The 54,140-nt window shown below is 62.0% G+C and carries 63 protein-coding genes and 1 pseudogene (1 of these 64 running past the window's edge); 53 read left to right on the forward strand and 11 right to left on the reverse strand.

Going from position 1 to position 54,140, the window contains the following annotated elements; genetic code table 11:
• The 39 genes and pseudogenes from ASD12_RS33235 to ASD12_RS17600 all read left to right on the forward strand — a co-directional run.
• Positions 1-105, forward strand: a pseudogene (locus ASD12_RS33235) (elongation factor Tu); the annotation flags it as partial.
• A gap of 69 nt (positions 106-174) precedes the next feature.
• Positions 175-483, forward strand: coding sequence for a 30S ribosomal protein S10 (gene rpsJ / locus ASD12_RS17415; RefSeq protein ID WP_010909272.1), 309 nt, complete (start codon positions 175-177; stop codon positions 481-483).
• A gap of 61 nt (positions 484-544) precedes the next feature.
• Positions 545-1,273, forward strand: a complete 729-nt coding sequence (gene rplC / locus ASD12_RS17420) for a 50S ribosomal protein L3 (RefSeq protein WP_056588601.1) — start codon at positions 545-547, stop codon at positions 1,271-1,273.
• On the forward strand, positions 1,273-1,893 hold the full coding sequence (rplD, locus tag ASD12_RS17425) for a 50S ribosomal protein L4 (RefSeq protein WP_056588603.1): 621 nt from the start codon (positions 1,273-1,275) through the stop codon (positions 1,891-1,893). Before rplC ends, rplD begins: the two co-directional genes overlap by 1 nt.
• The gene (locus tag ASD12_RS17430; protein WP_023757976.1) at positions 1,890-2,183 is read left to right on the forward strand and encodes a 50S ribosomal protein L23; all 294 of its coding nucleotides are present in this window, start codon (positions 1,890-1,892) and stop codon (positions 2,181-2,183) included. The genes rplD and ASD12_RS17430 overlap by 4 nt, the downstream gene beginning before the upstream one ends.
• 22 nt (positions 2,184-2,205) lie before the next feature.
• On the forward strand, positions 2,206-3,039 hold the full coding sequence (gene rplB / locus ASD12_RS17435; RefSeq protein ID WP_056588604.1) for a 50S ribosomal protein L2: 834 nt from the start codon (positions 2,206-2,208) through the stop codon (positions 3,037-3,039).
• Positions 3,040-3,055: 16 nt separating this feature from the next.
• Positions 3,056-3,334, forward strand: a complete 279-nt coding sequence (rpsS, locus tag ASD12_RS17440; protein WP_006205463.1) for a 30S ribosomal protein S19 — start codon at positions 3,056-3,058, stop codon at positions 3,332-3,334.
• 2 nt (positions 3,335-3,336) lie between these two features.
• On the forward strand, positions 3,337-3,726 hold the full coding sequence (gene rplV / locus ASD12_RS17445) for a 50S ribosomal protein L22 (RefSeq protein ID WP_006205462.1): 390 nt from the start codon (positions 3,337-3,339) through the stop codon (positions 3,724-3,726).
• Positions 3,726-4,451 carry a 30S ribosomal protein S3 gene (gene rpsC / locus ASD12_RS17450; RefSeq protein WP_013531426.1) on the forward strand — a complete coding sequence of 242 codons (726 nt, stop codon included), beginning with the start codon at positions 3,726-3,728 and terminating at the stop codon, positions 4,449-4,451. Before rplV ends, rpsC begins: the two co-directional genes overlap by 1 nt.
• A gap of 27 nt (positions 4,452-4,478) precedes the next feature.
• On the forward strand, positions 4,479-4,892 hold the full coding sequence (rplP, locus tag ASD12_RS17455; RefSeq protein WP_013531427.1) for a 50S ribosomal protein L16: 414 nt from the start codon (positions 4,479-4,481) through the stop codon (positions 4,890-4,892).
• 13 nt (positions 4,893-4,905) lie between these two features.
• The gene (gene rpmC, locus ASD12_RS17460) at positions 4,906-5,106 is read left to right on the forward strand and encodes a 50S ribosomal protein L29 (protein ID WP_006205459.1); all 201 of its coding nucleotides are present in this window, start codon (positions 4,906-4,908) and stop codon (positions 5,104-5,106) included.
• 11 nt (positions 5,107-5,117) lie between these two features.
• A complete protein-coding gene (gene rpsQ / locus ASD12_RS17465) occupies positions 5,118-5,357 on the forward strand; it encodes a 30S ribosomal protein S17 (RefSeq protein WP_010909280.1) in 240 nt (79 codons plus the stop codon).
• Positions 5,358-5,428: 71 nt separating this feature from the next.
• Positions 5,429-5,797, forward strand: a complete 369-nt coding sequence (gene rplN, locus ASD12_RS17470; RefSeq protein ID WP_006205457.1) for a 50S ribosomal protein L14 — start codon at positions 5,429-5,431, stop codon at positions 5,795-5,797.
• A 12-nt stretch (positions 5,798-5,809) separates the two neighbouring features.
• Complete coding sequence (rplX, locus tag ASD12_RS17475) at positions 5,810-6,124, forward strand: 50S ribosomal protein L24 (protein ID WP_013531428.1); 315 nt, start codon at positions 5,810-5,812, stop codon at positions 6,122-6,124.
• Positions 6,117-6,716, forward strand: a complete 600-nt coding sequence (gene rplE / locus ASD12_RS17480) for a 50S ribosomal protein L5 (protein ID WP_082525502.1) — start codon at positions 6,117-6,119, stop codon at positions 6,714-6,716. Before rplX ends, rplE begins: the two co-directional genes overlap by 8 nt.
• 27 nt (positions 6,717-6,743) lie before the next feature.
• Positions 6,744-7,049 (forward strand): 30S ribosomal protein S14, encoded by a 306-nt coding sequence (gene rpsN / locus ASD12_RS17485; protein WP_010909282.1) that lies wholly within the window; start codon positions 6,744-6,746, stop codon positions 7,047-7,049.
• A 12-nt stretch (positions 7,050-7,061) separates the two neighbouring features.
• Positions 7,062-7,460: a 30S ribosomal protein S8 gene (gene rpsH / locus ASD12_RS17490; protein ID WP_013531431.1), complete on the forward strand. Its 399-nt coding sequence runs from the start codon at positions 7,062-7,064 to the stop codon at positions 7,458-7,460.
• A gap of 91 nt (positions 7,461-7,551) precedes the next feature.
• Positions 7,552-8,085 (forward strand): 50S ribosomal protein L6, encoded by a 534-nt coding sequence (gene rplF, locus ASD12_RS17495; protein WP_056588606.1) that lies wholly within the window; start codon positions 7,552-7,554, stop codon positions 8,083-8,085.
• 140 nt (positions 8,086-8,225) lie between these two features.
• A complete protein-coding gene (gene rplR, locus ASD12_RS17500; RefSeq protein ID WP_027038735.1) occupies positions 8,226-8,585 on the forward strand; it encodes a 50S ribosomal protein L18 in 360 nt (119 codons plus the stop codon).
• A 154-nt stretch (positions 8,586-8,739) separates the two neighbouring features.
• Entirely contained in the window at positions 8,740-9,303 is a 564-nt protein-coding gene (gene rpsE / locus ASD12_RS17505) for a 30S ribosomal protein S5 (protein WP_006333394.1), read from the forward strand.
• A 24-nt stretch (positions 9,304-9,327) separates the two neighbouring features.
• Positions 9,328-9,525 carry a 50S ribosomal protein L30 gene (gene rpmD / locus ASD12_RS17510; protein ID WP_006205449.1) on the forward strand — a complete coding sequence of 66 codons (198 nt, stop codon included), beginning with the start codon at positions 9,328-9,330 and terminating at the stop codon, positions 9,523-9,525.
• A gap of 22 nt (positions 9,526-9,547) precedes the next feature.
• Positions 9,548-10,021 (forward strand): 50S ribosomal protein L15, encoded by a 474-nt coding sequence (gene rplO, locus ASD12_RS17515; protein WP_056588608.1) that lies wholly within the window; start codon positions 9,548-9,550, stop codon positions 10,019-10,021.
• Positions 10,022-10,213: 192 nt separating this feature from the next.
• On the forward strand, positions 10,214-11,554 hold the full coding sequence (gene secY / locus ASD12_RS17520) for a preprotein translocase subunit SecY (protein WP_056588610.1): 1,341 nt from the start codon (positions 10,214-10,216) through the stop codon (positions 11,552-11,554).
• The gene (locus tag ASD12_RS17525) at positions 11,551-12,147 is read left to right on the forward strand and encodes an adenylate kinase (RefSeq protein WP_056588612.1); all 597 of its coding nucleotides are present in this window, start codon (positions 11,551-11,553) and stop codon (positions 12,145-12,147) included. The genes secY and ASD12_RS17525 overlap by 4 nt, the downstream gene beginning before the upstream one ends.
• A 191-nt stretch (positions 12,148-12,338) precedes the next feature.
• Positions 12,339-12,707, forward strand: coding sequence for a 30S ribosomal protein S13 (rpsM, locus tag ASD12_RS17530; protein ID WP_006205445.1), 369 nt, complete (start codon positions 12,339-12,341; stop codon positions 12,705-12,707).
• Between the two features lie 126 nt (positions 12,708-12,833).
• Positions 12,834-13,223, forward strand: a complete 390-nt coding sequence (rpsK, locus tag ASD12_RS17535; RefSeq protein ID WP_006205444.1) for a 30S ribosomal protein S11 — start codon at positions 12,834-12,836, stop codon at positions 13,221-13,223.
• A gap of 106 nt (positions 13,224-13,329) precedes the next feature.
• Positions 13,330-14,340 carry a DNA-directed RNA polymerase subunit alpha gene (locus ASD12_RS17540; RefSeq protein WP_013531438.1) on the forward strand — a complete coding sequence of 337 codons (1,011 nt, stop codon included), beginning with the start codon at positions 13,330-13,332 and terminating at the stop codon, positions 14,338-14,340.
• 103 nt (positions 14,341-14,443) lie between these two features.
• The gene (rplQ, locus tag ASD12_RS17545) at positions 14,444-14,875 is read left to right on the forward strand and encodes a 50S ribosomal protein L17 (protein WP_056588614.1); all 432 of its coding nucleotides are present in this window, start codon (positions 14,444-14,446) and stop codon (positions 14,873-14,875) included.
• 201 nt (positions 14,876-15,076) lie between these two features.
• Positions 15,077-16,564 carry a DegQ family serine endoprotease gene (locus ASD12_RS17550; protein ID WP_056588616.1) on the forward strand — a complete coding sequence of 496 codons (1,488 nt, stop codon included), beginning with the start codon at positions 15,077-15,079 and terminating at the stop codon, positions 16,562-16,564.
• 47 nt (positions 16,565-16,611) lie between these two features.
• The gene (locus ASD12_RS17555; protein WP_056588617.1) at positions 16,612-17,919 is read left to right on the forward strand and encodes a replication-associated recombination protein A; all 1,308 of its coding nucleotides are present in this window, start codon (positions 16,612-16,614) and stop codon (positions 17,917-17,919) included.
• 5 nt (positions 17,920-17,924) lie between these two features.
• On the forward strand, positions 17,925-18,593 hold the full coding sequence (locus tag ASD12_RS35370) for a DUF930 domain-containing protein (RefSeq protein WP_244482880.1): 669 nt from the start codon (positions 17,925-17,927) through the stop codon (positions 18,591-18,593).
• 160 nt (positions 18,594-18,753) lie between these two features.
• The gene (locus ASD12_RS17565; protein ID WP_056588620.1) at positions 18,754-19,584 is read left to right on the forward strand and encodes an aspartyl/asparaginyl beta-hydroxylase domain-containing protein; all 831 of its coding nucleotides are present in this window, start codon (positions 18,754-18,756) and stop codon (positions 19,582-19,584) included.
• A 180-nt stretch (positions 19,585-19,764) separates the two neighbouring features.
• Positions 19,765-20,736, forward strand: a complete 972-nt coding sequence (locus tag ASD12_RS17570) for a helix-turn-helix domain-containing protein (protein ID WP_056588621.1) — start codon at positions 19,765-19,767, stop codon at positions 20,734-20,736.
• A gap of 142 nt (positions 20,737-20,878) precedes the next feature.
• Entirely contained in the window at positions 20,879-22,396 is a 1,518-nt protein-coding gene (gene adh, locus ASD12_RS17575) for an aldehyde dehydrogenase (RefSeq protein ID WP_056588624.1), read from the forward strand.
• Positions 22,397-22,471: 75 nt separating this feature from the next.
• A complete protein-coding gene (locus tag ASD12_RS17580) occupies positions 22,472-22,843 on the forward strand; it encodes a DUF779 domain-containing protein (RefSeq protein ID WP_056588626.1) in 372 nt (123 codons plus the stop codon).
• A gap of 31 nt (positions 22,844-22,874) precedes the next feature.
• Positions 22,875-23,249, forward strand: coding sequence for a fluoride efflux transporter CrcB (crcB, locus tag ASD12_RS17585; protein WP_056588628.1), 375 nt, complete (start codon positions 22,875-22,877; stop codon positions 23,247-23,249).
• A 60-nt stretch (positions 23,250-23,309) separates the two neighbouring features.
• Positions 23,310-24,290: an RluA family pseudouridine synthase gene (locus tag ASD12_RS17590; protein ID WP_056588630.1), complete on the forward strand. Its 981-nt coding sequence runs from the start codon at positions 23,310-23,312 to the stop codon at positions 24,288-24,290.
• 47 nt (positions 24,291-24,337) lie between these two features.
• Positions 24,338-25,210: a DMT family transporter gene (locus ASD12_RS17595; RefSeq protein ID WP_056588805.1), complete on the forward strand. Its 873-nt coding sequence runs from the start codon at positions 24,338-24,340 to the stop codon at positions 25,208-25,210.
• 11 nt (positions 25,211-25,221) lie between these two features.
• Positions 25,222-26,013 carry an ATP12 family chaperone protein gene (locus ASD12_RS17600; protein ID WP_056588632.1) on the forward strand — a complete coding sequence of 264 codons (792 nt, stop codon included), beginning with the start codon at positions 25,222-25,224 and terminating at the stop codon, positions 26,011-26,013.
• On the opposite strand, the gene ASD12_RS34640 is transcribed toward ASD12_RS17600, so the two are convergent.
• A complete protein-coding gene (locus tag ASD12_RS34640; RefSeq protein ID WP_162252258.1) occupies positions 26,003-26,269 on the reverse strand; it encodes a hypothetical protein in 267 nt (88 codons plus the stop codon). The genes ASD12_RS17600 and ASD12_RS34640 overlap by 11 nt on opposite strands.
• On the opposite strand from ASD12_RS34640, the gene ASD12_RS17605 reads away from it, so the two are divergent.
• Positions 26,208-28,094 carry an MFS transporter gene (locus tag ASD12_RS17605; protein WP_056588634.1) on the forward strand — a complete coding sequence of 629 codons (1,887 nt, stop codon included), beginning with the start codon at positions 26,208-26,210 and terminating at the stop codon, positions 28,092-28,094. The genes ASD12_RS34640 and ASD12_RS17605 overlap by 62 nt on opposite strands.
• Positions 28,095-28,182: 88 nt before the next feature.
• Here the strand turns inward: ASD12_RS17605 and ASD12_RS17610 are convergent, their stop codons facing one another.
• On the reverse strand, positions 28,183-28,380 hold the full coding sequence (locus ASD12_RS17610) for a DUF2735 domain-containing protein (RefSeq protein WP_056588636.1): 198 nt from the start codon (positions 28,378-28,380) through the stop codon (positions 28,183-28,185).
• Between the two features lie 317 nt (positions 28,381-28,697).
• Here ASD12_RS17610 and ASD12_RS17615 point away from each other — a divergent pair, with 317 nt between their 5' ends.
• Positions 28,698-29,738, forward strand: a complete 1,041-nt coding sequence (locus ASD12_RS17615) for a glutamine synthetase beta-grasp domain-containing protein (RefSeq protein ID WP_056588638.1) — start codon at positions 28,698-28,700, stop codon at positions 29,736-29,738.
• Between the two features lie 791 nt (positions 29,739-30,529).
• Here the strand turns inward: ASD12_RS17615 and glnA are convergent.
• Together glnA and ASD12_RS17625 are read right to left on the reverse strand one after the other, a co-directional pair.
• A complete protein-coding gene (glnA, locus tag ASD12_RS17620) occupies positions 30,530-31,939 on the reverse strand; it encodes a type I glutamate--ammonia ligase (RefSeq protein ID WP_056588641.1) in 1,410 nt (469 codons plus the stop codon).
• Positions 31,940-32,004: 65 nt separating this feature from the next.
• Positions 32,005-32,343, reverse strand: a complete 339-nt coding sequence (locus ASD12_RS17625) for a P-II family nitrogen regulator (RefSeq protein ID WP_006205430.1) — start codon at positions 32,341-32,343, stop codon at positions 32,005-32,007.
• 359 nt (positions 32,344-32,702) lie between these two features.
• Between ASD12_RS17625 and ASD12_RS17630 the strand changes: the two genes are divergently transcribed.
• Together ASD12_RS17630 and ASD12_RS17635 are read left to right on the forward strand one after the other, a co-directional pair.
• On the forward strand, positions 32,703-34,235 hold the full coding sequence (locus ASD12_RS17630) for a bifunctional ADP-dependent NAD(P)H-hydrate dehydratase/NAD(P)H-hydrate epimerase (protein WP_056588643.1): 1,533 nt from the start codon (positions 32,703-32,705) through the stop codon (positions 34,233-34,235).
• Positions 34,232-36,232, forward strand: coding sequence for a hypothetical protein (locus tag ASD12_RS17635; RefSeq protein WP_056588644.1), 2,001 nt, complete (start codon positions 34,232-34,234; stop codon positions 36,230-36,232). Before ASD12_RS17630 ends, ASD12_RS17635 begins: the two co-directional genes overlap by 4 nt.
• 12 nt (positions 36,233-36,244) lie before the next feature.
• Here ASD12_RS17635 and ASD12_RS17640 read toward each other — a convergent pair whose 3' ends face one another.
• Positions 36,245-37,777, reverse strand: a complete 1,533-nt coding sequence (locus ASD12_RS17640; RefSeq protein WP_056588646.1) for an acyl-CoA carboxylase subunit beta — start codon at positions 37,775-37,777, stop codon at positions 36,245-36,247.
• 410 nt (positions 37,778-38,187) lie between these two features.
• On the opposite strand from ASD12_RS17640, the gene ASD12_RS17645 reads away from it, so the two are divergent.
• On the forward strand, positions 38,188-39,612 hold the full coding sequence (locus tag ASD12_RS17645) for a DEAD/DEAH box helicase (RefSeq protein WP_056588648.1): 1,425 nt from the start codon (positions 38,188-38,190) through the stop codon (positions 39,610-39,612).
• Positions 39,613-39,715: 103 nt separating this feature from the next.
• On the opposite strand, the gene ASD12_RS17650 is transcribed toward ASD12_RS17645, so the two are convergent.
• Positions 39,716-40,690, reverse strand: a complete 975-nt coding sequence (locus tag ASD12_RS17650; RefSeq protein WP_056588650.1) for an alpha/beta fold hydrolase — start codon at positions 40,688-40,690, stop codon at positions 39,716-39,718.
• Positions 40,691-40,789: 99 nt separating this feature from the next.
• Entirely contained in the window at positions 40,790-41,611 is an 822-nt protein-coding gene (locus tag ASD12_RS17655) for an SDR family oxidoreductase (protein ID WP_056588652.1), read from the reverse strand.
• 227 nt (positions 41,612-41,838) lie between these two features.
• Here ASD12_RS17655 and ASD12_RS17660 point away from each other — a divergent pair, with 227 nt between their 5' ends.
• The 6 genes from ASD12_RS17660 to ASD12_RS17685 all read left to right on the forward strand — a co-directional run bounded on the left by ASD12_RS17660 (position 41,839) and on the right by ASD12_RS17685 (position 46,363).
• Complete coding sequence (locus tag ASD12_RS17660) at positions 41,839-42,873, forward strand: cysteine synthase A (RefSeq protein ID WP_056588654.1); 1,035 nt, start codon at positions 41,839-41,841, stop codon at positions 42,871-42,873.
• Positions 42,873-43,616, forward strand: coding sequence for an alanyl-tRNA editing protein (locus ASD12_RS17665; RefSeq protein WP_056588656.1), 744 nt, complete (start codon positions 42,873-42,875; stop codon positions 43,614-43,616). Before ASD12_RS17660 ends, ASD12_RS17665 begins: the two co-directional genes overlap by 1 nt.
• A gap of 38 nt (positions 43,617-43,654) precedes the next feature.
• Positions 43,655-44,506: a 3-mercaptopyruvate sulfurtransferase gene (gene sseA / locus ASD12_RS17670; RefSeq protein ID WP_056588658.1), complete on the forward strand. Its 852-nt coding sequence runs from the start codon at positions 43,655-43,657 to the stop codon at positions 44,504-44,506.
• Positions 44,507-44,511: 5 nt separating this feature from the next.
• On the forward strand, positions 44,512-45,075 hold the full coding sequence (locus ASD12_RS17675; RefSeq protein WP_056588808.1) for a GNAT family N-acetyltransferase: 564 nt from the start codon (positions 44,512-44,514) through the stop codon (positions 45,073-45,075).
• Positions 45,076-45,191: 116 nt separating this feature from the next.
• The gene (locus tag ASD12_RS17680; protein WP_056588659.1) at positions 45,192-45,749 is read left to right on the forward strand and encodes an OmpA family protein; all 558 of its coding nucleotides are present in this window, start codon (positions 45,192-45,194) and stop codon (positions 45,747-45,749) included.
• A 146-nt stretch (positions 45,750-45,895) separates the two neighbouring features.
• A complete protein-coding gene (locus tag ASD12_RS17685) occupies positions 45,896-46,363 on the forward strand; it encodes a DUF1203 domain-containing protein (RefSeq protein ID WP_056588669.1) in 468 nt (155 codons plus the stop codon).
• A gap of 235 nt (positions 46,364-46,598) precedes the next feature.
• Here ASD12_RS17685 and ASD12_RS17690 read toward each other — a convergent pair whose 3' ends face one another.
• Together ASD12_RS17690 and ald are read right to left on the reverse strand one after the other, a co-directional pair.
• Positions 46,599-47,873, reverse strand: a complete 1,275-nt coding sequence (locus ASD12_RS17690) for an outer membrane beta-barrel protein (protein WP_056588671.1) — start codon at positions 47,871-47,873, stop codon at positions 46,599-46,601.
• Between the two features lie 221 nt (positions 47,874-48,094).
• Complete coding sequence (gene ald / locus ASD12_RS17695) at positions 48,095-49,210, reverse strand: alanine dehydrogenase (protein WP_056588673.1); 1,116 nt, start codon at positions 49,208-49,210, stop codon at positions 48,095-48,097.
• A gap of 156 nt (positions 49,211-49,366) precedes the next feature.
• Here ald and ASD12_RS17700 point away from each other — a divergent pair, with 156 nt between their 5' ends.
• The gene (locus ASD12_RS17700) at positions 49,367-49,840 is read left to right on the forward strand and encodes an Lrp/AsnC family transcriptional regulator (protein WP_056588675.1); all 474 of its coding nucleotides are present in this window, start codon (positions 49,367-49,369) and stop codon (positions 49,838-49,840) included.
• On the opposite strand, the gene ASD12_RS17705 is transcribed toward ASD12_RS17700, so the two are convergent.
• Complete coding sequence (locus ASD12_RS17705) at positions 49,837-50,490, reverse strand: 5-formyltetrahydrofolate cyclo-ligase (protein WP_082525504.1); 654 nt, start codon at positions 50,488-50,490, stop codon at positions 49,837-49,839. The two genes, ASD12_RS17700 and ASD12_RS17705, sit on opposite strands and share 4 nt — an antisense overlap.
• A gap of 165 nt (positions 50,491-50,655) precedes the next feature.
• On the opposite strand from ASD12_RS17705, the gene ASD12_RS17710 reads away from it, so the two are divergent.
• Both ASD12_RS17710 and ASD12_RS17715 read left to right on the forward strand, forming a co-directional pair.
• Positions 50,656-51,921, forward strand: a complete 1,266-nt coding sequence (locus ASD12_RS17710; protein ID WP_056588677.1) for an NAD(P)/FAD-dependent oxidoreductase — start codon at positions 50,656-50,658, stop codon at positions 51,919-51,921.
• Positions 51,922-52,069: 148 nt separating this feature from the next.
• Positions 52,070-54,049 carry a bifunctional 2',3'-cyclic-nucleotide 2'-phosphodiesterase/3'-nucleotidase gene (locus ASD12_RS17715; RefSeq protein WP_056588679.1) on the forward strand — a complete coding sequence of 660 codons (1,980 nt, stop codon included), beginning with the start codon at positions 52,070-52,072 and terminating at the stop codon, positions 54,047-54,049.
• Between the two features lie 49 nt (positions 54,050-54,098).
• On the opposite strand, the gene ASD12_RS17720 is transcribed toward ASD12_RS17715, so the two are convergent.
• Positions 54,099-54,140 carry the end of a cyclopropane-fatty-acyl-phospholipid synthase family protein gene (locus tag ASD12_RS17720; protein WP_056588681.1) on the reverse strand. 1,215 nt of this gene lie beyond the right edge of the window, so 42 of the gene's 1,257 nt are visible here — the last part of the coding sequence; its start codon lies beyond the right edge, outside the window; the stop codon is at positions 54,099-54,101.

The following is a 54,140-nucleotide window of genomic DNA, read 5'->3' on the forward strand; positions in this document are numbered from 1 at the left end:
GTCGAGCTGATCGTGCCGATCGCCATGGAAGAGAAGCTGCGCTTCGCTATCCGTGAAGGCGGCCGCACCGTCGGTGCCGGCATCGTCGTCACCATCAAAGAGTAATTTGGACTTAAACCGATCTGTCGCGGGCGCGGGAGCTGCCCGCGCCGCGCCAGAACAAGGAAGTGACGCATGAACGGACAGAATATCCGCATCCGCCTGAAGGCGTTTGACCACCGCGTGCTCGACGCCTCGACGAAGGAAATCGTGTCGACGGCCAAGCGTACCGGTGCCAACGTCCGCGGCCCCATTCCGCTGCCGACGCGGATCGAAAAGTTTACGGTCAACCGGTCGCCTCACGTCGACAAGAAGAGCCGCGAGCAGTTCGAGATGCGCACGCACAAGCGTCTGCTCGACATCGTCGATCCGACCCCGCAGACGGTCGATGCTTTGATGAAGCTCGATCTGGCCGCCGGCGTCGACGTCGAGATCAAGCTCTAAGGGAATGAGAGCGCGGTAAGGGGCGGTGCCCCTGGCCCGGAACTCTAAAGGAATTGAACCGATGCGTTCAGGTGTGATTGCAAAGAAGGTGGGAATGACCCGCATCTACAACGATGCCGGGGAACATGTTCCCGTCACCGTTCTCCTGATGGAGAACTGCCAGGTCGTGGCCCAGCGTACGCAAGAGAAGAATGGCTACACCGCCGTTCAGCTCGGCGTTGGCCTTGCCAAGGTGAAGAATACGTCGAAGGCGATGCGCGGCCATTTCGCGACCGCTTCCGTTGAGCCGAAGGCGAAGGTCGCAGAGTTCCGCGTCTCCGCCGACAACATGATCGATGTCGGCGCCGAGATCACCGTCGAGCACTTCGTCCCCGGCCAGAAGGTCGATGTGACGGGCACGACGATCGGCAAGGGTTTTCAGGGCGTCATCAAGCGCCACCACATGGGCGGTGGCCGTGCAACGCACGGTAACTCGGTTTCGCACCGTACGCACGGTTCGACAGGCCAGCGCCAGGACCCGGGCAAGGTGTTCAAGGGCAAGCATATGGCTGGCCACATGGGCGACACCCGCGTCACCACGCAGAATGTCGAGATCGTATCGACCGACGCCGACCGCGGCCTGATCCTGATCCGCGGTGCGGTTCCCGGATCGAAGGGCGCCTGGATCCTGGTCCGCGATGCGGCCAAGGTGGCACTGCCGGCCAATGCGCCGAAGCCTGCCGCGATCCGCGCCGTTGCTGCCGAAAGTGGCGCCAAGAACGAGGCTCCGGCCACAGAGGGAGCGGAATAATGGATCTCAAGATCACAACGCTGGGCGGCAAGGACGCCGGCAAGGTGGAACTCTCCGACGAGATTTTCGGCCTTGATCCGCGCGAAGACATCCTGCAGCGCGTCGTGCGCTGGCAGCTCGCCAAGAAGCAGCAGGGCACGCACAAGGCCAAGGGCCGCGCCGAGATCGCGCGCACCGGCGCCAAGATGTACAAGCAGAAGGGTACGGGCCGCGCCCGTCACCATTCGGCACGTGCTCCGCAGTTCCGCGGCGGCGGCAAGGCCCACGGCCCGGTCGTTCGCAGCCACGAGCACGAACTGCCGAAGAAGGTTCGCGCGCTCGGCCTCAAGCATGCTCTTTCGGCCAAGGCCAAGAGCGCGTCGATCATCATCATCGACGAGCTGAAGCTGACCGAGGCCAAGACGAAGGCGCTGATCGCGAATTTCGCGACGCTGGGCCTGACCAACGCTTTGCTGATCGGCGGCGCCGAGCTTGACAAGAACTTCAAGCTGGCGGCGACGAACATCCCCAACATCGACGTGCTGCCCATTCAGGGCATCAACGTCTACGACATTCTGCGCCGCGGCACGCTGGTCCTTTCGAAGGCCGCCGTCGAGGCTCTCGAGGAGCGCTTTAAATGACCGACCTTCGTCACTACGACGTGATCGTCTCGCCGGCGATCACCGAAAAGTCGACCATGGCCTCCGAGCAGAACCAGGTCGTCTTCAACGTCGCCAAGAAGGCGTCGAAGCCGGAAATCAAGGCCGCCGTCGAAGCGCTGTTCGGCGTCAAGGTGATGGCCGTGAACACGCTTGTCCGCAAGGGCAAGATCAAGCGCTTCCGTGGCACGGTTGGCCGCCAGAGCGACGTCAAGAAGGCGATTGTGACGCTGGCAGATGGCCAGTCGATCGACGTCGCGACGGGTCTCTGAGCAAGGCCGCGAGGACAGAAACATGGCACTGAAAAAATTCAACCCGGTAACGCCCAGCACCCGTCAGCTGGTCATCGTCGACCGCTCGGGCCTCTACAAGGGCAAGCCCGTCAAGGGTCTGACCGAAGGCCTGACCAAGTCGGGCGGCCGCAACAATCACGGCCGCATCACCGCCCGCTTCATCGGCGGTGGTCACAAGCGTTCGTACCGCATCATCGACTTCAAGCGCCGCAAGTTCGACGTTGTCGGCACGGTCGAGCGCATTGAATACGATCCGAACCGCACCGCCTTCATCGCGCTGATCAAGTATGACGATGGCGAGTTGTCCTACATCATCGCTCCGCAGCGTCTGGCTCCCGGCGACAAGGTCGTGTCCGGTGAATCGGTCGACGTGAAGCCGGGCAATGCGATGCCGCTGGCTTCGATGCCGGTCGGCACCATCGTCCACAACATCGAGCTGAAGCCGGGCAAGGGCGCTCAGGTCGCCCGTTCGGCAGGTGGTTACGGTCAGCTGGTCGGTCGTGACCAGGGCATGGCGATCCTGCGCCTCAATTCGGGCGAGCAGCGTGTCGTTCACGGCTCCTGCATGGCCACTGTCGGCGCCGTGTCCAATCCGGACCACGGCAACATCAATGACGGCAAGGCCGGTCGCACGGTTTGGCGTGGCAAGCGCCCGCACAATCGCGGCGTGACCATGAACCCGGTTGACCATCCGCACGGCGGCGGCGAAGGCCGCACCTCGGGTGGCCGCCATCCGGTTTCGCCCTGGGGCAAGCCGACCAAGGGCAAGAAGACGCGGTCCAACAAGGCGACCGACAAGTTCATCCTGCGCTCGCGCCATCAGCGCAAGAGCTAAGAAGAGGTAACGCCAAGTGACTCGTTCGATTTGGAAAGGCCCCTTCATTGACGGCTACCTTCTCAAGAAGGTGGACAAGGTTCGTGAAGGTGGTCGCAATGAGGTGATCAAGATGTGGAGCCGTCGCTCCACCATCCTGCCGCAGTTCGTCGGCTTCACCTTCGGTGTCTACAACGGCCAGAAGCATGTTCCCGTCTCGGTGAACGAGGACATGGTCGGTCACAAGTTCGGTGAATTCGCTCCGACCCGGACCTATTACGGTCACGGCGCGGATAAGAAGGCGAAGAGGAAATAATCATGGGCAAGGCCAAAGCTCCGCGCAGGCTTGCTGATAACGAAGCGCGCGCCGTATTGCGCACGATCCGTATCAGCCCGCAGAAGCTCAACCTGGTTGCCGCGCTGATCCGCGGCAAGAAGGTCGCGACAGCGCTTTCCGATCTCGAATTCTCGGCCAAGCGGATTTCCGGCACGGTCAAGAAGACGCTGGAATCGGCAATCGCCAACGCGGAAAACAACCACGACCTGGATGTCGATGCACTGATCGTGGCGGAAGCCTATGTCGGCAAGTCGATCGTCATGAAGCGGTTCCATGCCCGTGGCCGTGGCCGCGCCAGCCGTATCGAGAAGCCGTTCTCGCACCTCACGATCGTTGTTCGTGAAGTCGAAGAAAAAGGGGAGGCCGCATAATGGGCCAGAAAGTCAATCCGATCGGTCTTCGCCTCGGCATCAACCGCACCTGGGATTCGCGCTGGTTCGCGAACACCGGCGAGTACGGCAAGCTGCTGCATGAGGACATCAAGATCCGCAAGTATCTCGAGAAGGAGCTCAAGCAGGCTGCCATCTCGAAGGTCGTCATCGAGCGTCCGCACAAGAAGTGCCGCGTCACCATCCACGCCGCGCGCCCGGGTCTGATCATCGGCAAGAAGGGCGCCGACATCGAGAAGCTTCGCAAGAAGCTGATGGAGATGACGAAGTCCGAGACGCACCTCAACATCGTTGAAGTGCGCAAGCCGGAAATCGACGCGACCCTGGTCGCCCAGTCGATCGCCCAGCAGCTCGAGCGTCGTATTGCGTTCCGCCGCGCCATGAAGCGGGCCGTTCAGTCGGCGATGCGCCTCGGTGCCGAAGGCATCCGCATCAACTGCGCCGGCCGTCTCGGCGGCGCCGAGATTGCGCGCATGGAATGGTATCGCGAAGGCCGAGTGCCGCTGCATACGCTGCGTGCGGACGTCGACTACGGCACGGCCGAAGCGCACACCGCTTACGGCATCTGCGGCGTCAAGGTCTGGGTGTTCAAGGGCGAGATCCTTGAGCATGACCCGATGGCTTCGGAGCGTCGGGCCAGCGAAAGCGATGCAGCGCATGGCGGTGGTGGTGATCGCGAACGCGGTCGTCGTCGCGAAAACGCCTGAGACATTTAGGAATTTGGAGTTAGAACGATGCTGCAGCCAAAGCGCACAAAGTTCCGCAAGCAGTTCAAGGGCCGTATCCATGGTACCGCAAAGGGCGGCACCAACCTGGATTTCGGTGGTTTCGGGCTGAAGGCGCTTGAGCCGAACCGCGTCACCGCACGTGAGATCGAGGCGGCCCGCCGCGCGATCACGCGTGAAATGAAGCGCGCTGGTCGCGTCTGGATCCGTATTTTCCCGGACGTGCCGGTCACTTCGAAGCCGACCGAAGTCCGCATGGGTAAGGGCAAGGGCGCGGTCGATTACTGGGCGGCGCGCGTCAAGCCGGGCCGCATCATGTTCGAGATCGACGGCGTCAATGAAGAAACCGCCCGTGAGGCACTGCGTCTCGGCGCGGCCAAGCTCTCGGTCAAGACGCGCTTCGTGCAGCGCATCGCAGAATAAGGACGGGCTGATCATGAAAGCCGAAGACATCCGGACCAAGACCCAGGACCAGCTGACCGACGACCTGGCCAGCCTGAAGAAGGAGCAGTTCAACCTGCGCTTCCAGAAGGCCACCGGCCAGCTCGAGAAGACCGCGCGCGTGAGACAGGTCCGTAAGGACATTGCGCGTATCAAGACCATCGCTGCGGAAAAGTCCGCGGCTAAGAAGGCTTAAGGACGAAAACCATGCCAAAGCGCATTCTGCAGGGCACCGTCGTCAGCGACAAGAACGAGAAGACGGTTGTCGTCAAGGTCGAACGGCGCTTCACGCATCCCGTGATGAAGAAGACCGTGCGCATGACCAAGAAGTACAAGGCGCACGACGAGAACAACGCCCACAAGGTAGGCGATCAGGTGTTCATCCAGGAATCGAAGCCGATTTCCAAGGATAAGCGCTGGATCGTCGTGTCTTCGGACCAGGCGTAAACAACGAATTTTGGACAGACCGGGGAGGGGCTTTGAGCCCATCCCGTTAGAAAAGAAGAAGGCGGCCAGTCATGATTCAGATGCAAACAAACCTCGACGTCGCGGATAATTCCGGCGCCCGTCGTGTCATGTGCATCAAGGTGCTGGGCGGCTCGAAGCGGAAATACGCTTCCGTGGGCGACATCATCGTGGTGTCGATCAAGGAAGCCATTCCGCGCGGCCGCGTGAAGAAGGGCGATGTGATGAAGGCGGTCGTGGTTCGCACGGCCAAGGACATCCGCCGCCCGGACGGCAGCGTGATCCGTTTCGACAAGAACGCGGCCGTTCTCGTCGACAACAAGAAAGAGCCGATCGGCACGCGTATCTTCGGACCGGTTCCGCGCGAACTCCGCGCCAAGAACCACATGAAGATCATCTCGCTCGCGCCTGAAGTGCTGTAAGGAGCCGGACCAATGCAAAAGATTAGAAAAGGCGACAAGGTCGTCGTGCTGGCCGGCAAGGACAAGGGCCGTTCGGGCGAAGTCCTCTCGGTACAGCCGAAGGAAGACACCGCGCTGGTGCGCGGCGTCAACATGATCCGTCGTCACCAGAAGCAGTCCCAGTCCCAAGAGGGCGGGATCATCACCAAGGAAGCGCCGATCCAGCTGTCGAACATCGCGCTGGCCGACCCCAAGGATGGCAAGCCGACCCGCGTCGGTTTCATCTTCCAGAAGGACGGCAAGAAGGTGCGCGTCGCCAAGCGCTCGGGAGAAGTCATCAATGGCTAAGGCTCAAACCACGAAGCCCAAGGCTGAAAGCAAACAGTCCAAGGCTCAGAACACGCCGCGCCTCAAGCAGGTCTACAACGAGACCATCCGCAAGGCGCTGCAGGAACAGTTTGGCTACGACAACGAGATGCAGGTTCCGCGCATCGACAAGATCGTGCTGAACATGGGCGTTGGCGAAGCGACCGCCGATTCGAAGAAGCCTTCGATCGCGGCCGAAGACCTCGCGATGATCGCCGGCCAGAAGGCCGTCGTCACCCGCGCCCGCAACTCGATCGCCGGCTTCAAGGTCCGCGAGAAGATGCCGATCGGCGCCAAGGTCACGTTGCGCAAGGAACGCATGTACGAGTTCCTCGACCGCCTCGTGAACATCGCACTGCCGCGCGTCCGCGACTTTCGCGGACTGAATCCGAAGAGCTTCGATGGCCGTGGCAACTATGCCATGGGCATCAAGGAACACATCGTGTTCCCGGAGATCAACTACGACAAGGTTGATCAGGTCTGGGGCATGGACGTCATCGTTTGTACGACTGCGAAGACGGACGACGAAGCCAGGGCATTGCTCAAGGCCTTCAACTTCCCCTTCCGCCAGTAACGGCAGCGAGAAAAGGAAAAATCTGACATGGCAAAGACCAGCTCAGTCGAGAAGAACAACCGGCGCCGCAAGCTTGCCGACCAGTACGGTCCCAAGCGCGCTGCCCTCAAGGCGATCATCATGGATCAGTCCAAGCCGATGGAGGAGCGCTTCCGCGCTCAGCTGAAGCTGGCTGCCCTGCCGCGCAACTCGGCCAAGATCCGCATCCGCAACCGCTGCGAAGTCACTGGCCGTCCGCGCGCCTACTATCGCAAGCTCAAAGTATCGCGCATCGCGCTTCGTGATCTCGGCAACAACGGCCAGATCCCGGGCTTGGTCAAGTCGAGCTGGTAAGGAGGACATAACATGTCATTGAGCGATCCTCTCGGCGATATGCTGACCCGCATCCGCAACGCGTATGGCCGCAAGAAGTCGAGCGTTTCGACGCCGGCTTCGCGTCTGCGCACCCGCGTCCTCGACGTGCTAAAGGCTGAAGGCTATATCCGCGATTACAGCCAGACCGACTTCGACAACGGCAAGTCCGAAATCGAGATCGAGCTGAAGTATTTCGACGGCGCGCCGGTCGTGCGCGAAATCGCCCGCGTCTCGAAGCCAGGCCGTCGCGTCTACGTTTCGGCCAAGTCGATTCCGCAGGTCGCCAACGGCCTCGGCATCGCCATCCTTTCGACACCGAAGGGCGTGATGGCCGACCACGAAGCACGTGAGCAGAACGTCGGCGGTGAAATCCTCTGCCAGATCTTCTGATCTGGCGTGTGACCGTGAAAATTGGAATCCGGTCTTCGGGATCATGCCCGAAGACAGAGACCTGAAACAAGAGAAGTGACGAGGACAACAAATGTCTCGTATTGGAAAGAAACCAGTTTCGCTGCCGCAGGGCGTGACCGCGACCGTCAACGGCCAGACCGTGACGGCGAAGGGCCCCAAGGGTGAGCTGAAGTTCGTGGTGAACGACGAAGTCCTGGTCAGGATGGAAGGCAGCGAGATCGCTGTCCAGCCGCGCGACCAGACCAAGACCGCCCGCTCCAAGTGGGGCATGTCGCGCACGCAGATCGTCAACATCCTGCAGGGCGTAAAGGACGGTTTCGAAAAGAAGCTCGAGATCACCGGCGTCGGCTATCGTGCGGCACTTCAGGGCAAGAACCTGCAGCTGGCACTTGGCTTCAGCCATGACGTCGTCTACGAGACGCCGCAGGGCATCACCATCACGGTGCCGAAGCCGACGGAAATCACCGTGGCCGGCATCGACAAGCAGCAGGTCGGCCAGGTTGCGGCCGAGATCCGCGAGTACCGTGGTCCCGAGCCCTACAAGGGCAAGGGCGTCCGCTATGCTGGCGAGAAGATCGTCCGCAAGGAAGGCAAGAAGAAGTAGTGGGCTTGGCCCCGAAAAGTTGAAGACTTTTCGGAAAGGACCAAGCTAAAGAAGTGTAACGCCGCGGGGAGCGGTCGCGGGAGGCGCTTTCGCCTACCGCATATGGCGGCCCCCGTTTTTTGAAGGCAAGGAAGACCATCATGGGTACCAAGGAATCCACGCAGCGCCGCGCGCAGCGCGTTCGTCGCCAGATCAAGAAGGTCGCCGGCGAGCGTCCGCGTCTGTCGGTCCACCGCACGTCGAAGAACATCTACGTGCAGGTCATCGACGACGCCAAGGGCCATACCATCGCTGCCGCTTCGACGCTTGAGAAGGACCTCAAGGGTTCGCTCAAGACCGGCGCCGACACCGCCGCCGCCGCCGCGATCGGCAAGCTGATCGCCGAGCGCGCCACCAAGGCCGGCGTCAAGGAAGTCGTCTTCGACCGCGGCGCCTACATCTATCACGGCCGCGTCAAGGCGCTCGCCGAAGCTGCCCGCGAAGGTGGCTTGAGCTTCTAAGCATGATCCCGAACCGAAGGTCAGCGCAGCAAAAAGTTGCAGACTTTTCGGATAAAGATTATGCGAGGAAAAAATAGCTTTCGCCCCCGGTGACCCACAGAGGCGCCGGATCTTATCAGCAACCGTGCTTCCGGAAAAAAACAAGGAACAGGATATGGCACAGGAACGTAGGGATGGCGGCCGCGGCCGCGATCGTGAAGAACGCGATGACGGCATGGTGGACAAGCTCGTCCACATCAACCGCGTCGCCAAGGTCGTCAAGGGCGGCCGTCGCTTCGGTTTTGCAGCACTCGTCGTCGTCGGCGACCAGAAGGGCCGCGTCGGCTTTGGTCACGGCAAGGCGCGCGAAGTGCCGGAAGCCATCCGCAAGGCAACTGAATCGGCCAAGCGCGACATGATCTTCGTGCCGCTGCGCTCGGGTCGTACGCTGCATCACGACGTCGAAGGACGCTGGGGCGCGGGACGCGTGCTGCTGCGCGCTGCCAAGCAAGGTACCGGCATCATCGCCGGTGGCCCGATGCGCGCTGTGTTCGAGACGCTCGGCATGCATGACGTGGTTGCCAAGTCGATGGGTTCGTCGAACCCCTACAACATGGTTCGCGCCACCTTCGACGCGCTGAAGAGCCAGATGCATCCCAAGGATGTGGCTGCTGCTCGCGGCATCAAGTATTCGACCCTTCAGGCCCGCCGCGGCACCGCCGTTGCGGCTGAAGAATAGTCGATCTGACCAGGGATTTTGACCATGGCCAAGAAAGCAACCAAGACCATCACCGTTGAGCAGATCGGTTCGCCGATCCGCCGCCCGAAGGAGCAGCGCGCGACGCTGGTCGGCCTCGGCCTCAACAAGATGCACAAGCAGCGCACGCTGGAAGATACGCCCTCCGTGCGCGGCATGATCGCTGCCGTCCAGCATCTCGTCCGCGTCGTGGACGAGGGCTGAGCCAGAGCGCAGGAGAACTCAGATGAAACTCAACGATCTGCGTGACAAGGACGGCGCGACGCACTCCAAGAAGCGTCTCGGCCGTGGTATCGGCTCCGGCTCCGGCAAGACCGGCGGTCGCGGCGTCAAGGGCCAGAAGGCGCGCTCCGGCGTCGCCATCAACGGCTTCGAGGGTGGCCAGATGCCGCTCTACCGGCGCCTGCCGAAGCGTGGCTTCAACAACATCTTCGCTAAGAGCTTCACCGTCGTCTCGTTGGCCCGCATCCAGGTGGCCTTCGATGCCAAGAAGCTCGATGCCAAGGCGACCGTGACGGCTGAATCGCTGGTTGCCGCCGGCGTCATCCGCCGCGTCAAGGACGGTGTGCGCATCCTCTCGGACGGCGAGATCAAGGCGAAGCTTGCCTTTGACGTTGCCGGCGCCTCCAAGGCCGCGATCGAGAAGATCGAAAAGGCCGGCGGTTCGGTCAAGCTGCCGGAAAAGGCAGCTGCCGAGTAACGGCAATTTGAAGCGCGATCGGCAAGAACGGGATCCGTTTTTGCTCACGATTGCGCTTTGATCTGCTCAACAAGGCGGCCGCGTCAACGCGGCCGCTTGCATGTTTAGAGCCCGGAGCTTATCTCGTGAGCTTCGGTGAAACGCGCCGCCTGACCTCAGGGCCATCAAGCGTTACCAAGCGGAGAATCAGGCATGGCTTCGGCTGCTGAACAATTAGCCTCGAATCTGAATTTCTCGGCCTTCGCCAAGGCGGAGGACCTGAAGAAACGCATCTGGTTCACGATCGGCGCGCTGCTCGTCTACCGCCTCGGCACCTACATCCCGCTTCCCGGTATCAATCCCGACGCCTTCGCCCAGGCCTTCTCCTCGCAGAGCAAGGGCGTGCTCGGCATGTTCAACATGTTCGCCGGCGGCGCCGTGCAGCGCATGGCGATCTTCGCGCTCGGCATCATGCCTTACATCTCCGCCTCCATCATCATGCAGCTGATGACCTCGGTCATCCCGTCGCTGGAAGCGTTGAAGAAGGAAGGCGAACAGGGCCGCAAGGTCATCAACCAGTACACGCGCTACGGCACCGTGCTTTTGGCGCTGGTTCAGGCCTATGGCATTTCGGTCGGTCTGGAAGGCGGCAACGGTATCGTCAGCGATCCCGGCATGTTCTTCCGTATCTCGACCGTCGTCACGCTTGTCGGTGGCACCATGTTCCTGATGTGGCTCGGCGAGCAGATCACCGCTCGCGGCATCGGCAACGGCATCTCGCTGATCATCTTCTCCGGCATCGTCGCCGGCCTGCCGCACGCCATCTCTGGCACGCTGGAGCTTGGCCGCACCGGCGCGCTGTCGACCGGCCTGATCCTGGCGATCATCGTGCTGGCCATCGTCGTCATTGCGCTGATCGTGTTCTTCGAGCGCGCCCAGCGCCGCTTGCTGATCCAGTATCCGAAGCGTCAGGTCGGCAACCGCATGTTCCAGGGCGATACCTCGCATTTGCCGCTGAAGCTCAACACGTCGGGCGTCATTCCGCCGATCTTCGCCTCGTCGCTGCTGTTGCTGCCGGCCACCGTCGCCGGCTTCTCGCAGACGACCAACATGCCGGCCTGGGCTAGCACCGTGCTCGCCTCGCTCGGCCACGGCCAGCCGCTCTACATGCTGTTTTATGCGGCGATGATCGTGTTCTTCGCCTTCTTCTACACTGCGATTGTCTTCAACCCGAAGGACACCGCCGACCAGCTCAAGAAGCATTCGGGCTTCATCCCGGGCTATCGTCCGGGCGAGCGCACCGCCGATTACATCGATTACGTTCTCACCCGCATCACCGTCGTCGGCGCCATCTATCTGGTGCTGGTGTGCCTGCTGCCGGAGTTCCTGATCTCGGCGACTGGCGTACCATTCTACCTTGGTGGCACATCGCTTCTGATCGTGGTCAGTGTCACGCTCGATACGGTTGCGCAGATTCAGGGTCACCTGATTGCGCACCAGTATGAAGGCCTGATCAAGAAGTCGAAGCTGCGCGGGGGGAAGAAAGCCAGATGAGGTTGATATTGCTTGGGCCGCCAGGAGCGGGCAAGGGGACACAAGCACAAAGACTGGTAGAAAAACACGGCATACCCCAGCTTTCGACGGGCGACATGCTGCGTGCTGCCGTCCAGGCAGGCACCGAAGTCGGCAAGCGCGCCAAGGCGGTGATGGATGCCGGTGAGCTGGTGTCCGACGCCATCGTCAATGCGATCGTCGCCGAGCGCATCGATCAGGCAGATTGTGCCAAGGGGTTCATCCTCGACGGCTATCCGCGCACCCTGGTGCAGGCGGACGCGGTCGAGCAGATGCTTTCGGATCGCTCCCAGGGCCTCGACGCCGTCGTTGAACTTGTCGTCGACGACAAGGCGCTGGTTGGTCGTATAGTCAAGCGCGCCAACGAGGCACAGGCCGCCGGTCTGCCCGTTCGCAAGGACGACAATCCGACCGTGTTCGAGGAGCGTCTGAGGGAATACTACAAGAAGACGTCGCCGCTGATTGGCTACTACTATGCCAAGGGCAAGCTCCGGAGTGTCGACGGTATGGCCGATATCGATGCTGTGACGGAACAGATCGAAGCGGTGCTCAAGGACGCAACGCGGGGAAATTAACGATTGCACTTGACGGAAGCGGTTCGCTGCGGTATGGCGGCCCGTCTTCCTATCAGGCATGGGCTTTGCTTGTCCGCAAGGGCAAGGCAGCCGCTTTGAACTGGAAACTCCCGCATGGGCCGGCCTCCACCGGACGCGGGGCAACTTAAGATAGCGCCGGTTCGTCCGGCCCACATGGAGAAGAGAAGAACATGGCTCGTATAGCCGGCGTCAACATTCCTACCAACAAGCGCGTTGTCATTGCGCTTCAGTACATTCACGGCATTGGCAAGAAGTTCGCCCAGGAGATCGTCGACAAGGTCGGCATCCCGGCCGAGCGTCGCGTCAACCAGCTGACCGACGCGGAAGTGCTGCAGATACGCGAAACCATCGACCGCGACTACCAGGTCGAAGGCGACCTGCGCCGCGAAGTCTCGATGAACATCAAGCGGCTCATGGACCTTGGCTGCTACCGCGGCCTGCGTCACCGCCGCTCGCTGCCGGTTCGCGGCCAGCGCACGCATACCAATGCGCGCACCCGCAAGGGCCCGGCCAAGTCGATCGCCGGCAAGAAGAAGTAAGTCAGCGAATAGCGAGTAGCCAATAGCGAGTAGGGGGCCCTATTCGCTATTCCCTACTCACCACTCGCTTTCCTAGGTGGAGCCGCTGGCATTACGGCGGTGTAGAGATCAACTGAAAGGACTATCATGGCCAAGGAAGCCGCTCGTGTTCGCCGTCGCGAACGCAAGAACATCTCGTCGGGCGTTGCCCACGTTAATTCGACCTTCAACAACACGATGATCACCATCACCGACGCGCAGGGCAATTCGATTGCCTGGTCGTCGGCCGGTGCCCAGGGCTTCAAGGGTTCGCGCAAGTCGACCCCATTCGCTGCCCAGATGGCTGCCGAGGATGTTGCCAAGAAGGCCCAGGAACATGGCATGCGCATGCTGGAAGTCGAGGTCTGCGGACCTGGCTCCGGTCGTGAATCGGCACTGCGCGCCCTGCAGGCGGCCGGCTTCACCATCACTTCGATCCGTGATGTGACGCCGATCCCGCACAATGGCTGCCGCCCGCGCAAGAAGCGTCGCGTCTAAGCAATTTACCGAACGTCGCGCGAGCGCCCTTAGGGCGCGCTCCTCCACGGCATTCCAGGTCGCCCGCCACGATTGGATGGTGGCGGGTCAACGGAAGGAAAGCATCATGATCCAGAAAAATTGGCAGGAACTGATCAAGCCGAACAAGATCGAGTTCTCGTCGAAGAAGAAGACGCTGACCACGCTGGTCGCCGAGCCGCTCGAGCGTGGCTTTGGCCTGACGCTGGGCAACGCGCTGCGCCGCGTGCTTCTGTCTTCGCTGCGCGGTGCGGCTGTTACCGCCGTGCAGATCGACGGCGTTCTGCATGAATTCTCGTCCATCGCCGGTGTGCGCGAGGACGTGACCGACATCGTCCTGAATATCAAGGAAATCGCCATCCGCATGGAAGGCGATGGCCCCAAGCGCATGGTCGTTCGCAAGCAGGGACCGGGTGCGGTTCTCGCCGGCGACATCCAGACGGTTGGCGACGTCGAGATCCTCAACCCCGACCACGTCATCTGCACGCTGGACGAAGGCGCTGAAATCCGCATGGAATTCACCGTCGACACCGGCAAGGGTTACGTGCCGGCGGACCGCAACCGCGCCGAAGACGCGCCGATCGGCCTCATCCCGGTCGACAGCCTCTATTCGCCGGTCAAGAAGGTCTCCTACAAGGTCGAGAACACCCGCGAGGGCCAGGTTCTCGACTATGACAAGCTGACCATGACCATCGAGACCGACGGTTCGATCACCGGCGAGGACGCGGTGGCTTTCGCCGCCCGCATCCTGCAGGACCAGCTCGGCCTGTTCGTCAATTTCGACGAGCCGCAGAAGGAAGTCGCCGCCGAGGCCGTCACCGAGCTCGCCTTCAACCCGGCGCTGCTCAAGAAGGTCGACGAACTCGAGCTTTCGGTGCGTTCGGCCAACTGCCTGAAGAACGACAACATCGTCTATATCGGCGACCTGATCCAGAAGACCGAAGCCGAGATGCTGCGCACCCCGAACTTCGGCCGCAAGTCGCTGAACGAGATCAAGGAAGTCCTGGCGGCGATGGGCCTGCACCTCGGCATGGAAGTGCCGGACTGGCCGCCGGAAAACATCGAAGATCTCGCCAAGCGTTACGAAGACCAATATTGAGCATGAATTCCAAGGATCGGCGGCGTAGCCGCTCGATCCGACGGTCATGCAGAAAACCATCAGAGGCCATGGCCTCTTGAACAACTGAAGAAGGAAAAGAGCCATGCGCCACGGTTTCAAAGGCCGCCGCTTCGCCCGAAGCATTAGCCATCGCAAGTCGATGTTCGCCAACCTCGCCGTGTCGCTGCTCGAGCATGAGCAGATCGTCACCACCCTGCCGAAGGCGAAGGACCTGCGTCCGATCGTCGAGAAGCTGGTGACGCTCGGCAAGCGCGGCGACCTGCACGCCCGCCGCCAGGTGATCGCGCAGATCGGCAACGAAGGCGTCGTCAAGCGCCTGTTCGACACCATCGCCCCGCGCTACGCCACCCGCAACGGCGGCTATCTGCGCATCATGAAGGCGGGCTTCCGCCATGGTGACAACGCCGCGATGGCCGTCATCGAGTTCGTCGATCGCGATACCTCGGCCAAGGGCGCCGGCGACCGCGCTCGCATCGAAGCCGAAGGCACCGACGCGGACGCCGCAGCCGCATAAGGCTCGGTTTTTCCGGATTGAATTCAAAGGGGCCTCTGCGGGCCCCTTTTTGTTTCTGGAAGTAGTAAATTGCGGCCAAAGCCGATCTTCTGACCAGAACCAAGGGTGTTTGCCCAAAATAATCGCATTTCAGCGGCTTAGCCTTTCATTTTGCACAATCGTCGGGACAATGCCCCCGAACTTGCCTTGGAGGATTCGCGAATGCGCGCCAACCGACTGTCCCTTGTTCTGCTCTTCGCCATGATGGCGTTTGCGGCCGCACCGGTGGTCAGGCAGGCATTGGCCGAGGAGACCAAGACCGATCCCGGCCTGTCCGATGTGCTGACCGACCTGCTGCATGGCGTCGAAGGCGAGAATGCTACTTCCGGTCCCGACAAGCGCGTGCCGTTCGGTCGCGAGGAGGTGCAGCTATCGTTCGCGCCGCTGGTCAAGCAGACGGCGCCGGCCGTGGTCAACGTCTATGCCTCGCAGACCGCCAAGGTGACGTCGCCTTTCGACGGCGATCCCTTCTTCGAGGAATTCTTCGGCCGTTCGCAGCCGCGGGCGCAGTCCTCGCTCGGCTCTGGAGTGCTGGTCGACCCGACCGGCGTCGTTGTCACCAATTACCACGTCATCAAGGATGCCGATCAGGTCAAGGTGGCGACCGCGGATGGGCGTGAGTTCGACAGCAAGGTGCTGCTCAAGGACGAGACGCTCGACCTTGCCGTGCTCAAGATCACCTCGGACAAGCCGTTTCCGGTCATCGCCATCGGCGATTCCGACGCGCTTGAGGTCGGCGACCTGCTGCTGGCCATCGGCAACCCCTTCGGCGTCGGCCAGACCACCACCAGCGGCATCGTCTCGGCACTTGCCCGCAGCCATATCGGCGTGTCGGATTCGAGCTTCTTCATCCAGACCGACGCCGCCATCAACCCCGGCAATTCCGGCGGCGCGCTGATCAACATGGGCGGCCAACTGGTCGGCATCAACACCGCCATCTACAGCCGCAGCGGCGGCTCGATCGGCATCGGTTTTGCCATTCCCTCGAACATGGTTCGCGCCTTTGCCGACGCGGCCAAGGCCGGCCTCGACTTCTTTGAGCGGCCCTATATCGGCGCCGAGTTCGAAGCGGTGACGCCTCAGATCGCCGAGTCGCTCGGCATGGAGAAGCCGACCGGTGCGCTGGTCTCGTCGGTCGAGGCGACCGGACCGGCCGCCAAGGCAGGGCTCAAGCCCGGCGACGTCGTGCTGCAGCTCAACGGCAAGCCGGTCGAGAGCATCGAAGCTCTGGACTACCGGATGGCGACGCTGTCGATCGGCACCACCGCGAATTTCGCGGTTCTGACCAAAGGCCAGCAAGCGGCGATGGACATCGCGCTGGAGCGCGCTCCGGAAGGCATGAAGGCTGCTGAAGTGACGCTGCATGGCCGCAGCCCGTTCTCAGGCGCCAAGGTGGCGGAGCTGTCGCCCCGGCTCGCGCAACGGCTTGGTCTGCGCACCGATATCAAGGGTGTCACGGTGGTCGACATCAACCGCGATTCGCCCGCCGCCGATTTCGGCTTCCAGCCGGGCGACATCGTGCGCGAGGTGAACGGCACCACCATCGATACCGCCGCGACCCTGGAGCAGGCGGCCAAGACGGATACGCGCTGGTGGCGCTTTACCGTCGAGCGCGGCGGGCAGATACTGCGCCAGGTGTTGCGTTATTAGGGTACAGCCCGTGCATTCGGGCTCATGCTCCAACGAAAAAGAAGTGCATGGCCGATCTGTTCAGCGTCGATGAACCGGAAAAGACGCCGCCCGGGCGGCCATTGGCCGACAGGCTGCGGCCGAAGAATCTTGGCGAGGTCGTCGGCCAGGAGCATCTGACCGGCCCTGACGGCGCGTTGACCCGGCTGATCGGTTCCGGCTCGCTCGGCTCGATGATCTTCTGGGGGCCGCCCGGCACCGGCAAGACGACGGTGGCGCGGCTGCTCGCCGGCGAAACAAGCCTGGCTTTCGAGCAGATATCGGCGGTGTTTTCAGGCGTCGCCGACCTGAAGAAAGTGTTCGAAGCCGCCAAGCTGCGCCGCGCCAATGGCCGCCAGACCTTGTTGTTCGTCGACGAGATCCATCGCTTCAACCGCGCCCAGCAGGATTCCTTTCTCCCGGTCATGGAAGATGGGACTGTTGTTCTGGTTGGCGCCACGACCGAAAATCCGTCCTTCGAACTCAATGCCGCTCTGCTGTCGCGCGCGCGCGTTCTGGTCTTCCATTCGTTGGGCGAGGAGAGCATCGCCAAGCTCATGGCGCGCGCCGAGGAGACCGAGGGCAGGGCGCTGCCGCTCGACGACGAGGCGCGGGCCATGCTGATCCGCATGAGCGATGGCGACGGCCGCGCCTCGCTTACCCTCGCGGAGGAAGTCTGGCGGGCAGCAAAGCCCGGCGAGGTCTTCAATCCGGAGGGACTGCAGCGCATCGTCCAGCGCCGCGCACCGATCTACGACAAGGGCCAGGACGGCCACTACAACCTGATCTCGGCGCTGCACAAATCGGTGCGCGGCTCGGATCCCGACGCCGCACTCTACTATCTCGCGCGCATGTTCGATGCCGGCGAGGATCCGCTCTATCTCGGCCGCCGGCTGGTGCGCATGGCGATGGAGGACATCGGCCTTGCCGACCCGCAGGCGCTGGTCGTCGCCAACGCCGCCAAGGATGCCTACGACTATCTTGGCTCACCCGAGGGCGAACTCGCCTTTGCCGAGGCCACCGTCTATCTCGCCACCGCACCCAAATCCAACGCCGTCTACAACGCTTTCAAGGCGGCTACGCGGGCCGCGAAAGAACACGGCTCGCTGCTGCCACCCAAGCACATCCTCAACGCGCCGACCAAGCTGATGAAAGAGGAGGATTACGGCGCCGGCTATCGTTACGACCATGACGAGCCGGATGCTTTTTCGGGCCAGGATTATTTTCCCGAGAAGATGGGCCGCCAGACCTTCTATGATCCGCCCGAGCGCGGCTTTGAGCGCGACATCAGGAAGCGGCTCGATTATTGGGCGAAGCTGCGCAAAGAGCGGGAATAGCGGGCTTGCGTGGCCCGGTCGTCGTCACGCTTCGAAACGAGGCTTCGCCTTGGGGCATTTCCGCCGCGGTCGCACTCCACGCGCTGCTCGCTGCGATGCTGGCCTTGATGCCGTTGCCGAAACCGCCGAAACGGCTGGAGGAGGAGGGGGTGTCGGTTGACATCCTGACGCAGCAACGGTTCGAGGCCTCAACCAGGCCGCCACCAATGCCGGCGGCGCCTGAGATGCCGGCGGCGGTGCCACCGCGCGCTGCGAGCCCGGCCGTATCCCAACCGCCCGCCGCGCCGGCCATGATCCGGCCGACCGAAATGCTGTCGGCCAAGACACTGGCCGATCCGGGCAGCCGGCAGGCGCGCGCCGATTTCGCCACCTTCGCGTCCGACGAACGCATGGTGCAATTGTGCAATCTCGAAGCGATGGATCAGATCCGCCGATGGCGCACGGATTATCAGCCGGAGCGGGTGGTGCCCTACGCAACGGCGGAGGAAAAAATCGACGGAACCATGATCGCCGCGAATGGTGCGGCTTTCCGCAGTCGCAGAAACTGGTATGGTCTGAAGTTCAGATGCCAACTGGCTGGCGACGGCGAAAGCGTCGTCGGCTTCGAATTCCTGGTTGGCGATCTGATCCCCAGGGAAAAATGGGACGAGCTTGGCCTGCCGGCGGTGCATTGACCTGATACCGGTGGGCTTCATCAGGCAGCCAGCCGGCCACGATACCACGGCCGTTGTGTGGTCACCCAAAAAACCTTATCAAGGCGCACGACCGGGCGGTGGTCGTTGCCGTGATTTGGGCACCTCATTCGCAACAGGATCGCGCTTCGCGCGTGGAAAAATGACAAAAACCCTTCGCAAATCCCTTCGCAAATTCGCCATTGCCATCCCGCTTCTTGCCCTTGGCTTCTATTTCATCCCCATCCTGACCACGATCTTCATCGTCTGCGGCCTGATCGACGTGCTGCGCAACGACCGGAAGGATTTGTCACTGTTCAGCGGGTATTTCCTCGGCAACGGCCTGTTCACCTGGTTGCTTTCGCCGTTCAATCTGCTGGTCGACCTGCTGTGCTACAGAAATCCTGGCGTGTGGAAGCTGGAGCAGTTTCCCGCCGACTATCAGCGCGAGGTCAATGAGGTTCTGGACATCTTCAAGGCGCGCAAGGACGAGATCATCGCCGACATCGACGCCAATTTCGGCGCCGGTCGGCGCGGCATGTATGTCTACCAGTGGTACGGCAAGCACAAGATCGACAATGTCGCCGAGTTCAACAAGGATTTCAAATACATCAAGACCATCGCCGTTTCCGTGTTCAGCAAGCGCGAATCGACGTCCTGGCACTTCGGCCCGCTGCGGCTCAGCCTGCGCATTCTCTACAATCTGATCCCGGTGAAATCGGAGATTTTCGTCGAGTGCGGCAACGTCAAGAACTACTGGTACGACAATCCGCTGTTCATCTTCGACGACACGCTGCTGCATCGCTCGGTCAACGAGTATGACGGACGCCGCTACTGTGTGTTCATGGACATTATCAGGCCATCCCCGGTTCCGAGGCTGATCGCGGGCATGCTCGCCATCGTCTCGGTGAGCGTCGAGCGCATCAATTCCATGTTCTACAAGAATTGGAAGATGATCGGTTCGACCAAGCCGAAGAAGGCCGGGACGACCTGAGCTTTAAGGTCAGCGCTGCCGAGTCAGGACCCAGCCGGTCCCTCTAACAGGCTGTTGTTACAACCAACGTCCTATAGCGTCGTCGAGCCTTGTTCCCCTACAACTTGATGCAGCGGATATATCTGGGAGGATATAACGCTGCTGTTGAGTTGGAAGTGACAGTCGCCTTGGGAGGATAAGGTGAGCGGACGGCAGCCGACTGGTCATCATTCGGATTTTATCCAGGCATCAATCGCCAGCAACGATGCGGCGCGCTCGGCGTTGGTCGCCTCATGGCGGCGTTCGCTGACATTGCACGGTCTCGATCCGGCCGAGCGCCAGGCGCCACGACGCTTGACTGAAGGCGAGCTGAGGCAAGCCCGGCAGCGTATGGAACCGTTGCGCCGTGCCGCCGATGCCAGCCTCGACCGGCTATACATGGCTGTCGGCGGGGTTGGTTGCTGCGTGCTGCTTGCCGACAGTGAAGGCATCCCGGTCGACCGCCGCGGCGCAGTCGCCGACGACGACACGTTCGACGAGTGGGGACTGTGGACGGGCACCGTCTGGAGTGAGGACTCCGAGGGCACCAACGGCATTGGCACATGCCTTGCCGATCAGCGCGCGCTCACCATTCATCGCGACCAGCATTTCTTCGCGCGCAACACATTGCTCAGTTGCACCACCGCGCCGATCTTCGATCACGAAGGCAATCTGGCGGCGGCGCTCGATGTCTCGTCGTGCCGGTCGGACCTGACCGAAGGGTTCGTCAACCTGATCGCCATCGCGGTCGGCGATGCCGCGCGCCGCATCGAGACCGAGAATTTCCGCCTGGCGTTTTCCAACGCCCGCATCTTGCTGGCGCCGGTCGCCGAGCGCAGCGCCGGCGCGCTGATTGCCGTCGATGCCGACGATCTGGTGGTGGGTGCGACGCGCTTGGCGCGCCAGGCTCTCGGCATCACCCAACAGATCTTGGCCAAGGGGTTGCCGGCCGCCGACATTCTTGCCGGCTCGGCCGAGGCCGCTGAAGGCTTGGACGAAGCGGAGCGCGGCGTGGTGCAGCGCGCCATCGCGCGCGCAGAAGGCAATGTTTCGGCCGCCGCCAACAATCTTGGAATTTCACGCGCCACTTTGCATCGCAAGCTCGCCCGCTTCGGCATCCGCCGTCCGCACTGAGCTTTGAGGGGCAGAGCTGTCGCAGATATGCGACACTCGGTACCGGTCGAATGCTGGGCATGGGCTGACAAGTCCAACCCCATCCGCAACTCTTCCCAGTGACACGTCACATCCCGTGGCGCTGCATATTGGGAGGAAGACAATGAACAAGGTGGAATTTTCCCGCACGGCCAAGGTTCCCTTCGCCAAGCGCTATGAGAACTTTATCGGCGGCAAATGGGTGGCACCGCTGTCTGGAAAATATTTCGAGAACATCTCGCCGGTAAACGGCCGGCCGCTGGGCGAGGTCGCTCGGTCCGACGCCCGGGACATCGAGGCAGCGCTCGACGCCGCGCACAAGGCCAAGGATGCCTGGGGCAGGACAAGCGCCGCCGCCCGCGCTTTGATCCTCAACCGCATCGCCGACCGCATGGAGGACAATCTCGACCTGCTGGCCCTCGCCGAGACCTGGGACAACGGCAAGCCGATCCGCGAAACGACCGCCGCCGATCTGCCGCTGGCGATCGACCATTTCCGCTATTTCGCCAGCGCCGTGCGTAGCCAGGAAGGCGGCATCTCCGAGATCGATCACGACACCGTCGCCTATCATTTTCATGAGCCGCTTGGCGTCGTCGGTCAGATCATTCCCTGGAACTTCCCCCTGCTGATGGCGGTGTGGAAGCTGGCGCCCGCACTTGCCGCCGGCAACTGCGTCGTGCTGAAGCCGGCCGAACAGACGCCCGCCACCATCATGCTTTGGGCCGACCTTGTCGGCGACCTCTTGCCCGACGGCGTGCTCAACATCGTCAACGGCTTTGGCCTCGAGGCCGGCAAGCCGCTCGCTTCGTCGAACCGCATCGCCAAGATCGCCTTCACCGGCGAGACGACGACCGGCCGGCTGATCTCGCAATATGCGAGCCAGAACCTCATCCCGGTGACGCTCGAACTCGGCGGCAAGTCGCCCAACATCTTCTTCCAGGACGTGACATCGGAGGATGACGACTTTTTCGACAAGGCGATCGAAGGCTTCGTCATGTTCGCGCTCAATCAGGGCGAGGTCTGCACCTGCCCGAGCCGGGCGCTGGTGCATGAGAAGATCTACGACAAGTTCATGGAAAAGGCTCTGAAGCGGGTCGAGGCAATCGTCCAGGGCGATCCGCTCGATCCGGCAACGATGATTGGCGCGCAGGCGTCGGGCGAACAGCTGGAAAAGATCCTGAGCTATTTCGACATCGGCCGGCAGGAGGGCGCCGAAGTGCTGATCGGTGGCGAACAGAACCATCTGCCGGGCGATCTGGCGGGCGGCTACTATGTCAAGCCGACCGTGTTCAGGGGCCACAACAAGATGCGCGTCTTCCAGGAGGAGATCTTCGGGCCGGTGGTTTCCGTCACCACCTTCAAGGATGATGACGAAGCGCTGTCCATCGCCAATGACACGCTCTACGGCCTCGGCGCCGGCATCTGGAGCCGCGACGCGAACCGCTGCTACCGGTTCGGCCGCGCCATCCAGGCGGGACGCGTCTGGACCAACTGCTACCATGCCTATCCCGCGCATGCGGCGTTCGGCGGCTACAAGCAGTCGGGCATCGGCCGCGAGAACCACAAGATGATGCTCGACCACTATCAGCAGACCAAGAACATGCTGGTCAGCTACAGCCCGAAGAAACTCGGCTTCTTCTGATCGCCCGCAAAGGCGGTATCTCAGGCGGCGCGGCCAACAGGCCGCGCCGCCGCATTGGCCTTTGGGAGGATTGTCATGCTCGATAAGGTGTCCATGGGAAAGGTTTCCGCGACGCCCGCAGCCAAGGTTTTTCTGGCCGAAATCATCGCCGATCACGGTCCGGTGCTGTTTCACCAGTCTGGCGGCTGCTGTGACGGGTCGTCGCCCATGTGCTATCCTCAGGGGGATTTCATCGTCGGCGACAATGATCTCCTGCTGGGTGGGATCGGCGAGACGCCGGTCTACATCAGCGCTTCGCAATATGAGGTGTGGAAACACACCGATCTCATCATCGACGTCGTGCCAGGCAGGGGCGGCATGTTCTCGCTCGACAACGGGCGTGAAAGGCGGTTCCTGACGCGTTCAACTGTTTGTGCTGTGCCGGCGCCTACGCGCACAGGGGATTGACCTCACCGCTCCGTCAGGGGCAGAAACGGTCATGTTCAATCTGCTTCTCGTTGTGGTCGGCGGCGGCATCGGCGCCGGCATTCGTCATCTCACCAGCATGGGCGCTCTGCGCCTTGTCGGCCCCAACTATCCCTGGGGCACGATGGCCATCAACATCGTCGGTTCCTTCGCCATGGGCCTGTTCATCGCCATCCTCGCGCGCCGCGGCGGATCGAACGACCTCAGACTGTTCGTCGCCACCGGCATTCTCGGCGGCTTCACCACTTTTTCCGCGTTCTCGCTCGATTTCGCGACGCTTTGGGAGCGGGGAGCCACGCTGCCGGCGTTTGGATATGCCCTTGCCAGCGTCATTGGCGCCATTATCGCCCTGTTTCTGGGACTTTGGCTCGCAAGAACCGTTTCATAATGCTATTGCCGCGCCGAGGGCAGGCCGAGCTCTGCTCGGGAAACGGATAAGCGAAAACATATGGCAGGCGTTGAACAGATTACGGTGGAGGCCGGCGAGGCGGGCATGCGGCTCGATCGCTGGTTCAAGACCCACTTCCCGGGCCTTGGTTTTGGCCATCTGCAAAAGCTGCTGCGCTCCGGCCAGATCCGCGTCGACGGCGGCCGGGTCAAGGCCGACACCCGCGTCGAACCCGGCCAGATGGTCCGCGTTCCGCCGCTCGAGGTCGACAAGAAGGGCGAGAGCGCGCTGACCGGTCACTCGATCCGCAATCAGGGCGATGCCGACGTCCTGGCGAAAATGCTGATCCACGAAGATCCCAAGGTTTTCGTCTTCAACAAGCCGGCGGGCCTTGCCGTGCAAGGCGGCTCGGGCGTCACCCGCAATGTCGACGACATGCTGGAGGCCTGGCGCAACCAGAAGGGCGAGAAGCCGCGGCTGGTGCATCGGCTCGATCGCGACACCTCGGGCGTGCTGGTCGTCGCCCGCACCCGCCTTGCCGCCATGAAGCTCTCGGAAGCGTTTCGCGCCCGCGAGACCAAGAAGACCTATTGGGCGCTGGTCAAGGGCGTGCCGCCCAAGCGCGAGGACAAGATCTCGACCTGGCTGATCAAGGAGCCGACGCCGGACGGTGACCGCGTGCGTGTCGCAGCGCATGGCGAAAAGGGCGCCGACCACGCCGTAACCTACTACCGTATCATCGAGCAGGCGGCGCAGACGATGACCTGGCTGGAAATGGAGCCCTACACGGGTCGCACGCACCAGCTTCGCGTCCATGCCGCTTACATCGGCTGCCCGATCCTGGGCGATCCGAAATATTTCGAGGCCGATACCAACTGGGACTTTCCCGGCGGCATTCAAAACCGCCTGCACCTGCATGCGCGCCGCATCATCATTCCGCACCCGGACAAGGGCGTCATCGATGTCACCGCGCCGATGCCGCCGCATATGCGCCAGAGCTGGAACCTGATCGGCTTCGACGACGCCAGCGCGGAGGACTGATTGTGAGCGGCGCCACCGACGCGCTCGACCGGCGCGACACGGTCGACATGGCCGCTGCCGCCATCATGGTCGGCCTGACCTTTTCCTGGGGGCTGAACTATGTCGCCGCCAAGATCTCCTACGCCGGCTACGACCCCGTCTTCCTGTCGATTGCGCGCTCGATCATCGGCGGCTTGTGTGTGTTCGCCTGGTGCCGGTGGCGCGGCATAGCGCTTTTCACCCGTGATGGAACATTGCTCGCCGGCATCGCGGTTGGCGCGCTTTTCGGCATCGAGTTCCTTTGCCTTTATGTTGGTCTGGAGCACACCACCGTTGCCCGCAACACGCTGCTGGTCAACACAATGCCGTTCTGGATGCTGCTCGGCGGCCATTTCCTGCTCGGTGAGCAGATCACCGTGCGCAAGTTGCTTGGTCTGCTGCTGGCCTTTGCTGGCCTTGCCGCGGTGTTTTCCGACAAGCTCGGCGGCGGCGGGGACATGCTGTTCGGCGATCTCCTGAGCCTCGGCTCCGGATTTTTCTGGGCCTTGACCAACATTCTCATCAAGCGGTCGAAGCTGGTCGAGGCGAGTGCTGAAAAGCTTCTGCTCTATCAGCTCGCCGGCGCGGCAATCGTCGGCATGTTGGTGTTGCCTCTCGCCGGTCCGGCCGTTCGCGACCCGACCGTGCTGCCGACTTTGGCTCTGCTTTTCCAGGCGGTCTACATCGTCGCCTTCACCTATGTGCTGTGGTTCTGGCTGCTGCGGCGCTATCCGGCGTCAGGCCTGTCGAGTTTCACCTTCCTGTCGCCGGTTTTCGGCGTGCTGTGCGGCGCCATGTTCTTGAATGAGCCGCTGACCATGCGCATTTTGCTGGCACTTGGCCTGATCGCCGCCGGCCTGATCATCGTCAACCGGCCGGTGCGCAAGCTGACGCTGGTGTGAGAGAGACTTCCATGCGTGATATCCTCAACGATCTCGAAGCGGGCAAACATCTTTCCGACCCAGATCCGGTGCGCCGCGCTCAGATCCAGATGAAGACGCATCTGCCGAAGCGCTTCTACAAGACCGTCTCGGTCGCGCCTGTGGACAATGGCTTTGCCGTGCATCTCGACGGCAAGCCGGTGCGCACGCCGGCCAAGGCGCTGCTGGCACTGCCGACCGAGGCGGCGGCGGCGCTCGTCGCCGACGAGTTCGCCGCACAGGACGAGACCATCGATCCGGTGACCATGCCGGTGATGCGCCTTGTGAACACCGCCATCGATGGCGTCGCCAGCGACCCGCAGGCGGTGCTGGAAGACATTCTGCGCTTCGCCTCATCCGATCTGCTCTGCTATCGCGCCGACGCGCCGCAGGGGCTGGTGGATTGGCAGAACCAGCACTGGGACCCGGTGATCGACTGGGCGAGGGCGACGCTCGGGGCTCGCTTTAATCTCGCCGAGGGGATCATCCATGTCGAGCAGCCGCGTGAGACCATCGCCGTGCTGGGCAGCCATCTTGCCCAGCGCGCCGACCCGCTGCGGCTCGCCGCCATCCATGTGATGACCTCGCTGACCGGCTCGGCGCTGCTGGCGCTGGCTGTCGATCTCGGCGAGCTCGACGCCGAGGCTGCCTGGGCTGCCGGCCATGTCGACGAGGACTGGCAAATCGAGCATTGGGGGCAGGACGCCGAAGCGGTCGCGCGCCGCTCGGGCCGCAAGCGCGACATGATGGCCGCTATCGGCCTGCTCGAAGCGCTCAAGGGCTGACGGGCTTCGCCGCTCGCTCCACTTCATCCCGCAGCGCACCTAATACCAAAGTCATAATCCCAAAGACGCGCTGCCTTTGGCGGCTGCTTTCTGTCATTTCTTCCGGGATGGCTGTCATGAGTCCGCGTTCGGAGGAGAACACGGACAAATGCTGTGCAGCATCGAGGACAAGGGTCTCACGGGAGGACAACTCAATGGCAATGGCATCAACCGCCGGAGCAAGCCGCGGCATGACGCGAGAGGAGAAGAAGGTCATCTTCGCTTCCTCGCTCGGTACCGTTTTCGAATGGTATGATTTCTATCTCTACGGCTCGCTGGCCGTGTTCATTGGTTCGACCTTTTTCAGTCCAGCCATTCCGGAAGCGACGCGCAACATCTTCGCGCTGCTGGCTTTCGCCGCCGGCTTCCTGGTACGCCCGTTCGGCGCATTGCTCTTCGGCCGCATCGGCGACCTTGTCGGCCGTAAATATACTTTCCTCGTCACCATGACGATCATGGGCCTGTCGACCTTCCTGGTCGGCTTGCTCCCTGGCTATGCGACCTTGGGCATCGCGGCTCCCGTGATCCTGATCATCTTGCGCATGCTACAGGGCCTGGCGCTCGGTGGTGAATATGGTGGCGCGGCCACCTATGTCGCCGAGCATGCGCCTGATGACCGCCGCGGCTTCTACACATCATGGATCCAGACGACGGCGACGCTCGGCCTCTTCCTGTCACTGATCGTCATCCTGATCGTGCAGGCGTCACTGAGCAAGGAAAGCTACGCCGCCTGGGGTTGGCGCATTCCTTTCATCGTCTCCTTCCTGTTGCTCGCCGTTTCAATCTGGATCCGGCTGTCTCTCTCCGAATCTCCGACCTTCCAGAAGATGAAGGACGAAGGGAAAGGCTCCAAGGCGCCGCTTTCGGAAGCCTTTGGCCAGTGGAAGAATGCCAAGATCGCCATCCTGGCGCTGCTCGGCCTCACCGCCGGCCAGGCCGTGGTGTGGTACAACGGCCAGTTCTATGCGCTGTTCTTCCTGACCAGCGTGCTCAAGGTCGACGCGCAGTCTGTCAACATCATGATCGCCATCGCGCTGGCGATCGGCTCGATCTTCTTCGTCGTCTTCGGCTGGCTCTCTGACAAGATCGGCCGCAAGCCGATTATTATGGCGGGCCTTGCCCTGGCGATTGTCTGCACCTTCCCGCTGTTCAAGGCACTGACCTGGGCTGCCAATCCGGCGCTTGCCACGGCCCAGCAGAACACGCGGGCGACGGTGACGGCTGCACCTGGCGACTGCAAGTTCCAGTTCAATCCGGTCGGCACGGCGAAGTTCACGACATCCTGCGACATCGCGACTTCGTTCCTGACCAAAAACTCGGTTCCCTATGATGTGGAGTCGACGGCCGCGGCCGGAACACCCGCATCGGTCAAGATCGGCAACGAGACGGTGGATTCCTATGACGCTATCGCCGCTGGCGATCAGGCCAAGGCCAAGGACGCAGCCTTCGTGAAAGCCGTCAACATGTCGTTGCGGGACGGCGGCTATCCGCTGAAGCGCGCGGCAATCAAGGTTGCGGACCAGAAACTCGACGCGTTTGTCGCCGCCAACCCGGAACTGAAGCTGGACGCCGCCGCCATCCGCGCCGGTGAGAAGGCGACGGTGCCGATCGACCAGGCGGTCAAGGACAAGCTGCTGACCACCGATGAGGCGGCTGGCGCACCTGAAGTCACCGTCTACAATATTCCGGGCGGCGGCGCGTTCGCCATGTTCGCCGATCCGGCGGCCGTGAACTGGCCAATGACGATCGGCATACTGTTCATCCTGATCCTGTTCGTGACCATGGTCTACGGGCCGATCGCGGCGATCCTGGTCGAGATGTTCCCGACCCGCATTCGCTACACTGGCATGTCGCTGCCCTATCACATTGGCAATGGCTGGTTCGGCGGTCTGCTGCCGGCCACCGTGTTTGCGCTCAGTGCCTACAAAGGCGACATCTACTACGGCCTTTGGTATCCGGTGATCATCGCCGCGATGACGCTGGTCATCGGCATGATCTTCGTCAAGGACACGCTGGGAACCGATCTGAACACCAAGCAGTAACGGACTACTCAGGAACCAACAGAAAACCCGGCGCGAGCGATCGCGCCGGGTTTTTCAATACGTGTCAGACTGGTGATGGGGGCAGGGGTTAACTTTGCCGTTCCTGCTTCTCGTCCTCGATGGCCGCCTCGTGATACCAGCCATCGCCGAAATCCGTCCATACACCACGCAGCGAGGCAAGCTCTGCCGCAAACTTAGCCTTGCTGCTCAAATTTGAGGCAGAGGCCCGCGTTGCCGCCGGGAACATCAGAATTTTGGCCGACGGTCGCGTGGAAATGATTTCCATTGTCGAGCTCCTTTCTTCTGCCGAACCTTGTCGATTCAACTTGATCTGAAGATAAGGTCTGCAACCAAGATAGGCAATATGCCTACGAAAAGATCAGTATTTGCCTATTATTTGTGCGTATTGCGGCTGTGATTGATGCGGACGCATTGCTTAGGCGGCGCGCCAACTTCAATGGAATGCCGCGTCAATTTTGCCGCACCCTCCAGGCCAAGAGTGGCACACGAATTGCGTTTTAAGGATCCGGCAGGGCCGGCTGCTGATGGCAGACGCATGTCGACGCCGTTCAGTGTTCGGTGATCAAGCAACGAGAGGCTAGAATGACGAAATACAAGCTCGAGTACATTTGGCTCGATGGATACACCCCGGTCCCCAACCTTCGCGGCAAGACGCAGATCAAGGAATTCGCCGAATTCCCGACGCTCGAGCAGCTGCCGCTGTGGGGCTTCGATGGTTCCTCGACCCAGCAGGCCGAGGGGCACAGCTCCGACTGCGTGCTGAAGCCGGTTGCCGTTTATCCGGATCCCGCCCGCACCAACGGCGTGCTGGTCATGTGCGAAGTCATGATGCCAGATGGTGTCACGCCGCATGCCTCCAACAAGCGCGCCACCATCCTCGATGACGAGGGCGCCTGGTTCGGCTTCGAGCAGGAATATTTCTTCTACAAGGATGGCCGCCCGCTCGGCTTCCCCGAGAGCGGCTATCCCGCACCGCAGGGTCCGTACTACACCGGCGTCGGATATTCCAATGTCGGCTCGGTCGCGCGCCAGATCGTCGAGGAGCATCTCGACCTCTGTCTCGCCGCCGGCATCAACCACGAAGGCATCAATGCCGAAGTGGCCAAGGGCCAGTGGGAATTCCAGATTTTCGGCAAGGGCTCCAAGAAGGCCGCCGACCAGATGTGGATGGCCCGCTACCTGATGCAGCGCCTGACCGAGAAATACGGCATCGACATCGAATACCACTGCAAGCCGCTCGGCGACACCGACTGGAACGGTTCGGGTATGCACGCCAACTTCTCGACCGCCTATATGCGCGAAGTCGGCGGCAAGGCCTATTTCGAAGCGCTGATGGCGGCTTTCGACAAGAACCTGATGGATCACATCGCCGTCTACGGTCCGGACAACGACAAGCGCTTGACCGGTAAGCACGAGACCGCACCGTGGAACCGGTTCAGCTATGGCATCGCCGACCGCGGCGCCTCGATCCGCGTGCCGCATTCCTTCATCAAGAGCGACTACAAGGGCTACCTGGAAGACCGCCGGCCGAACTCGCAGGGTGACCCCTACCAGATCGCCTCGCAGATCCTGAAGACGATCGCTTCGGTGCCGGCAAGCGCCCAGGTTTCCGCTGCCGCATAAGCATTTCGGTATAGATGACAAGAAGCCCCGGCGAGAGAACGCCGGGGCTTCTTGCTTGTGAGCTGATGAAAATAGCCAAGTGTCCGGCGAAGGCCGGGGTTCCTTTTTTGCCGTTGTCCGGCGGATCGCGTCCCGGACAGAACATACCCAGAAAAAGTCAGGCAATTCAGGCGGTCGGAATCCCGCTGGATTCCCGGCCGTGGCCGTAGGCGGTTCCAGCTATCACTTTTCGGAAAAGCCCGGAAAACCGCCTTTTCCAGCCCCTGTTTGTGGTTACTGCCCTTCCATAAGCATCTGTTCATGCAACGAAATCGGCCATCCACAGCCCGGTTGGCGGCGTTGACAGGTCGCAGCGCGGCATGCGTATTCGCAGGCCTTGGGGTTACGTCACGCAATGCTGTTCGAACGGGCGGGGTTTTCTTGAACGGCGGCATTGGCGGGGGCGCCGGACGAGCGGTCACTGTAGCCTGAGACAGTGCTCCGCTCGCTCCTGGCTTCATGTTCGCGATCGAATTGTGATCCGCTTTCCATTCATCTGACTTTGCTGAACCCGGGACTGACGTCACCGGATCGATGTGTCGTGCCTGCCGATGGACCGCGCGCTCATGAACCCAGACATACGCGCGAGCGTCGAAAACTCAACGCAGATACGCTGCTCATGTCCAGTCGGCGCGCGCGAAATCGGGCTCGATCAGCAGGCACGCCCTATCGGTGCGCAGCAAAAAGCCCTTGAAAGAGGGAAATCTTTCAAGGGCTTGAATATTGGATTGAACCTTAGTCTGAGATGGATCTCAGACGGAATAGTACATGTCGTACTCGACTGGGTGCGGGGTCATTTCGAAGCGCATCACCTCGGCCATCTTCAGCTCGATATAGCTGTCGATCTGGTCGTCGTCGAACACGCCACCGGCCTTCAGGAAACCTCGGTCCTTGTCGAGGCTCTGGAGGGCTTCGCGCAGCGAGCCGCAGACGGTCGGGATCTTCTTCAATTCCTTCGGCGGCAGGTCGTAGAGGTCCTTGTCCATCGGTTGGCCGGGATGGATCTTGTTCTTGATGCCGTCAAGGCCGGCCATCAGCAGCGCAGCGAAGCCGAGATAGGGGTTCGCGCCCGGATCGGGGAATCGGATCTCGACGCGCTTGGCCTTCGGCGACGAGCCGAACGGGATGCGGCAGGAGGCCGAGCGGTTGCGCGCCGAATAGGCGAGCAGCACCGGCGCTTCGTAACCCGGCACCAGACGCTTGTAGGAGTTGGTCAGCGGATTGGTGAAGGCGTTGATCGCCTTGGCGTGCTTGATGATGCCGCCGATGTAGAACAGGCAGCTTTCCGACAGGCCGGCATATTCATTGCCGGCGAAGGTCGGCTTGCCGTTCTTCCAGATCGACATGTGGACGTGCATGCCCGAGCCGTTGTCGCCGAAGATCGGTTTTGGCATGAAGGTCGCTGTCTTGCCGTAGGCGTTGGCAACCTGGTGCACGACGTACTTGTAGATCAGCATCTTGTCGGCATTGCGCACCAGCGCGTCGAACTTGATGCCGAGTTCGTGCTGGGCGGCTGCCACCTCGTGGTGGTGCTTTTCGACGCGCACGCCCATTTCGGCGAGCACGGTCAGCATTTCCGAGCGCATGTCCTGCGCGCTGTCGATCGGCGGCACGGGGAAATAGCCGCCCTTGACGCGCGGACGGTGACCGAGATTGCCGGTCTCATAGTCGGTGTCGTCGTTCGACGGCAGCTCGGTCGAGTCGAGCTTGAAGCCGGTGTTGTAGGGGTCGGCCTTGTACTTCACGTCGTCGAACACGAAGAATTCGGCTTCCGGGCCGACAAAGATGGTGTCGCCGATGCCTTCCGCCTTCATATAGGCCTCGGCCTTCTTGGCCGTACCGCGCGGATCGCGGTTGTAGGATTCACCCGAAACCGGATCGAGGATGTCGCACAGGATGACCATGGTCGACTGCGCGAAGAACGGGTCCATGTGGACCGTTTCAGGATCGGGCATCAGCACCATGTCGGACTCGTTGATGGCCTTCCAGCCGGCAATCGACGAGCCGTCGAACATCACGCCATCGGCGAACATGTCTTCCTCGACCTCGATGACATCCATCGTCACGTGCTGCAGCTTGCCCTTCGGGTCTGTGAAGCGCAGGTCGACGAATTTCACGTCGTTGTCCTTGATCTGCTTCATGATGTCTTTGGCTGTCGTCATGTCATGTATCCCTGTGTGATGACGTTTTTTGATGATGACGTTTTCAGGAGGATGGCCGGGTCAGGTCAGACCGCGTCCATGCCCGTTTCGCCGGTGCGGATTCGCACGACTTCCTCGATATTGGAAACGAAGATTTTGCCGTCGCCGATGCGGCCGGTCTGGGCCGCCTTGCGGATGGCCTCGATCGCACCTTCGACCGCGTCGTCGCCAAGCACGACCTCGATCTTCACCTTGGGCAGGAAATCGACGACATATTCGGCGCCGCGGTAGAGTTCGGTATGGCCCTTCTGGCGACCGAAGCCTTTTGCCTCGGTGACAGTGATGCCCTGCAGTCCGGCCTCCTGAAGCGCTTCCTTCACTTCGTCCAGCTTGAATGGCTTGATGATCGCTTCGATCTTTTTCATGTAAAAAGTGGCCTCCACTGCCAAAAAAACGGGTTGTGAGCCCCCGCTTGCGCCTCCATCTAGCACGAACTGTGCCAATTGGACGGATTCGAAGCGGTCTCATACGATTTCAAAGCCGCGCCGCGCCGGGATGCAAATTCGCGTCATTCGCTGCACCGGAAGCGGCACGGGCTGCCGGAGCTTACATAGCGCCGGAACCAGCGTCCGCACAAAAATTAGGCATATCGCCTATCCCTCAGGCAATCTCATGCCTGCAATGTCCTCATGCTGACGATATGGCTGCAGATCGCGGCAACTCCCCTTTGTTTGCTTCGGATCGAAAATTGGACAATGCTTGATCGCATGCGGATCGGCAATCCATGAGCAGCGAACTTCTTTCTCCCGCCGAAATGAGCGAGGCGGATCGGTTGACGATCGCCGCCGGTCCGGCCGACGGCATCGCCCTGATGCGGCGCGCGGGTGAAGCGGTCGCGGCTGAGGTACTCAAGCGTTATCCCCCGGCGACGCACGTCCATGTGCTGTGCGGCCCCGGCAACAATGGCGGCGATGGCTATGTCGTCGCCCGCATCCTGGCCGTCAGCGGCGTCGGCACAACGATCTGGGCATCCGGAGCGCCGAGGTCGGAAAGCGATGCGGCGCTCGCCGCCTCGGAATGCCCGATCAAGCCCCGGCCGCTGTCTGGTTTCGACGCCGGGTCCGGCTCGATCGTGGTCGACGCGCTCTATGGGGCAGGGCTGTCCAAGCCGCTGTCCGGCGATGCCGCGAAAGCCGTCGATACCGTGACAGCCCTGCGCCTGCCTGTGGTCGCGGTCGACCTGCCGTCGGGCGTCTCGGGTGCCAGCGGCGAAATATTGGGTAGGGCGTTTCGCGCCGAGGTCACCGTCACCTTCGCACGGAAAAAGCCTGGCCACCTGCTGCTGCCGGGACGCGGGCAATGCGGTGAAATCGTGCTCGCCGATATCGGCATCGGCGACAGCATCATTGCCCAGCTCGCTGTATCGACCTTCGAGAATGTGCCGGACCTGTGGCTGCGGGAATTTCCCGTGCCGGCGGTTGACGCGCACAAATACAAGCGTGGCAATGTCGGCGTCTTTTCCGGCGGCCCCAGCGCGACCGGTGCGGCGCGGCTGTCGGCGATGGCCGCGGCGAGAAGCGGGGCAGGGGCGGTCACCGTGCTGTCGCCAGCCAATGCCATGCAGGTGAACGCGACGCACCTGACCTCGATCATGCTGCGCAGGACCGACGACGTCGAGGACATCAAGGCGTTTGTCGGCGAACGTCGGCCGTCGGCTTTTGTTCTTGGACCCGGCTTTGGTGTTGGTGAAAGAACTCAGGCCTTCGCGCTTGCGCTTCTCGGCTCTCGCCGGCCGCAGGACGCCTCCGCGGCGGTCGAAGGCCTTGTGTTCGACGCCGACGTAATCACTTCGTTTCGCGAGGCTCCCGACGTCTTGTTCCAAGCCGCCAATCAGCCCAACGCACCGACTCTGGTGATGACACCGCATGACGGTGAATTCGGCCGGTTGTTCCCCGATATCGCTGGCGACAACACCTTGTCGAAACTGGACAAGGCGCGTGCGGCCGCAGCGCGGGCCAATGCCGTCATCGTCTACAAAGGCGCCGACACGGTGATCGCTGCGCCTGATGGCAAGGCGGCGATCAATTCCAATGGCGCGGCATGGCTGGCCACTGCCGGGTCAGGTGACGTGTTGTCAGGCATCATTGCCGGTCTGCTCGCACAGGGCATGCCACCCTTCGAAGGCACCTGTGCGGCGGTGTGGTTGCATGCGGAGGCCGGCAGCCGGTTCGGCCCCGGTCTGATCGCCGAGGATCTGCCCCTGGCGCTGGTGCCGGTGTTGCGCGAACTCTTCGACGCGCGCACGGCCGCCCAATGAGCCGCGCTCTGGCTCTGTTGCTCGCAACTCTCTTTGGCGCCTTCATGGCGTCGACGGCGCGCGCCGAAGGCCCTGTGACCGTCGTCGACAACCCGACGGTGCTCGCCGCGCTCGATGCCAAGGGTTTCGGCTTCGCCGCCGTTTTCGGGGTCGACGGCGAGGATGGTCTGAAGACGCTCTACGACGAGGCGCCGGCCTATCACGCCATCGTCGAGACGGTAGCCTCCGATGTTGCGGCGCTGCGCGCCGACATGAAGGCCGGCGGGCGGCCGCTTTACGAGGTCACTGACGGTAATGTCGGCCGCATCATGGACATGCGCTGGCTGAAGACCGATGCCGCGCGTTTCCGGCTGGTCGGTGTCGTCAACCGGCTCGACCGTCGCGACTTCGCAGTGCTGCAGGGCGACAAGAGCTGCGGCGAGGTGCGCTTGATCTACCGCCTGGCCTACAGCTTTCGGAAGAACGGCAAGCTGCTGGCGTCACGCCTGCCGTTCAATTTCAATGCCATCTACAGCGCGGCACCCGATGCCGATGGCGGCTGCATCGGCACTGCCGGACGCTGGACGCCACAGCTTGACGAGAGCGTCGATGCCGGCTGGCTGACCGGTGGACCGCTGGAGAGGACCGGGCTGACCTTAAAGCAGCTGGAGCTCAACGCACAGGTGGTGCGCCTTCCCTCCGGCCAGGAAACCGAGTTCGGCGGGCAGGCGGCCTATCTCATGCGGATATTCGGCATCGATGGCGCTGATATCAGCGAGAAGCCGCTGGAAAACACGCCCGACACCACACGGCTCTCGCAGAATGCGGCATTGAAGGCACGGCTCGCCGCCTATGTCGGCGCCAATCTGCCCGCGGTCGACGAAGGCGTCTATCAAATCCCCGACGAGTTCCTGGCCAGGAAAATTATCTCATGGTCGACCTTCGGCAGTGCGCGGCAGGCCAATCATCCGTTTACGCAACTATTCCAACTCAAGCAATTCGTAGCGCTCGATTATTCCACGCTGAAACTGGTGCGCACGCCGGAAGCGCTGGTCGAGCGGCTGGACAATGGCGCCTGCCAGGGTTGCCATCAGGCCGGTTCCACCGCCGGGTTCCATTTCATCGGCCTCGACGACAAGACGACGTCGCCGCTCAATCGCATCGAGGTCGGCATCTCGCCGCATCTTCATGCCGAGATTCCGCGCCGCCAGGCCTGGCTTCGCGCCACCGCCGAAGGCAACGAGCCAAACCGCTTCCGGCCGCTCTCCTTTGCGCCGCCGGCGGCCTGGACGGATATCGAGGTCGAGTACGCGCCGGCAGAGATGGCAATGCCGTGCCTGATGCCGGAAGATGCCGCACGCTTCGGTGCGAGCTGGCAATGCGGCAGCGGCACCGTCTGCACGCCGCTGGCCACCGCTTCAGGCGTGCGCACCAAACTGGCGCAATGCCTGCTCCCCAAGGATAGCGCTGACATGTTTTCCGGGCATCCTTGTCTGACCGGCTCGATCGCCAGCAATGCGGCGCAGCCTTTCAACGACCGCTACAGCATATCGGGCCAGTTCGCGGCCTTCGCGCCTGACGTTTCGCGCACCGCTTACACCTGCCGTCCGCCGAAGATCGGCGTGCCTGGCGGCATCGCCTATCGCGGCTGCGACGACAAGGACCGTACATTTGCCGCCTTCAAAGCCGGCAAGCCGATGCCGAACGAGATTTGCGGGCTGGTCGGCGGCAAGAAATTCGACATCTGCGTGGCCACCAACAATTTCGACCAATGCCTCGGCGGCGCCGTCAATCGCGGCAACCGGCCGGCCTGTTCAGCCGATCATTTCTGCCGCGAGGACTATATGTGCCAGTCGCTGCCGCCGGACACGCCGGGCATTTCAAAAGTGAAAGGCATCGGCTTCTGCTCGCCGACCTACTTCATCTTCCAGATGCGCATCGACAACCACGCAACGCCATGGGCCAGCCCTGTCCGCGCCACCATGGGAGCGGGATTTGGCGCGGCGGAAGAGGAGTGAGCTGCCGACGCCTCACAGCGGAATGTTGTCGTGCTTCTTCCAGGGGTTCTGCATATCCTTGTTGCGCAGCATGCGCAGCGCTCGTGCGATGCGGCGGCGGGTCGAGTGCGGCATGATCACCTCATCGACATAGCCGCGTTCGGCGGCGACGAAGGGCGACAGGAAGCGATCCTCGTAAGCCTTTGTATGGGCTGCGATCTTTTCGGCATCGCCGATGTCCTTGCGATAGATGATCTCGACCGCGCCCCTGGCGCCCATCACCGCGATCTGCGCCGTCGGCCAGGCATAGTTCATGTCGCCGCGCAGATGTTTTGAGGCCATCACGTCATAGGCTCCGCCATAGGCTTTTCTGGTGATGACGGTGATCTTCGGCACGGTGGCCTCGGCATAGGCGAACAGGAGTTTCGCACCGTGCTTGATCAACCCGCCATATTCCTGCGCGGTGCCGGGCAGGAAGCCCGGAACATCGACGAAGGTGACGATCGGGATCGAAAAACAGTCGCAAAAGCGCACGAAGCGCGCTGCCTTGCGGCTGGCGTCCGAATCGAGCACGCCGGCCAGAACCATCGGCTGGTTGGCGACGAAGCCGACCGTGCGGCCCTCGACGCGTCCGAAGCCGGTGACGATGTTCTTGGCAAAATTCTGCTGGATTTCGAAGAAGTCGCCTTCATCGGCGACCTTCATGATCAGTTCTTTGATGTCGTAGGGCTTGTTGGCGTTGTCGGGAATCAGCCGATCGAGCGACAGGTCATGGTCGGTGACCGACTGGTAGCATTCGATCTCGGGAAGCTCCGATGTGTTGGAGGCCGGCAGCAGGTCGACCAGCCGGCGCATCTGCAGCAGCGCCTCGACGTCATTGTCGTAGGCGCCGTCGGCAATCGAGGATTTCGTCGTGTGGACCGAGGCACCGCCGAGGCTCTCGGCGGTCACCGTCTCGTTGGTCACGGTCTTCACCACATCCGGTCCGGTGACGAACATGTAGGAGGTGTCGCGCACCATGAAAATGAAGTCGGTCATGGCAGGCGAATAAACGTCGCCGCCGGCGCAAGGCCCCATGATCACCGAGATCTGCGGAATGACGCCGGAGGCGAGCACGTTGCGTTGGAAAATCTCGGCATAGCCGCCGAGTGCGGCGACACCCTCCTGGATGCGTGCGCCGCCGGCATCATAGAGGCCGATGATCGGCGCTCGATTGCGCAGCGCCATCTCCTGCACCTTGATGACCTTCTCGGCATGCGCTTCCGACAGCGAACCGCCGAAAACGGTAAAGTCCTTGGCAAAGAGGTAGACCGGGCGGCCGTTGACGGTGCCCCAGCCGGTGACGACGCCGTCGCCGGCGATCTTGGTCTTTTCCATGCCGAAATCGGTCGAGCGGTGCTCGACATACATGTCGAATTCCTCGAACGAGCCCTCGTCGAGAAACACCTCGATGCGTTCGCGCGCGGTGAGCTTGCCCTTCTTGTGCTGGGCGTCGATGCGAGCCTGGCCGCCACCCATGCGGGCGATCTCGCGGCGGCGCTCGAGTTCCTTCAGCACGTCTTTCATCGATTACCTCCCAAGCCAGCGGCATTTCGTGGTAATCGTGCCGGCAAGCGAGCGCAAGCGCCGCTTGCGCCAAGGGTTTTGCTGCGCTGCAACATGAAGCCCCTTGCAATTGGGGACGAACTCAGCCATATGCAGCCCATAGGCGCTTGGGCCGGGAACGAATCCGGCCTTCTCGACGAATGAGACTGGTTGCGTCTGTTTTCCCTCTTTCCGGTATATCGGCCCCTCTTTCCGGTACATCACAAAGCGGCGAAAAAGCCCCGTGGCATGATGCCGGCGGGCACGACAGCGCAGCCGAGTGGACGTTAGCGTCCGCCCGCCTTGTCGTTCCATATCAATTTTTTCGACGGCAGGTTGCGCCCTGCCGCCATCGATGTTTGCGGCCAGAAGCCGCGTGAAAGAAGATTATTTTGACCAACGAAAACACTTTGCCCAGTAGCAACACTGCGGAACTCACCGGTTTCGCGGCACTGGGTATTACGGGTGCGCTGCTCAAGGCCACCCATGCCGCCGGCTTCACCGAACCGAAGCCTATCCAGGCACAGGCGATCCCGCCGCAGATGGAAGGCCGTGACATTTTCGGCATTGCCCAGACCGGCTCGGGCAAGACCGCGGCCTTCGCGCTGCCGATCCTGTCGAAGATCATTGCACTCGGCACCAAGCGCCGGCCGAAGACGGCGCGTGCGCTGATTCTGGCGCCGACGCGCGAACTCGCCGTGCAGATCGAGGACACGATCAAGATCCTCGCCAAGGGCGCGCATGTTTCGACCGCGCTCGTGCTCGGCGGCGTCTCCCGCTTCAGCCAGGTGAAGAAGGTTGCTCCCGGCGTCGACATCCTGATCGCAACGCCCGGCCGGCTGACCGATCTGGTGCGTGAAGGCGACCTCGTGCTTGCCGACACCAAATGGCTGGTGCTGGACGAAGGCGACCGCATGCTCGACATGGGCTTTATCAACGACGTCAAGCGCATCGCCAAGGCGACCGCGCCCGATCGTCAGACGGTGCTGTTCTCGGCGACCATGCCCAACGAAATCGCCGAACTGGCCAAGGGCCTGTTGAAGAACCCGATCCGCGTCGAAGTTGCGCCGCAGAGCACGGCAGCGGCCGAGATCGTGCAAGGCGTCGTTTTTGCCCGCACCAAGCAGAAGCGCCAGGTGCTGTCGACGATGCTTGCCGACGAGGCGATGAAGTCCGTCATCATCTTTTCGCGCACCAAGCATGGTGCCGACAGAGTGACCAAGGACCTTGAGCGCGACGGCTTCAAGGCTGCTGTCATCCACGGCAACAAGTCGCAGAACGCCCGTCAGAAGGCGCTGAACGATTTCCGCGAGGGTTCGGTGCGCATCCTGGTGGCGACCGACATTGCGGCGCGGGGCATCGACGTGCCCGGCATCAGCCATGTCGTGAATTTCGATCTGCCTGACGAAGCGGAGAGCTACGTTCACCGCATCGGCCGCACCGGCCGCAACGGCATGGACGGCATCGCGATCACGCTTTGCGATCCTTCCGAGAACAGCAAGCTGCGCCAGGTCGAGCGCATCATCCGCACCAAGCTGCCGATCGTTGCCGACCATCTCGGCAGCCCCGATCCGCAGCGCAATCCGGCTGAGAAGAACGAGCGCTTCGAGCCGGCCAATGATCGCAACGACCGTAATGGTCGTCGCGACGGCAGGCGGCCCGGTGGCGAGAACAAAGGCAACGGCTTCGGCAAGAAGCGCTTCGGCGACAAGCCGGCTTTCGCTGGCGAGCGCAAGCCGGAAGGCGCCAAGCCGGCCTTCAAGGGCAACAACAAGCGCCGCTTCGGCGGCAAGCGTCCGGCTGCGCGGGCTGCGTAAGCCAGACCGCGTTGTAATCAGTCAGGCTCAGGCTGGCTGATTGCCGGGACCGACCAAGGAAGGGGCGGCTGAAGCGATGCTTCGGTCGCCCTTTTTCGTCTGCCTACTTCACCACCGCCTCGACCCAGACGGCAATCCTTTGCGCGAGAAAGGCCGTGGTCGACGGCGACAGCGCGTCGCCGGCAATGACGTGGTTGTCCGGGTCGCCGGTGTCGTCGACCGGAACGAGTTCATGCGGCGCGCCCCAGCGCCCGGCAATTTCGCGGGTGCGATCGGGCCGCACCACACTGTCGGAATCCGAGAAGAGGAAGAGGGCAGGGATGGTCGCCTTCTCCACCGGCGCGCCATAGGCAAGCTCGGTCAGCGCCTGCATCGGCAAGGTCGCCTCGATCGGATAGCGGGTGGTCCAGAATTTTTCATGCAGCGCGTTGCGCGGCACGAAGCTGTGTTCCTTGCCGGCGACCAGCCTGGCGATCTGATTGCCCCATGGCATGGTCAGGATCTCGGCGCCGGACGCCTTCACGCCGAAATTCGGCGAGATAAATGCAATCGCCGCGACGCCGTCCGAAGCGCCCGGCTGCGTCGCGGCCCATACCGCCAGCGAGCCGCCGGTCGAGGTGCAGATGACGATCACCTTGTCGCCGATCGCCCGGCCGATGGCGAGCGCTTCCTCGTAGTCGTTGATCCAGGCATCGATGCTGCCTTGCGTCATCGCCGCACCGTCCTGCCCGTGACCGGTAAGGCGGGTGTAGAAGAGGTTGGCGCCGAGCTGGTCGGCCACGTCGTCGGGCAGCGGGCGGACCTCGCCCTTCGATGCGGAAAAGCCGTGGATATAGACGATCGACAGCGGCGTCCTCGCATGCACCATCGGATTGGCCCAGACGATCTCCTTCTCCAGCCCGTCGCGGATTCCGGGTACAGCGGCTTCCACCTTTGCCACATAGGCCTGTGGGTCGTCGCCGATCACCAAGGGATCGAAACGGATCGTGGTGTCGACGGGAACGCGTGGGCCGAGCACGAAGGCCAGTGTGAGGATGGCGACAAGGCCCAGCACAGCAAGCACGATCCGTCGCCCCATCGCAGACTCCACGCAACACTAGCTCAACCTATGGCAGCGGCCACCAACAGGGCAAACGGCGGCCCGAAGCAGGCGCGCCGGCCAACTTCGTGAACATGCTTATTCGACTGGCGGCTTGCGGTCGTAATGCAGCGGCCGCGCCTTCCAGCTGGTCATCAGGCTGATAAACCCTCTGCAAAGCGGCCTCGGCAACAGGCTGAGCAGTTTCAGAGGCCAGCTTGTCCGGCGCGGGAAGGTGACTTCGAAGCCGCCGGACTTGATGCCCCGCGCCATGCGCCGCGATGCGCGGCTGACCGGCATCAGCCCCGGCATCGGCAGCATGTTCTTCTCGGTCAGCGGGGTGTCGATGAAGCCGGGATTGAACACCTGGATGCGCACGTTCATTTTGTCGAAATCATACTTCAGCGACTCGGCCAGAATGTTGATGGCCGCCTTGGTGCCGCCATAGGCGGCCGTTGTCGGCCAGCCGAAATAGGACGTGACAGAGCCGACCAGCACGACATGGCCGCGCGCTCGCACACGCATGCGTTCGATGACCGGCACCAGGCCATTGATGATGCCGAAATAGTTGACCTCGAAGGTCCGGCGAAAGTCGTTGACGACAAGATTTTCACCCGGCGTCGAAATGTAGTTTCCGGCATTGAAGACGGCGAGCACGATGGGCCCGAGTTCCTTCTCGATCGCGGCGACGGTTCTTGCCATGCGTGGCTCGTCGGTGACGTCGCAAGGAAAGGCCGTGACACTGCCCGGCATCTGCGCGGTCTCGACGACAAGCGTGTCGATCGGATCGTCGTCGAGCGCTGTCACGGCCACGGCATAGCCCTGGGACGCAAGATCCCTGGCCAGCGAACGGCCGATACCGCTGCTGCCGCCCGTGATCCAGGCGACGCCGTGCTTCGGGTTGGCCCGATAGAGTGTCATGCTGCGCCCTGTCGACTTGTTGGTGCTTTGCTCTAGCGTTGAAGAAATCGAATGAAAAGCTGCTTTTCAACGTCAGCCGGAAATGAACAGTTGCGCAAGAGGTCGGTGTCGCAAAGCGTTGAACGCAACAACAGTACCGCAAATGCGACTGGACCAGGCAAATTCTTGCCTTGAAACCGAAGCTTCGGGTTTCTAGGGTTTCGGCGCACCTACACAAGGAATCTTGAATGCCCCGTTCTGTGATCGACGTGATCGGCAACACGCCTCTGATTCGTCTCAACAAAGCTTCTGAGCAAACCGGCTGCGAGATCCTGGGCAAGGCCGAATTCATGAATCCGGGCCAGTCGGTCAAGGATCGCGCTGGTCTGTTTATCATCCGCGACGCCGAGCAGCGCGGGCTGCTGAAGCCCGGCGGCGTCATCGTCGAGGGGACGGCGGGCAACACAGGCATCGGGTTGACGCTGGTCGCCAAGGCGCTCGGCTATCGCACCGTCATCGTCATTCCCGACACGCAGAGCCAGGAAAAGAAGGACACGATCAAACTGCTCGGCGCCGAGCTGATCGAAGTGCCTGCCGTGCCCTACAAGAACCCCAACAATTACGTGAAACTGTCGGGGCGGCTGGCCGAGCAGCTGGCAAGGTCCGAGCCGAAAGGCGCCATCTGGGCCAACCAGTTCGACAATGTCGCCAACCGTGACGGCCATATCCGCACCACGGCTGAGGAAATCTGGAACCAGACCGGCGGCAAGGTCGACGGCTTTGTCTCGGCGGTCGGTTCGGGCGGAACGCTGGCCGGCGTCGCCTTCGGGCTGAAGGCGAAAAGCAAGGATGTGAAGATCGCGCTCGCCGATCCACTGGGGGCCGCGCTCTACTCATTCTACACCAGCGGCGAACTGAAGTCCGAAGGCAGCTCGATCACCGAAGGCATCGGGCAGGGGCGTATCACCGCCAATCTCGAAGGATTCACGCCGGATTTTTCATTTCAGATTCCGGACAAGGATGCGCTGCCGATCGTCTTCGACCTGATCCAGGAAGAAGGCCTTTGCGTCGGCGGCTCGACCGGCATCAACATTGCCGGCGCGATCCGTCTGGCCAGGGAATTAGGCCCCGGCCACACCATCGTGACGATTCTTTGCGACTACGGCACACGCTATCAGTCGAAGCTGTTCAACCCGGAATTCCTGCGCGAGAAGCAGCTGCCGGTGCCTGGATGGATGGAACAGCGCAGCACAATTTCGGTGCCGTTCGAGAAAGTCGCCTGATGGCGTACAGGACGGATGCCCTGTTTCGTGACGACGCCTATCTGCGCACGGCGGACGCGACAGTCGTTGCCGTCAACGACCGCGGCGGCATCATCCTCGACCGGACGATCTTCTACGCCACGTCGGGCGGCCAACCGGGCGATGCCGGGTATCTCGAACGCGCCGACGGCAGCCGCATCGCCATTGCCGCCACCATTACCGGCGAGACCAAGGACGAGATCATCCATGTGCCGGCGCCCGAGCAAGCGGTGCCACAGGTCGGCGAGAAGGTGAGGCTGGCGATCGACTGGGAGCGGCGGCATCTTTTGATGCGCATGCATGCCGCCTGCCATCTGCTCACCGTCGTCTGTCCGTTCCCGATCACGGGTGCCGCGGTCTCCGAGGATGACAGCCGTGTCGACTTCGACATGCCGGATGCCAGCTTCTCCAAGGAAGAAGTGACGGCGAGCCTGATGGACCTGGTGCGGGCCGACCATCCGATCTTCACCAGGCTGATCAGCGACGAGGAACTGGCCGCCAACCCTAGCTTGGTGAAATCCAAGAACGTCCGGCCGCCGGTCGGCACCGGCAGGATCCGCCTGGTCTGCATCGGCGACAACGCCTCCGTCGACAGCCAGCCGTGCGGCGGCACCCATGTCAAAAGCACCGGCGAAGTCGGTGAAATCCACATCGGCAAGATCGAGAAGAAGGGCCGCGAGAACCGGCGCTTCCGCATCCGCTTCGGCCCGATGCCGGCAAACTGAACAGACAATGATCGCCAGAAGGCGAGCAGGAGAACAAGATGGCCGAGGACAGTCCTTTCACCGTCGACGCGGACTGGCTGCAGCAGCATCTCGGCGAGCCGGGCCTGACGATTGTCGACGCGTCCTGGTATCTCCCGGCGCAGAAGCGCGATGCGCGCGGCGAATACGAGGCGGCGCACATTCCGGGCGCCCGGTTCCTGGATCAGGATGCGGTTTCGGATCCCGATTCGCCGCTGCCGCATACATTGCCGTCGCCGCAGCATTTTGCACAGTATGTGGGCGCCATGGGCGTTTCAGCCGATGACACCATCGTCGTCTATGACGGTCCGGGTTTCTTCTCTGCGCCTCGGGCATGGTGGATGTTCCGGGTCATGGGCGTGTTCCAGACCTATATTCTGGATGGCGGCTTCGATGGCTGGAAAGCCGCCGGCCGGCCGGTAACGGCCGAACCGACGAAGATCGCGCCAAGCGTGTTTCATGCCGATTTCGACGCCGGTCGCGTCGCCAGCCTCGCTGACATGCGCCGGGTGGTCGACACCAGGGAAAGCCAGATCGCTGACGCGCGCGGACCGGGCCGGTTTACCGGTGCGGAAGCGGAGCCTCGTGCTGGCGTTCGCTCCGGCCATATGCCTGGCGCGCGCAATCTGCCTTATTCGGCGCTGTCGGAAAATGGTGAGCTGTTGTCGAAGGACCGCCTGCGCGAGGTGATCGAGGAGGCCGGCATCGATCTGTCGAAACCCGTCATCACCTCATGTGGTTCCGGTGTTACCGCGGCGGTGGTGACCCTTGCGCTGGAAACGCTTGGCCACACCGACAACAGGCTTTACGACGGCTCATGGACGGAGTGGGGCGGGCTTTCCGACACGCCTGTGGTGACCGGCAAGGAATGAAGACGATGGAAAACGGTGCGCTGGAAGACATCGAAGTCACGGTGACGTTTCTCGAGATGCATGTGCCGCCGGCCTATTCGCCGCCCGTGCCCTATAACCGCCAGGTCGCGCTGCTGAAGACCAAGGACATTCCGCTGCATTTCTATCGCTATCTGATGGACCGGGTGGGGCGCAAATGGCACTGGGTCAATGTGCTGCGGCTGGATGATGACGAGCTTTCGGCCGGCATCCACCGCGAGGACCGCGACATCAGGGTGCTCTATCTCGACGGCGCGCCGGCCGGCTTCTTCGATCTCAAGCCGCATCTGCCGGAAGAAGTCGAACTCGCCTATTTCGGCATGATGGAACATGCGACCGGGCAAGGCATCGGTCGCTGGTTCCTGGGCTCCGCGATCGCCGCCGCATGGTCGTACGGTCCCAAACGGGTGACGGTGCAGACCTGCACGCTCGATCATCCGGCCGCTCTGCCGCTCTACCAGAAGCTCGGTTTTGCACCGGTGGCGCAGAAGAAGGAAATCGTGCATCCGCTGCCCTTCACCGAGCGCTCGGCCAGCGTCATGCGGCCGTGACATCAGCCGGAGTCTGACACAAGCCGGAATCTGAACTCGCCGTTCATCGGCGCTTCAGACTGCCTTTGGCATGTTGCCCGCACCATTAATGCGGCCGAGGCCGAAGGAGACAAGACATGCTGACCCGCCGTACACTTGCCGCCGCGCTGATCGCGGCCATTGCCATGCCGAGCCTTGCCGCCGCCCAGGCCACCACGCCTTCGGCCGCAACGATCGAGCGGAAGCTCGAGGCGGCACCGCGCGTGAAGCTGCGGCCGAACGAGCGCGTCACCATCCGCGAATTCAAGCGGCGTCCGGATTTGCGCCGCATGGCCCGCTCGATCGATATCCAGTCGATCAACTTCGCCTTCGGCTCGGCTGCCATTTCCAACTCGCAATACGGCAAGATCGAGAACATCGCCGATGCGCTGCGGCGCATCCTGCGCCGCGACCCCGGCGCCCGCGTGCTGATCGAGGGCCATACCGATGCCGTCGGCTCCTTCCAGTCGAACCGGGCTCTGTCCGAACAGCGCGCTGCCTCGCTGAAGCGTACGCTGGTGCGCGAATTCGGCGTGCCCGGCTATGCACTCGATACCGTCGGCTACGGCGAAGAGTTCCTGCTCGTGCAGACGCAGAACGAAAACTGGCAGAATCGCCGCGTGACGCTGCGCCGCTTCGACGATTTCATACGCTAATTCGCGAGCTCCTAGGATTATCATTATCCGGCTTAATAGGAGTCGTTGAGGGACCGCCGGTCGTCGATCCCTCAACTTTGGCAGGAATCGGGTGGGAAGCGGCGGTGCGGGCATATAATTTCCGGCCAACGCACCGGAGATTTCACATGACAATCCAGTTCAAAGCCTTGCCGACCGAAGATGTCAGGGCGCTGCAGCGCGGCGGCGCCGATGCCTATGGCCAAACGCCCGAGCGCAAGATTTCGGACGGTGACGGCATGCCATGCCGGCACTGCCTGAAGAACATTGCCGCCGGCGACGCTTACCTCATTTTAGCTTACCGGCCATTCCCGGAGCTTCAGCCCTATGCCGAAACCGGGCCAATCTTCCTGCATGCCGAGGAATGCGACCGTGCCGTCGGGAGCGAAGCACTTCCCGAGATCCTCGAAAGCCCCGACTATATCGTGCGCGGCTATGGCAGGGACGATCGTATCGTCTATGGCAGTGGCGGCGTCATCCCGACCGGAGACATCACCGCTCGGGCCGCATCCTTGTTCGAACGCGACGATATCGCCTACGTGCATGTCCGTTCGGCGCGCAACAATTGCTACCAATGCCGCATCGAGCGCGCTTGAGGTAATGAGATTGCCCACGGGAGATGCTGTCGTACTCCCGTCGCATAATCGCAGTAGAAGGCCATTGTCGATGGATTTGCCGACCGCGGATGAACCGGCGGCAAATCTCGATATCGAGGAAAGCGGGGCTTTGGCTCCGCTTTTTTGTTGCCTGCGTTTTCGCAAGAATTGTCCGCGCAACGAAAAAGCCCGCCGGCGAGGCCGACGGACTGCAACTGTTTGGCTGGAGGGCCTTTTAGTTGAACTTGTACTTCGCGCCGAGGCGCACGGTCTGGAACGACGGGGTGTCCTCAAGGAACCCGCCCGAGCCGAAGTCTTCCTTCTGATACTGCGAATAGCGATACTCGAGACCGACGGTCATATTGCTGGAAACGGCTGTTTCCAAGCCGCCACCGATCGAGAAGCCGCTGGAGCCCCAATCGTAGATGTCGGCGCTGCCGCCACCCGGTGCTTCTGCATGCAGATCAAAATGCTGCCAGCTGTAACCGCCGAGCACATAGGCCAAGGTTGATTCGTTGACCTTGGCACCAATTCGAGCGAGGGCATCGAAGCCATAGTCGGCGTCGCCCTTGATTGAGCCGCCGCCAATATCAAGCTTGGACTGGATGCCAGAATAACGGGCGTCCAACTGAACGCCTGCGACCCAGCTGCCGAAATCATGATCATAACCGACGCTGGCCTCGCCGAACACGCCTTCGCCGCCGATGCCGTCCAACTCAACGGCACCTAGGAGCGTCAGGTCATGCACCATCGTGCCGGCACCGAGCGCACCTCCAACATAGAACCCGCTCCAGTTGTAGGCTGGGCTAGCAAACGAAGTGCCGCCACCATTCTGCGCGCCGAAGCGATAGTTGGCAGCGATATGGAAGGTGTGGGTGGACGGCTCGACATTTAGAGAGGCGCCGCCAAGATCGAGGACCGACTTGTCGCCGTAGTCTGCATAGCGATATTCAGTCTTCAGCGTCCAGTTGCCACGCAGCACGGTTTCCATGCCAACGCCGAGAACATAGCCACTGCGGTCCTGCGAAAATTCCAAGCCGTCCGCTGCGCCCGAGCCATCAAGCTTGAAATGCTGCCAGGTATAGCCACCGAGCACATAGCCCAGCGTATTCTGATTGAGCAGGTAGCCGGCGCGCAGGCCAACATCGAAGCCATAGGAGTTTGTCAGATCGACATCGCCACCGGCAATGCTCAACGAGGGACCGATATTGCTCAAATTCGCGTCGATGAAACCGCCGAGCAGGAAACGCTCCGAAACCATGTAGTCGTAGCCTGCGGTCAATTCACCAAATACGCCATTTCCACCAAGGCCATTGAAGCCCAGGCCCGGCACGCTGAACTTATGCACGCTAGCGCCAAAGCCGCCGCCAATGCCGACGTAAGCGCCGCTCCAGTTGAAGCCGCTGGCTTCAACCGGCTGTACAACGTCGGCCGCGTGAGCAGCAGACATCAAAGCCACAGCCGAAACAGCACCGAGAAGAAAAGATTTCGCAGAAACGCGAATGAACATAGCCCAAACCCCTTATGAACAACCCCGCAGTATCTCTAGCAGGGAGTCGGCTGATTTAGGTATGATAAAAATGCAACAATGGTAGGCGAAGTGCCGTTACGGCACATGTTTTTGATCCTGAATTGCCTGGAAAAAAGGCACCGACATCCTTGATTTCTCGAAGAAAAACCCGCCGGCGTAAACCGGCGGGCCGACGGGAGAAAATGTTCCTATGTGAGGATTCAGGCCGCGAGAACCGCTTTCGGCTCGACCAGTTCGTAGCCGAGCGCCTCGGCGACAGCCCGGTTGGTGATCTTGCCCTTGTGGACATTGAGGCCGTTGCGCAAATGGTGGTCGTCGACCAGCGCCTTCAGGCCCTTGTCGGCAAGCTGCAGGCCATAGTGAAGCGTCGCGTTGTTGAGCGCATGGGCTGACGTGACCGGCACCGCGCCCGGCATGTTGGCGACGCAATAGTGGATGACGCCGTCGACCTCGTAGGTAGGATCGGCATGGGTGGTGGCATGCGAGGTCTCGAAGCAGCCGCCCTGGTCGATGGCGACGTCGACCAGCACCGAGCCTTTCTTCATGCCCGACAGCATTTCGCGCGAAACCAGCTTGGGCGCCGCAGCACCCGGGATCAGCACGGCGCCGACGACGATGTCGGCCGAAAAGCACTCTTCTTCCAGCGCTTCGACAGTCGAGTAACGGGTGTGGACGCGGCCGGCGAAGAGATCATCCAACTGGCGCAATCTCGGGATCGAGCGGTCGATGATGGTGACGTCGGCGCCAAGGCCCGCCGCCATCCTGGCAGCATGCAGGCCGACGACGCCGCCGCCGAGCACGGTGACCTTGCCCGGCAGCACGCCGGGCACTCCGCCCAGCAGCACGCCGCGGCCACCATTGGCCTTCTGCAGCGCCGTGGCGCCGGCCTGGATCGACAGGCGTCCGGCAACTTCCGACATCGGCGCCAGCAGCGGCAGGCCGCCACGATCGTCGGTCACGGTCTCGTAGGCGATTGCCGTCACGCCGGACGCGAGCAGGCCCTTGGTCTGCTCCGGATCCGGGGCAAGATGAAGATAGGTGTACAGAATCTGGCCTTCGCGCAGCTGCGCCCATTCGTTGGGCTGCGGCTCCTTGACCTTGACGATCATGTCCGACTTGGCAAACACGTCGGCAGCCGTCTTGGCGATGGTGGCGCCGGCGGCGCGGTAGGCGTTGTCATCTGCGCCGATGCCGGCCCCGGCGCCGGTCTCGACCAGCACTTCGTGGCCGTGGGCAACATACTCGCGGACCGAGCCGGGGGTGAGGCCGACGCGATATTCGTGGTTCTTGATTTCCTTGGGGCAGCCGACGCGCATTTTCTTCTCCTGATCCGGCCCTTTTGGGCTCGTTCCCTGTATGGATGAAGTAAACCACGAATCGTTGCGCAGGTGTTTGCGAATGCGCTTGCGCCAACGGGCAGGTTTCGGTAATCGTTGCGAAAAATAGCTATATATTCGCAGGATTCACGAAAAATGCCGCTCGATAGGATTGATATCGCCATTCTCGAGACTTTGCAGAAGGATGGCAGGATACCCAATGCAGCACTGGCCGAGAGGGTTGGCCTGTCGCAGTCGGCCTGTTCACGCCGGCTCGACAATCTGGAGAAATCCGGAACCATCCGCGGCTACCATGCCCGGCTTTCCAATGCCGCACTTGGGCACCAGATGACGGCGATCGTGCACATATCGTTGTCGGGACAGTTCGAGAAGACGCTGTCGGATTTCGAGGCGGCGATCAAGCGCTGCCCGAACGTTCTGTCCTGCCATCTGATGTCGGGTGAGTACGACTACATCCTGAGGATCGCGGCGAAGGATCTCGTCGACTATGAGCGCATCCACAAGGAATGGCTGTCGGCGATGCCGCACGTGACCAAGATCAACTCGTCATTCGCCTTGCGCGAGATCGTTGATCGCACGGCCATGGGCATGAAGCCGGAGATGGCTTAGCTGGCTTCCGTCACAAGCCGATCCATTGGGATGTCGTGCGGCTGCGGGTAGATGGTGGCGATGCGCTGCAGTTCGTAGCCGACGCCGATGACCAGCGGTTTGAACGGCATTGCCGCCAGCGTGCGGTCGAAAAAGCCGCCGCCATAGCCCAGGCGGAAGTTTTGGGGATCGATGCCGACGATCGGCGAGATGACGATGTCCGGCAGCACCGGATCGCCCTCGGCCGGGATCGGGATGTTCCAGACGCCTTTTTCCAACCGGTCGCCCGGCGCATAGGCGCGAAAGATCAGCGGCTGTCCTTTCTCGATGACGATGGGCAGGGCGGTGCGGCCGCCGCGTTCATTGATGGACGCCATCCATGGCCGCAGGTCCGGCTCGCCGCGAAACGGCCAGTAAAGGCTGACCATGCGGCCGGCGATCTCGCCGACGATCCCGTCGAGGCCTTCCGCAATACGCTGTGACATCGCCGTTCGCGCGTCGGCGGAGACGGCAAGACGCGCGGCGATCAGGCGTTCGCGCTCGGCCTTGCGCCAGCGTCGCACATCGGTCCAGTCGCTCAGAGGCGCACGGAATTCCGGATCGAGTTCATGCATGAAACAGGGCGGCGAAGAATACTGCGCCGGAGCCTCATCGTCATGATCGTCGGCCATGCCTCACCTCATCGCGTGTTCGATGACGCTATACCTCGCGATACGATACAACATGTGCATTCACGACATGGAACGACGAGTCTCGGGCACCGGCGGTCTGTTGCTGCATTGCACAAAAGTACCTACATCTGGGGCAGGCAATTTTGCTCGCCAGGGTGAATTGAGATGAACGAAGCCAGCCATCATGTGGTCGTTGTCGGCGCGGGTTTCGGTGGCCTCGAATTCACCCGCGCGCTTGGCGGCGCACCAGTGCGCATGACCATGATCGACAAGCGCAACCATCATCTTTTCCAGCCGCTGCTCTATCAGGTGGCAACGACGGCGCTGGCAACCTCCGAGGTTGCCTGGCCGATCCGCCATCTCCTGCGCAAGCGCAAGGACGTGACGACGTTGCTGGCCAACGTCACCGGCGTCGACCGCGCCGGCAAACGCGTGTTGCTCGATGACGGCAGCGCCGTCGCCTACGACACGCTGGTGCTGGCCACCGGCGCTCGCCACGCCTATTTCGGTCACGACGAGTGGGAGCCTTTCGCGCCAGGCCTGAAGACGCTGGAAGACGCCACCACCATTCGGCGGCGCATTCTCTTGGCCTTCGAGCAGGCAGAGCGGGAGACCGATCCCGCCAAACGCCAGGCGCTGCTGACCATTGCGATCGTCGGCGGTGGCCCGACCGGCGTGGAACTGGCCGGCACCATCGTCGAGCTGGCGCACGACACACTGCGCGGCGAGTTCCGCAACATCGATACGCAGCAAACGCGCGTGGTACTGATCGAGGCCGGCGAACGCATCCTTGCCAATTTCGCGCCAAAACTCTCCGACTATGCCAGCAAGGCACTCGAGCGGCTCGGTGTGACGGTCGAGCTCGGACGGGCTGTCACGCGCTGCGATGCCGAGGGCGTCGTTTTTGGCGACAGGCAACTGGCGGCCCGAACGATTCTGTGGGCGGCAGGCGTTGCCGCTTCGCCCGTTGCCGAATGGCTCGGCGCGGCCGCGGACCGGGCGGGCAGGGTGCTCGTCGAGCCTTACCTGACCGTGCCGGGCAGCCCCGAGATTTTCGTCATCGGCGATGCCGCGCATGTCCTGCGGCCGGACGGCCGCCCCGTTCCCGGCGTGGCACCGGCCGCCAAGCAGCAGGGCCGGCATGTTGCCGCCACGCTGAAGGCGCGGCTTGCCGGCGACACCAGCTCGCGGCCGTTCCGCTACCGGCATGACGGCGATCTCGCCACGATCGGCAAGCGCGCCGCGGTGATCGATTTCGGCTGGATCAAGCTGACCGGTTGGGCGGCCTGGTGGCTGTGGGGGATTGCTCACATCTATTTCCTGATCGGCTTTCGCAACCGGCTTGCGGTTTCGTTGAGCTGGCTATGGATCTACGCGACGGGCCAACGCAGCGCGCGATTGATCACCCAGGGCGACGACGACAAGGGCTGATCTTCTCCGGCTGCGTATGTTCATCCGCGCGTCATCTGTTGCTGATCGACTGATGTTTGGCGCGCGCAACTTCTTGAATGGACTTGGATGAGTTTCAGAGCGAAATTCGCTTTGGGGCAGGGCCTGTTACGTCGTCGAAGGAGAAAACATGTCGCAACTGCTCCATCCCGTATCCCGCCGCGATCTCCTTGCGGGCGCCGCCGCCGCAGGGGCACTGATCATGCTGCATCCGTTCTCCGCTCGCGCTCAAGATAACCAGGCGCATCTCCGGATCATGGAGACCACCGACATCCATGTGAACGTGCTGCCCTACGACTACTACGCCGACAAAGCGAACGACACGATGGGCCTGTCGCGCACGGCTTCCCTGATTGACGCGGTGCGCAAGGAAGCCGTGAATTCGATGCTGATCGACAATGGCGACCTGCTGCAGGGCAACCCGATGGGCGACTACATCGCCTATGAGAAGGGCCTGAAGGACGGCGACCTGCATCCAATCATGAAGGGCATGAACCTGCTCGGCTACGAGTGCTCTACGCTGGGCAACCACGAGTTCAACTACGGCCTGTCATTCCTGGACAAGGTGCTGGCCGGCGCCAATTTCCCCTTCGTCTGCGCCAATCTGATCCGCGGCACCGAGTTGGCCTCGAACCCGCGCGACGACAAGCTCTATCTCAAGCCCTATGTCATCCTCGACAAGAAGATCAAGGACGGTTCGGGCGCCGAGCAGCCGATCAGGGTCGGCATCATCGGCTTCGTGCCGCCGCAGATCATGGTCTGGGATCTCAAGAACCTCGAAGGCAACGTCAAGACGCGCGACATTGTCGAGGCGGCCAAGGCCTGGGTGCCGCAGATGAAGGAGGAGGGCGCCGGCATCGTCATTGCGCTCTCGCATTCCGGCATCGACGTGAAGCAGGGTGACATGATGGAGAACGCATCGTTCTTCGTCGCCGGCGTCGATGGCATCGACGCGGTGTTCACCGGTCACCAGCATCTGGTGTTCCCCGGCAAGAAGGATTTCCAGTCGCTCGAAGGTGTCGACACGCAAAGAGGCACGCTGCAGGGCAAACCCGCCGTCATGGGTGGATTCTGGGGCTCGCATATGGGGCTGATCGACCTGATGCTGGAGCGCGACGGGTCGAAATGGAAGGTCGTTTCAGCCACTTCCGAAGCGCGGCCGATCTTCGAGCGCGTCGACAACAAGAACAAGTCGACTGTCCCCGACGACAAGCGCATCATCGCTGCCCTCGCACAGGATCACCAGGCGACACTGGCCTATGTGCGCCGCCCGGTCGGCAAGACCTCCGCGCCGCTCTATTCCTATTTCGCGCTGGTCGCGGACGACCCGTCGGTGCAGGTCGTCAGCCAGGCGCAGACCTGGTACCTCAGGGATATTCTCAAGAACACGCAATGGAAGGATGTGCCGCTGCTGTCGGCCGCCGCGCCCTTCAAGGCCGGCGGACGCAACGGCGCCGACTACTATACCGACGTGCCGGCCGGCGACGTCGCCATCAAGAACGTTGCCGACCTCTATCTCTATCCCAACACCGTGCGCGCGGTCGAAATAACCGGTGCTCAGGTCAAGGAATGGCTGGAAATGTCAGCCGGCATCTTCAACCGGATCGAGCCAGGGAAGGCCGATCAGGCCCTCATCAACACCGACTTCCCATCCTACAATTTCGACGTCATCGACGGCGTCACCTATAAAATAGACCTGTCGCAGCCGCCGAAATACGATGCCAAGGGCGGGCAGGCGAATGCCGACGCCAACCGCATCGTCGACCTGATGTTCGACGGAAAACCAATTGATCCCAAACAGACATTTGTCGTCGCGACCAACAATTACCGAGCTGGTGGCGGCGGAAATTTCCCCGACATCAATGCCTCGAAGATCATCTACGAGGCACCGGACACCAATCGCGACGTCATCGTTCGCTACATCGTGAGCGAGGGCACGATCAATCCGTTGGCGGACGACAACTGGTCGTTCGCGCCATTGCCTGGAACCAGCGCCGTGTTCGAAACCGGCGCCAAGGCGGAGGATTTCATTGCGCAGGTGAAGTCACTGAAAATCGAGCCGGCGGGCGAGGGCGAGGCGGGATTCGCGAAATACCGCATCCTTCTCTGATCACTGCCGTTCGAAGGGCGCGATTCCACGCCGTCACATCGGCGTGGACTTACGCCTTGTAGACCACCTGGCGCACGTCGATGTAGCTGGC

Source organism: Mesorhizobium sp. Root102 (assembly GCF_001425625.1).
GTDB lineage: Bacteria > Pseudomonadota > Alphaproteobacteria > Rhizobiales > Rhizobiaceae > Mesorhizobium.

Coding starts and splice junctions, on each gene's coding strand:
- rpsJ (WP_010909272.1), top strand. CDS start 175: ATGAACGGACAGAATATCCGCATCCGCCTGAAGGCGTTTGACCACCGC.
- rplC (WP_056588601.1), top strand. CDS start 545: ATGCGTTCAGGTGTGATTGCAAAGAAGGTGGGAATGACCCGCATCTAC.
- rplD (WP_056588603.1), top strand. CDS start 1,273: ATGGATCTCAAGATCACAACGCTGGGCGGCAAGGACGCCGGCAAGGTG.
- ASD12_RS17430 (WP_023757976.1), top strand. CDS start 1,890: ATGACCGACCTTCGTCACTACGACGTGATCGTCTCGCCGGCGATCACC.
- rplB (WP_056588604.1), top strand. CDS start 2,206: ATGGCACTGAAAAAATTCAACCCGGTAACGCCCAGCACCCGTCAGCTG.
- rplV (WP_006205462.1), top strand. CDS start 3,337: ATGGGCAAGGCCAAAGCTCCGCGCAGGCTTGCTGATAACGAAGCGCGC.
- rpsC (WP_013531426.1), top strand. CDS start 3,726: ATGGGCCAGAAAGTCAATCCGATCGGTCTTCGCCTCGGCATCAACCGC.
- rplP (WP_013531427.1), top strand. CDS start 4,479: ATGCTGCAGCCAAAGCGCACAAAGTTCCGCAAGCAGTTCAAGGGCCGT.
- rpmC (WP_006205459.1), top strand. CDS start 4,906: ATGAAAGCCGAAGACATCCGGACCAAGACCCAGGACCAGCTGACCGAC.
- rpsQ (WP_010909280.1), top strand. CDS start 5,118: ATGCCAAAGCGCATTCTGCAGGGCACCGTCGTCAGCGACAAGAACGAG.
- rplN (WP_006205457.1), top strand. CDS start 5,429: ATGATTCAGATGCAAACAAACCTCGACGTCGCGGATAATTCCGGCGCC.
- rplX (WP_013531428.1), top strand. CDS start 5,810: ATGCAAAAGATTAGAAAAGGCGACAAGGTCGTCGTGCTGGCCGGCAAG.
- rplE (WP_082525502.1), top strand. CDS start 6,117: ATGGCTAAGGCTCAAACCACGAAGCCCAAGGCTGAAAGCAAACAGTCC.
- rpsN (WP_010909282.1), top strand. CDS start 6,744: ATGGCAAAGACCAGCTCAGTCGAGAAGAACAACCGGCGCCGCAAGCTT.
- rpsH (WP_013531431.1), top strand. CDS start 7,062: ATGTCATTGAGCGATCCTCTCGGCGATATGCTGACCCGCATCCGCAAC.
- rplF (WP_056588606.1), top strand. CDS start 7,552: ATGTCTCGTATTGGAAAGAAACCAGTTTCGCTGCCGCAGGGCGTGACC.
- rplR (WP_027038735.1), top strand. CDS start 8,226: ATGGGTACCAAGGAATCCACGCAGCGCCGCGCGCAGCGCGTTCGTCGC.
- rpsE (WP_006333394.1), top strand. CDS start 8,740: ATGGCACAGGAACGTAGGGATGGCGGCCGCGGCCGCGATCGTGAAGAA.
- rpmD (WP_006205449.1), top strand. CDS start 9,328: ATGGCCAAGAAAGCAACCAAGACCATCACCGTTGAGCAGATCGGTTCG.
- rplO (WP_056588608.1), top strand. CDS start 9,548: ATGAAACTCAACGATCTGCGTGACAAGGACGGCGCGACGCACTCCAAG.
- secY (WP_056588610.1), top strand. CDS start 10,214: ATGGCTTCGGCTGCTGAACAATTAGCCTCGAATCTGAATTTCTCGGCC.
- ASD12_RS17525 (WP_056588612.1), top strand. CDS start 11,551: ATGAGGTTGATATTGCTTGGGCCGCCAGGAGCGGGCAAGGGGACACAA.
- rpsM (WP_006205445.1), top strand. CDS start 12,339: ATGGCTCGTATAGCCGGCGTCAACATTCCTACCAACAAGCGCGTTGTC.
- rpsK (WP_006205444.1), top strand. CDS start 12,834: ATGGCCAAGGAAGCCGCTCGTGTTCGCCGTCGCGAACGCAAGAACATC.
- ASD12_RS17540 (WP_013531438.1), top strand. CDS start 13,330: ATGATCCAGAAAAATTGGCAGGAACTGATCAAGCCGAACAAGATCGAG.
- rplQ (WP_056588614.1), top strand. CDS start 14,444: ATGCGCCACGGTTTCAAAGGCCGCCGCTTCGCCCGAAGCATTAGCCAT.
- ASD12_RS17550 (WP_056588616.1), top strand. CDS start 15,077: ATGCGCGCCAACCGACTGTCCCTTGTTCTGCTCTTCGCCATGATGGCG.
- ASD12_RS17555 (WP_056588617.1), top strand. CDS start 16,612: ATGGCCGATCTGTTCAGCGTCGATGAACCGGAAAAGACGCCGCCCGGG.
- ASD12_RS17565 (WP_056588620.1), top strand. CDS start 18,754: ATGACAAAAACCCTTCGCAAATCCCTTCGCAAATTCGCCATTGCCATC.
- adh (WP_056588624.1), top strand. CDS start 20,879: ATGAACAAGGTGGAATTTTCCCGCACGGCCAAGGTTCCCTTCGCCAAG.
- ASD12_RS17580 (WP_056588626.1), top strand. CDS start 22,472: ATGCTCGATAAGGTGTCCATGGGAAAGGTTTCCGCGACGCCCGCAGCC.
- crcB (WP_056588628.1), top strand. CDS start 22,875: ATGTTCAATCTGCTTCTCGTTGTGGTCGGCGGCGGCATCGGCGCCGGC.
- ASD12_RS17590 (WP_056588630.1), top strand. CDS start 23,310: ATGGCAGGCGTTGAACAGATTACGGTGGAGGCCGGCGAGGCGGGCATG.
- ASD12_RS17595 (WP_056588805.1), top strand. CDS start 24,338: ATGGCCGCTGCCGCCATCATGGTCGGCCTGACCTTTTCCTGGGGGCTG.
- ASD12_RS17600 (WP_056588632.1), top strand. CDS start 25,222: ATGCGTGATATCCTCAACGATCTCGAAGCGGGCAAACATCTTTCCGAC.
- ASD12_RS17605 (WP_056588634.1), top strand. CDS start 26,208: ATGGCAATGGCATCAACCGCCGGAGCAAGCCGCGGCATGACGCGAGAG.
- ASD12_RS34640 (WP_162252258.1), bottom strand. CDS start 26,269: ATGACCTTCTTCTCCTCTCGCGTCATGCCGCGGCTTGCTCCGGCGGTT.
- ASD12_RS17610 (WP_056588636.1), bottom strand. CDS start 28,380: ATGGAAATCATTTCCACGCGACCGTCGGCCAAAATTCTGATGTTCCCG.
- ASD12_RS17615 (WP_056588638.1), top strand. CDS start 28,698: ATGACGAAATACAAGCTCGAGTACATTTGGCTCGATGGATACACCCCG.
- glnA (WP_056588641.1), bottom strand. CDS start 31,939: ATGACGACAGCCAAAGACATCATGAAGCAGATCAAGGACAACGACGTG.
- ASD12_RS17625 (WP_006205430.1), bottom strand. CDS start 32,343: ATGAAAAAGATCGAAGCGATCATCAAGCCATTCAAGCTGGACGAAGTG.
- ASD12_RS17630 (WP_056588643.1), top strand. CDS start 32,703: ATGAGCAGCGAACTTCTTTCTCCCGCCGAAATGAGCGAGGCGGATCGG.
- ASD12_RS17635 (WP_056588644.1), top strand. CDS start 34,232: ATGAGCCGCGCTCTGGCTCTGTTGCTCGCAACTCTCTTTGGCGCCTTC.
- ASD12_RS17640 (WP_056588646.1), bottom strand. CDS start 37,777: ATGAAAGACGTGCTGAAGGAACTCGAGCGCCGCCGCGAGATCGCCCGC.
- ASD12_RS17650 (WP_056588650.1), bottom strand. CDS start 40,690: ATGGGGCGACGGATCGTGCTTGCTGTGCTGGGCCTTGTCGCCATCCTC.
- ASD12_RS17655 (WP_056588652.1), bottom strand. CDS start 41,611: ATGACACTCTATCGGGCCAACCCGAAGCACGGCGTCGCCTGGATCACG.
- ASD12_RS17660 (WP_056588654.1), top strand. CDS start 41,839: ATGCCCCGTTCTGTGATCGACGTGATCGGCAACACGCCTCTGATTCGT.
- ASD12_RS17665 (WP_056588656.1), top strand. CDS start 42,873: ATGGCGTACAGGACGGATGCCCTGTTTCGTGACGACGCCTATCTGCGC.
- sseA (WP_056588658.1), top strand. CDS start 43,655: ATGGCCGAGGACAGTCCTTTCACCGTCGACGCGGACTGGCTGCAGCAG.
- ASD12_RS17675 (WP_056588808.1), top strand. CDS start 44,512: ATGGAAAACGGTGCGCTGGAAGACATCGAAGTCACGGTGACGTTTCTC.
- ASD12_RS17680 (WP_056588659.1), top strand. CDS start 45,192: ATGCTGACCCGCCGTACACTTGCCGCCGCGCTGATCGCGGCCATTGCC.
- ASD12_RS17685 (WP_056588669.1), top strand. CDS start 45,896: ATGACAATCCAGTTCAAAGCCTTGCCGACCGAAGATGTCAGGGCGCTG.
- ASD12_RS17690 (WP_056588671.1), bottom strand. CDS start 47,873: ATGTTCATTCGCGTTTCTGCGAAATCTTTTCTTCTCGGTGCTGTTTCG.
- ald (WP_056588673.1), bottom strand. CDS start 49,210: ATGCGCGTCGGCTGCCCCAAGGAAATCAAGAACCACGAATATCGCGTC.
- ASD12_RS17700 (WP_056588675.1), top strand. CDS start 49,367: ATGCCGCTCGATAGGATTGATATCGCCATTCTCGAGACTTTGCAGAAG.
- ASD12_RS17705 (WP_082525504.1), bottom strand. CDS start 50,490: ATGGCCGACGATCATGACGATGAGGCTCCGGCGCAGTATTCTTCGCCG.
- ASD12_RS17710 (WP_056588677.1), top strand. CDS start 50,656: ATGAACGAAGCCAGCCATCATGTGGTCGTTGTCGGCGCGGGTTTCGGT.
- ASD12_RS17715 (WP_056588679.1), top strand. CDS start 52,070: ATGTCGCAACTGCTCCATCCCGTATCCCGCCGCGATCTCCTTGCGGGC.